Below are 57671 nucleotides of genomic sequence, written 5' to 3' on the forward strand. Positions count from 1 at the left end.
CCCGGGACGGCGGGCGCCGTGCCGGGGGCTGTGGCCAGGTTCAGCGCGCTCAGGCTGGGCGTGTCACGCCAGCGTTGGCGGCGGCCAGGGCCGTCATGTTGACCACACGCCGCATGGTGGACGAGGGGGTCATGATGTGGGCCGAGGCGGCTGCACCCAGCAAGATGGGGCCAATGGTCACACCGTGTCCGCCCGTGGTCTTGAGCACGTTGAACAGGATGTTGGCCGCGTCCAGGTTGGGGCAGATCAGCACGTTGGCCTCGCCGCTCAGGCTGCTGTCCATCAGCGAGTGGTTGCGCACATCTTCGGACAGGGCCGCGTCGCCATGCATCTCGCCATCGCACTCCACATCAGGGGCCAGGCGCGCGAAGATCTCGCGCGCTTCGCGCATCTTCAAGGCCGAGGCCCGCTTGGACGAGCCGAAGTTCGAATGCGACAGGAAGGCCACCTTGGGCGGCAGACCGAAGCGCTTCACTTCTTCCACCGCCGCCAGGGCGATCTCGGCCAGTTGCTGGGCGTCGGGGTTCTCGTTGATGTAGGTGTCAGCGATGAACAGGGTGTGCTTGTCGAGCATCAGCGCGTTGAGCGCGGCAAAGCCCGAGGCGCCTTCGCGCAGGCCCAGGATGTCGCGCACGTGCTCCAGGTGGCTGTCGTAGCGGCCCACCAGGCCGCACAACATGGCGTCGGCGTCGCCAAGCTGGACCATCAGCGCTGCGATCAGGGTGTTGGAGCGGCGCACCGCGGCCTTGGCGGCCTCGGGCGTGACGCCCTGGCGGCCCATCAGGCGGTGGTAGGTCTCCCAGTACTGGCGGAAGCGCGGGTCGTCTTCGGGGTCGCAGATCTCCACATCCTTGCCAGGGTGCAGGCGCAGGCCGGCCTTGGCGATGCGCGCGGCAATCACGGCCGGGCGGCCGATCAGGATGGGGCGGGCCAGCCCGTCATCAACTGCCAGCTGGGCGGCGCGCAGCACGCGTTCGTCTTCGCCTTCGGCATAGGCCACACGCTTGTTGGCGGCCTTGGCAGCGGCAAACACCGGGCGCATGAACATGCCGGTGGCATACACGAAGCGCGACAGGCTTTCGCGGTAGGCCTCGATGTCTTCGATGGGGCGGGTGGCCACACCGGACTCCTGGGCGGCCTTGGCCACGGCCGGTGCAATGCGCAGGATCAGGCGGGCATCGAAGGGGGTGGGAATCAGGTAGTCGGGGCCGAAGCTCAGTTCCTGGCCCGCGTAGGCGGCCGCCACCTCGTCGCTCATCTCGGCCTTGGCCAGGTCGGCGATCTCGCGCACGCAGGCGCGCTTCATCTCGGCCGTGATCTTGGTGGCCCCGCAGTCCAGGGCGCCCCGGAAGATGTACGGGAAGCACAGCACGTTGTTGACCTGGTTCGGGTAGTCCGAGCGGCCGGTGGCAATGATGCAATCGGGGCGCACGGCCTTGGCCAGTTCGGGGCGGATCTCGGGTTCGGGGTTGGCCAGGGCCAGGATGATGGGCTGACGCGCCATGGTCTTGACCATCTCGGCGCTCAGCACGCCAGGGGCCGAGCAGCCGAGGAACACATCAGCGCCGTTGACCACGTCGGCCAGGGTGCGGGCCGAGGTGGTCTGGCAGTAGCGGCGCTTGGACTCATCGAGGCGGCCACTCTTGGCATCGTCGCGCTCGCTCTGGATCAGGCCCTTGGAGTCGCACACATAGACGTTCTCGCGCTTGACGCCCAGGCCGACCATCACGTCCAGGCAGGCGATGGCGGCGGCGCCGGCGCCCGACACGGCCACCTTGACACTGCCGATGTCCTTGCCCACCAGCTCCAGGCCGTTGAGCAGGGCGGCCGACGAAATGATGGCGGTGCCGTGCTGGTCGTCGTGGAAGACGGGGATGTTGAGGCGGTCGGAGAGCTGCTTCTCGATGTAGAAGCACTCGGGGGCCTTGATGTCTTCGAGGTTGATGCCGCCCAGGGTGGGCTCCAGGGCCGCGATGATCTCGACGAGCTTGTCGGGGTCGCGCTCGGCCAGTTCGATGTCGAACACGTCGACACCGGCGAACTTCTTGAACAGGCAGCCCTTGCCTTCCATCACGGGTTTGCCGGCCAGCGGGCCGATGTCGCCCAGGCCGAGCACGGCCGTGCCGTTGGTGATCACGCCCACCAGGTTGCCACGCGAGGTGTATTCAAAGGCCAGCGAGGGATCGGCCTGGATGTCCAGGCAGGGGTAGGCGACGCCGGGCGAGTAGGCCAGCGACAGGTCGCGCTGGTTGGACAGGGGCTTGGTCGCCGTGACCGAGATCTTGCCCCGCACCGGCTTGCGGTGGTATTCAAGGGCGGCTTCGCGCAAGGCTTGCTCGGCGGCAGACAGGGAAGAAGACATGAATTGGGTTCCTACGGATGCGTACGCGGGCCAAGAGCTTACCCCATCCTGACGGCATGCTGACGGTCAGGCGGGGCGGGAGGCTCAATGGCTGTCGGCTTGGCGAGCAGCGGCTCGGATCGCTTCTTCATCGTGGCGTGCCCCGTTGAAGAAAAGGTTCAACACCACGGCGCTGAGGGTGGCCAGCAGAATGCCGGATTCGATCAGCGGGTGGATGGCATGGGGCATCCACTGGCGGAAATTGGGGGCCAGCAGCGGGATCATGCCCACGCCGATGGAGATGGCGACGATCAGTGCATTGTGGCGGTTGTCCTTGAAGTCGACCCCGCCCAGGATGCGGATGCCGGTGGTGGCCACCATGCCGAACATCACCAGACCGGCCCCCCCCAGCACCACGGTGGGCAGGGACTCGACCAGGGCCGCCATCTTGGGCAGCAGGCCCAGCACGATCAGGATGACGCCGCCGGCCACGCACACAAAGCGGCTGCGCACGCCGGTCACCGCCACCAGACCCACGTTTTGCGAAAAGCTGGTGTAGGGGAAGGTGTTGAACAGGCCCCCGATCAGGGTGCCCAGGCCGTCGGTGCGCAGGCCTGCCGTCAGGGCCTGGTTGTCGATCTTGCGCTCGGTCATCTCGCCCAGGGCCAGGAACATGCCGGTCGACTCGATCATCACCACCAGCATGACCACGCTCATGGTCAGGATCAGCAGCGGGTCGAACACCGGGGTGGCGATCTCGAAAGGCAGGACGATGTCGAACCAGTGGGCCTTGCCAACCTTTTCGAAGGTCATCAGACCCAGGGCGACCGAGACCACGCCGCCGATCACGATGCCCAGCAACACCGAGATGTTGGCGGCAAAACCGCGCGAAAAGCGGTTGATGGCCAGGATGGAGCTCAGCACCAGGGCGGCCACCCCCACGCCCAACAGGTCGGCGTACTTGGGGTTGGGCACCGTGGGCAGGATGGTCAGGCCCTTGGGGATGGCGGGCAGGGCCGAGCCTGGGGCCGCGGCCAGTTTGCCGGCCTCGGCCAGCCAGCGCAGGTGTTCGGGGTCCGGGACGCTGGGGGCTGTGGGCCCGACGGGGTTGCCGAAGATCCAGTTGATGCCCACCCGCATCAGGCTGACACCGATCACCAGAATCAGCGTACCGGTGACCACGGGCGGGAAGAAGCGCAGCAGGCGGCTGACCACCGGCGCGATCAGGATGGAGATGACGCCCGCGCCGATGATGGCACCGAAGATCAGCTGGGCGCCGGCCACACCGGGGTTGCTGTTGGCGATGGCCACCATCGGGCCGACCGAGGCGAAGGTCACGCCCATCATCACCGGCAGCCGGATGCCGAACCATCGCGTGGCCCCCAGGGCCTGGATCAGGGTGACCAGGCCGCAGCAGAACAGGTCGGCCGAGATCAGCATGGCCACCTGCTCGGGGTCGAGCTTGAGGGCCCGGCCGATGATCAGGGGCACGGCAATGGCACCTGCATACATGACCAGCACGTGCTGCAGGCCCAGGGCGGCCAATCGGTTGATGGGAAGGCGTTCGTCGACGGGATGGACCGCTGGATTCATGCTGATTTCCTTGAGGGCTGGAGAAGGCGGAACGTGGGAGAACTGAGGCCGCCGCGCGAGGGATCTGCACACTTGGTGCACATGGGTGTATGTGAAAAGTGTATACAGACCGACCCGTGCGGAGCTCAGTGAAAACCCGAGCGCCTGCAGCCTGCAAGAAGCAGGCCAGTACCTATGGGCCGCCCTCGATCAGATGATGGGCGGCCTGTCTAAGGGGATCAGCCCGACGTGCGTTGCACCGGGCTCAGCGAATCGCGCAATCTGTCGTGGGTGCGCGGTGTGTCAGGGCGCAAGGCTTCTTCCACATGGCCGATGTGGGCCAACAGGCGGTCACGGGCCAGGGGCAGATCACCGGCTTCAAGCGCTTCGACAATGGCTTCATGCTCCTGGCACGACTGGCTGGCTTCATGGCGTGATTGATACAGCGAGGCGGCCAGCGTGGTGCGGGCGGTCAGGTCGCGCAGCACATCTGTGAGGCTGCGGTGCCCCATGCTTTCAGCCAGGCAGACGTGGAAGTCCGCCAGCAGAAAGGCCCGGGCGGCTGCGTCGGCGCCCTCGATGGCACTTTGCTCGTCGGCGATGTGTTGGCGCAGGCGCCGGGTCACGGCCTGCAGGGGCCGGCCCTCGTCGCCCGCGCTGGCCAGGATGCCGGCCTCCACGATGCGCCGGGCCGAGAACGCATCGCGGGCGTCCTCTACCGAGGGCTCCACCACATACCAGCCGCGTCGCGATCGCACCTCGACAAAGCCGCGCGCCTGCAACTGCATCAGCGCCTCGCGCACCAGGGTGCGGCTGACGCCGAAAAGATCGGCCAGATCCTGTTCACCCAGGCGTTCGCCGGGGGCCAGTTTCTGGGCCAGGATGGACTCCACCACCTGTTGTGCGATTTCGGTCTGGGAACTGCTCATGGGGGTCTTGGGGCTCCGGGGTCAGTGCAGGCGGGCTTGGCCCGCCGGGTTGGGCCGTGCAAGGGCCGTGCCTTGGGGGGCTGCGTCGCCCAGCTTGAAGGCGCCAACGGCCTGGGCCAGGTGGTGGGCCTGGTCGTTGAGCACCGATGCCGCTGCGGCCGATTCTTCGACCAAGGCTGCATTTTGCTGGGTGGAGCGGTCCATTTCGGCCACGGCCTGGCTGATCTGGCCAATGCCATTGCTTTGCTCGTGCATGGCGCCGTTGATTTCCCCGATCAATTGGCTGACCCGGCGGATGCTGCCCATGATGGCGTCCATGGTCTGGCCCACGGCCTGCACACGCTGGGTGCCGACGCTGACGCGCTCTTCCGAGGTGCTGATCAAGCCCTTGATCTCCTTGGCTGCGGTGGCACTGCGTTGGGCCAGGCTGCGCACCTCGGCCGCCACCACCGCAAAACCACGGCCGTTTTCGCCCGCGCGTGCTGCTTCGACGGCCGCGTTGAGGGCCAGGATGTTGGTCTGGAAGGCAATGCCGTCGATCACGCCGATGATGTCGCTGATGCGTGCGGAGGACTGGTTGATCTCGTCCATGGTGCTCACGGCGCCTGCCACCACTTCTCCTCCTTTGGCAGCGGCCTGGCTGGCTTCGCCGGCCAGTTGGGTGGCGCGCACCGTGGCTTCCGCCGATTGCTGAACACTGGCCGTCAGTTGCACCAGGGCGGCCGAGGTCTGTTCCAGGCTGCTGGCGGCGCCTTCGGTGCGGCTGGACAGGTCATGGTTGCCGTTGCGGATCTCGTCGCTGGCCAGGCGAACCGATTCGGCCCCCTGGCGGATGTCGCGCAGCACGATGGCCATCTTGTCGACGAAGGTGTTGAAAGAACCGGCCACCTGGGCCACCTCGTCCTGCCCCGAGATCGGCAGGCGTTGCGTCAGGTCGCCCCCGCCGGAGCTGATGTCGGCCATGGCGTCGCGCACCTGGGCCAGCCGGCGGAAGGCGCGAGCCGTGAAGACCGAGCTCAGCGCGGCAGCCAGCAGCGCCAGCACCACGGTGGCCAGCAGCACGCCGCGCGACACCTCGCCCAGGGCCTGGGTGGCGTCGGCCTTGTCCAGTGCCACGATCAGGTACCAGTCGGTGCCCTGGATGGCGCGGGCCTGCAGCAGCTTGGGGACACCGCCGAGCTCAAGCTCCTGCGGGGTGGTGGCGCTGAGCAACTGGTTCAGCGAGTCGCCAGCCAGCGCTGGAGACAGCGTGGAGGCCGGCTTGAGGGTCAGCTTGGCGTCGGCGTGGGCCAGCAACTGTCCGCTGCGGGTGACCAGGATCGCCAGGCTGTTGGGGGTCGGGTGCACGCCGTTCACGACCTGGCGCACGCCGTCCAGAGGCACGGCCCCGCTGACCACGCCGGCCAGGCTGCCATCGCGCAGCATGGGGGCGGCAAAGGACACGAAGGCCACCCCGGTCGAGGCGTCGGCATAGGGCGGCGTGACCACCAGCTTGCCGGCCTCGGCGGCGGCCTTGTACCAGGGGCGAACGGTGGGGTCGTAGTTGGCGGGGGTGGTGGAGCTGCTGGAGACGTAGCTCTTGTCGGTCCAGCCCACGGTGGTCACCGGAAAGCCACCCGCCTTGTTCATGTGCAGCACGATGCCCTGGGGGTCGCCATGCTGCACGGCATGGGCCGCGGCCTGCACCGCGGTGGCCTTGGCGGCCACCCACAGGTCGAGGGCCATGCCATTGCCCTCGCGGGCCGCGCTCAGCTGCTGGGCTGCGGTCTCGGTGATGCTGGCGCGCAGCAGGACGTAGGTGATGGCGCCGGTGAGGCTCAGCGCCACGACGACCGAGAGGGTCGTGATCAGCAGCAGTTTGGTACGCAGTGAACTCAGCATGGGAAGGTCTTGGGTGTTGGGAGGGGGCCGACTTTACTGGAGCTGTGTGACGGTCCGCAGCCCTCCGGATCCGGCCGGGGCACCCGCCCCTCGCCGGTCGAAGGCAGGCGCAGCGGCCGCGTCAGTCGATCAACGCTTTCGGGGTACGGCCATCGAGCACCGCATGGGCCCGCTCGCGATCAATGTCGCCTTCCCAGGCGGCAATGGCCACGGTGGCCACACAGTTGCCGATCAGATTGCCCAGGGCCCGGGCGATGCCCATGAACCAGTCCACCGACAGCACCAGCACCAGGCCGATGGCGGGGATGGCCGGAATGGCCTGCAGGGTGGCGGCCAGCACCACGATGGCCGAGCCTGGCACACCGTGTGCGCCCTTGGAGGTGACCAGCGAGATGGCCAGGATGGCCAGCAGATCGGCGGTGGAGACCGGGGTGTTGGTGGCCTGGGCAATGAAGACGGCGGCCAGCGTGATGTAGATCGAGAAGGCGTCCAGGTTGAAGGAGTAGCCGGTGGGGATCACCAGGCCCACGGTCGAGTCACGGATGCCCATGGCCTTGAGCTTGGCCATGATCTGGGGCAGCACGCTGTCCGATGAGGTGGTGGCGAAAACCACCATCAGCTCTTCGCGCAGGTAGCGCAGCAGCTTGAACAGGCTGAAGCCCGACACCCGCATGATCAGGCCCAGCACCACCGTCACAAAGAAAATGGTGGCGCCGAAGAACAAAGCCACCAGCATGCCCAGTTGCTTGAGCGAGCCGATGCCGTACTTGCCCACGGTGAAGGCAATCGCGCCCAGCACGCCCAGCGGGGCCAGGCGGATCAGCAGGCCCATGGTCTTGAACAGGGCGTGCGACAGGTCGTCGATCAGCGAGGTGATGCGTTCCCCCTTGGGGCCCAGCAGGGCCAGGGCACAGCCGAACAGGATGGAGATCAGCAGCACCTGCATCACGTCGCCGCTCACAAAGCCGCTGAGGGCGGTGGTCGGGATCAGGCGCAGGGCGAACTCGGTGAAGCCGCCGCCGGTGAGCTTGCCAGCGTTCTCTTTGTAGGCCGCGAGCGCCGAGCCATCAAGGGTGCTGGGGTCGATGTTCATGCCCGCGCCGGGCTGGAACACCCAGGCCAGCACCAGGCCCAGCACCAGAGCGATGGCCGTGACCACCTCGAAATAGATCAGGGCCTTGATGCCCACCCGGCCCACCCGCTTGAGGTCGCCCGTGCCGGCGATGCCGTGCACCACCACGCCGAAGACGATGAAGGGGATGAGCATTTTGATCAGCTTGATGAAGCCGTCGCCCAGGGGTTTGAGTTTGACGGCCTGTTCAGGCCAGACCAGGCCGACGATGACGCCGACCACCAGGGCCAGGACCACCTGGCCGAACAGGGATTTGTAGATGCGTGACATGGCTGCTCCAAGGTTGGAAAGAGATGTGGTTTGCAAGTCTTGTATGCAAGCAATGTAGGCAAAAGTCGTGCCCATGAATACAGGGTTTTCACGTGGAAGCGGGCGGCCTTGAGGCACCGGAATGGTGAGCCTTGGGGCAGTGTGCACTGTTTTGAGGCCATTGGCCCGACGGGCTGGGCCGTGATGGTGCAGGCCGGTCGGCCCAGGTGGCGGACAGCCGGAAAGAGCGCAATGCGTGGCGAGGGACTCAGGTGAGGGCGGTGCCACACCGGCCCATCAGCATCGCTGAATTAAATCAGGTAGAGCGATTCGAGTTGGCGCACTTCGGCGGGCCCCACGCCTAGCACGTCCTGCAGGTAGGGTGTCAGGCCGCCGTGGTGCTGCTGCACGGTGTCCAGGGCTGCGTCGAGAAAGCTGGGCTGCACGCGCCAGATGACGCGCATCACCTCTTCGGGGCCCTGCCCGATCAAACCCGTGGGGCGCTGGTACAACTCATTGGTCAGCAGGTAGTCGTGCAGAACGACGGGCTGCTCCACGCCCAGCGCATGCAGGATCAGGGCGGCGGCAAAGCCGGTGCGGTCCTTGCCGGCGGTGCAGTGGAAGACCAGGGGCTGGTCGTTTTCCAGCAGCAGTCGGAACAGTTCTGCAAAGCGGGGTGAGTTGTGCAGCACGAAGTCGCGGTAGGTCTGCTCCATCAGTTCGGCGGCATGTTCCGGTGTGAGGCGCTCCCCCCGGTCCTGCAAAGCCTTGGCGCGTTGTACCACCGTGGGCTCGATCGACAGCGCGTGCTGCTGCACGCCGGGCAGGTCGTAGGCCTGCGCGGCGCGTTCGCCCTGGCCCCTGAAGTCGACCGTGCGCGTGACCCCCAGCGCCTGCAATCGGGCCTGATCCTCGGGCGTGAGGTGGGCCAGGTGATCCGAGCGGTAGATGCGGCCCGGGCGCATGGCCCGGCCACCCCGGGCGGGGTAGCGTCCCAGGTCACGGAAGTTGCTGGCGCCGCTCAGGCGCTGGGACAGGGGGGCGTAGGTCATGAAGCGGTGTGGGCAGGTCAGTGAATGTCAATCGTCCTGCATGTTATCGCCCCGCACGATCCCTTGGTCAGGTCCTTGTCTCACAGGTGTCCAGACCCGGGCGGGCTGGCTCATCGGCCTGCCAGGCCGGGTGTTGCCGTAAGGCTTGCCAGGCCAGAAGGTCGGGGGGCATGGGCTGATCGGTGGGCGGGTCGGTGTCCAGCAGCCCGCTGGAGAAGTGCAGCCACTCGCCGCTGATGGGGTGGGGGATGTCGAGGGTGGCCGCATGCAGCCACAGGCGTTGCAGGCCCAAACGCTCGGCCCACCAGCGGTTGACGGGCCCCTTGCCGTGGGTGGCGTCGCCGATGATGGGGTGGGCCAGGTGCTTGAGGTGACGGCGGATCTGGTGGCGTCGCCCGGTGCTGGGCCAGGCCTGGACCATCGACAGGCGGCTGGCTGGGTAGCGCGGGTCGGCCGGTGCCTGGCCGGGCTCGGGCGGCAAGGCCAGCGTGGCCAGGCGCTCGAAACGGGTGTGGGCCTCTTGCACGGGGGCATCGGGCGGGGCGTCGTCGGGGCGCAGGGCGTGGTCGACCTCGATCGCCCGGGGGGCCCAGCCCCGCACCACGGCCAGGTAGTGCTTGCGGGTGCGGTGCGCCTCGAAAGACTGCGACAGGGCGCGCGCGGCCTCGCTGTGCAGCGCCATCACCAGCACGCCGCAGGTGCCCTTGTCGAGCCGGTGCACCGGAAACACGTGCTGGCCCAGTTGGTCGCGCAGGGCCTGCATCACAAAGCGGGTTTCGCCTGCGTCCAGCCCGGTGCGGTGCACCAGCCAGCCCGCCGGCTTGTAGACGGCCACCAGGTGCTCATCGCGCCACAGCACGGTGAGCGGGGGTGGGGTGTCCACGGGCACGATCAGCCCGGTCGTGGCTGTGGCGGTGGTGCCGCTCAAGCCAGCAGGTCGCTCAGGGCCCGGGCCATCACCTTGGTGGCGGCGCGCAGGTCGTTCAGGTCAAGGCGCTCGTCGGCGCGCTTGGCATGTGATTCGAGCACGGTGCGCGGGCCGGCGCCGTAGATCACGCCGGGGATGCCGCGCTCCACGTACAGGCGCACGTCGGTGTACAGCGGGGTGCCCACGGCGGGCACGTCTTCGCCCAGCACCGCCTTGGCGTGTTGCTGAATGGCGTCCACCAGGGGTTTGTTGCCGGCCAGCGGGGTCATCGAGCGGGCCAGCAGCAGGCGCTTGATCTCGACGCTGATGCCGGGGCGCTGCGCGGCGGCCTGTTCGATCACCTCGCGGATGCGGGCTTCCACCTCGACCGGGTTCTCTTCGGGGATCATGCGGCGGTCCAGCTTGAACATCACCTTGCCCGGCACCACGTTGGTGTTGGTGCCGCCTTCGATGCGGCCCACATTGAGGTAAGGGTGGTTGATGCCGGCCACCTGCGAGCTCACCTGCAGGTACTCGGTGTTCTGGGCGTACAGCGCGTTCAGGATGTGCACGGCGCCTTGCAGGGCATCGACGCCGGTGTGGGGCACGGCCGCATGGGCCATCTTGCCGTGCACGGTCACTTCCATCTGCAGGCAGCCGTTGTGCGCGGTGACCACCTCGTGCGAGAAGCCGGCGGCCACCATCAGGTCGGGCTGGGTCAGCTGGTTCTTCAGCAGCCAGCCCGGGCCCAGTTCGCCGCCAAATTCTTCGTCGTAGGTGAAGTGCAGCTCCACCGCCCCCTGGGTGGGGCGGGCCACGGCCTCCAGGGCGCGCAAGGCAAAGGTGAAGCTGGCGAAGTCGCTCTTGCTGACCGCGGTAGCGCGGCCGTACATCTTGCCGTCCACGATCTCGGCCCCGTAGGGGTCGTGGGTCCAGCCCTCGCCCGGGGGCACCACGTCGCCGTGGGCGTTCAGCGCAATGGTGCGGCCGCTGCCCGCCGGGCCGAAGGGGCGGCGCACGATCAGGTTGGTGATGCTTTGCATGCCGTAGGCCTGCACCTCGGCGGCGGGCACAGGGTGCTTCTCGGCCTCATAGCCGAAGGCCTGCAGCAGTTCGGCGGTGCGTTCTGCGTGCGGGGCGTTGTTGCCGGGCGGTGTGTCGGTGGGCACCTGCACCAGCGCTTGCAGAAAGCGCACTTCATCGTCGAAGTGGGCATCGATCCAGGCGTCGAGGGCGGCGTAGCGGGGGGTGTTTTGAACGTCGGTCATGGTGTCGGGCTCAGGCGGGGATGGCTTGCGGTGCGAAGTGGTTCAGGACATGGGCAAAGGCGTCGACGGCCAGTTGCATGTCTTCGTTGGTGCTCGATTCGAGCGGGTTGTGGCTGATGCCCGAGTTGAGTCCGCGCACGAACAGCATGGCCTGGGGCATCACCTCGTGCAGCTTCATGGCGTCGTGGCCGGCGCCGCTGGGCATGCGGAACACCGGCAGGCCCAGGGCGCTGACGGCCGCCTCCCAGTGCTGCTGCAGGGCCGGGGCGCTGGGGGCAGCGGCGGCCCGCATGGTCTCTTCCAGGGTGTGGCGCAGGCCGCGGCGTTCGCAGATGGCGGCCAACTCGGCCAGCACATCGTGCGCCAGGGCGTCGCGCTGGGTATCGTTGGGCGCGCGCAGGTCGAGTGAGAACTTGCAGCGCCCCGGCACCACGTTGATCGACCCGTTGGGCACTTGCAACTGGCCGATGGTGCCTACCGAGTCGCCATCCTGGGCCGCCCGCTTTTCAACGTACAGCGCGAGTTCGGCCACCGCGGTGGCGGCGTCGCGGCGGCGGTCCATGGGGGTGGTGCCCGCGTGGCTGGCCATGCCGATCACCTCACCGAGGTAGCGCACGCTGCCGTTGATGGAGGTGACCACGCCCAGGGGCAGGTCTTTCTCATTCAGGACAGGGCCCTGTTCAATGTGCACCTCGATGAAGCCCAGGTAATCGGCCGGTTGGCGCTTGAGTTTGGCGATGTCATCGATGCACAGGCCGGCGTGCCGCATGGCCTCGCGCATCGTGATGCCGTCGGCGTCCTGCTGGTCCAGCCACTCAGGCTTGAAGTCGCCGATCAGCGCGCCTGAACCCAGGAAGGTGGCCTTGTAGCGCTGGCCTTCCTCTTCGGCGAAGCCGATCACCTCCAGGCCAAAGGGCAGGCGTCGGCCCTGCGCCTTGAGCTGCTGCACGCAGGCCATGGGCACGAAGATGCCCAGCCGCCCGTCGTACTTGCCGCCATTGCGCACGGTGTCGTAATGCGAGCCGGTCATCAGATAGGGGGCGCCGGCCGTGGCGGGGTGGTAACGGCCCACCACGTTGCCCACGGCATCGATCCCGACTTCGTCAAAGCCGGCTTCGCGCATCCAGTGGGCAATGCGCTGGGCGCAGGCGCGGTGGGCGTCGGTGAGGTAGGTGACGGTGAGCTGGCCCAACTCGGCAAAGCCGGGGTCTGAGTGCTGGGCCAGCTTTTCCTGCCAGTCCCACACCAGATTGCCTTGTACCGGCTCGACACCGAACTTGTCGTTGAGGCGGATTTCGGCGATGCGGTGGATGTTGCGCAGGCATTCGGCCAGCTCGAAGTCGGGGTGGTTGTGCAGTCGCCGCTCGAAGGTCTCGATGATCTCGTGCCGGCCCAGGCCCAGGCCGCGGGGGCCCCGCACGGCCAGGATGAAGGGGAAGCCGAAGCGCGCGTTGTAGTCGGCATTGAGCTGCTGAATGCGGGCAAACTCTTCAGGGGTGCAGTCGGTCAGGCCGGCCTTGCCTTGTTCGTGGGTCGATTCGGCGGTCAGGCTCTTGCTGACCATGGCCTTGCCTGCCAGCTCGGGGTGGGCCCGGATCAGGCCCAACTGGGCCTCGCGTCCGGCCTGGCTGACGACCTGGGTCAGCGCGTGCTTGAGTTGGGCCAGCGATTGGAAGGGGCGCTGCGGCAGCACGCGTTCGACGATCCAGGGCGAGTGCTCGTACAGGCCGTCCAGCCATTGCAGGGCCTGTTCGGGGCTGGCGGTGTTGAATTCGGCAAGGGTGAGGGCCATGGTCAGCCTGCTTTCTGTTCGCTAAAGGGATGCACCTGCTGCCAGTGGCGGGCAATGTCGATGCGGCGGCACACCCAGACCTTGTCGTGGCGCTGGATGTGGTCGAGAAATTTTTGCAGCGCCACCATGCGCCCAGGGCGGCCCAGCAGGCGGCAGTGCATGCCGATGCTCAGCATCTTGGGGCGGTTCTCGCCGGCGGGGTCGCCTTCGGCGTACAGGCAGTCAAAGCTGTCGCGCAGGTAGGTGAAGAAGTCGTCGCCCTGCGAAAAGCCCTGTGGCAGCGAAAAACGCATGTCGTTGGTGTCCAGGGTGTAGGGCACGACCAGGTGCGGCACCACGGCGCCGTCGCTGCGTTCGACCTTCATCCAGAACGGCAGGTCGTCGCCGTAGTAGTCGCTGTCGTAGTCAAGCCGGCCGTCGTCCACCACCAGGCGGCGTGTGCGCGGGCTGTCGCGGCCGGTGTACCAGCCGGTGGGGCGCTGGCCGGTGAGCTTCTCGATGGCGTCCAGCGCCACGCGCATGTGTTCGCGCTCGGTGGCCTCGTCGATGTTCTGGTAGTGGATCCAGCGCCAGCCGTGGCAGGCGATCTCGTGGCCCAGGTCGACAAAGGCCTGGGTCAACTCGGGGTGGCGCTGCAGCGCCATGCCGACACCGAAGATGGTCATGGGCAGGCCGCGCTTCTCGAACTCGCGCAGGATGCGCCACACCCCCGCCCGCGAGCCATACTCGTAGATGCCTTCCATGCTCATGTGGCGGTCGGGGTAGCTGGCCGGGTTGAACATCTCGGACAGGAACTGCTCCGAGCCGGCGTCGCCGTGCAAGGTGGCGTTCTCGCCGCCTTCCTCGTAATTCAGCACGAACTGGACCGCAATGCGGGCCTGGCCCGGCCACTGGGCGTGGGGCACATCGCGGCCGTAGCCGATCAGGTCGCGGGGGTAGGGCTGGGTGGTGTCGTAAGGCTTCATGGGCGGGCTTGGGGAGGGCTGACGGGTGGGGTGAAGTTCAGGACAGGGCCATGGACAGGTCGCTGGTGGGCAGCTTGCGGTCGAAGGTGAGGCTTTCCTCGACATGGGTCAGGTGATCGTTCATGAGTTGCACCGCCAGGGCTTCGTCGCGCGCAGCCAGCGCCTTGACGATCTCGCCGTGCTCCTCGTGGGAGTGTTCGGCCGCACTGGCCGACTGGTACATCAACGTGATCAGGGCGCAGCGCGAAATCAGTTCACCCAGCAATTGGGCCAGTACCTCGTTGCCCATCAGCTCGGCCATGCGCACATGGAAGTCGCCCAGCAGTTCGGTGCGACCGGAGGCGTCGCCCTCTTGCACAGCGGCTTTTTCGCGGGCCACATGCTCGCGCAAGGCCTTGATCTTGCTAGGGGTGACCTCACGCACAAAGGCGCGTGTCATTTCAGCCTCCAGCATGCGCCGTACAGCGAAAACCTGCCGGGCCTCGGTGACTGAGGGCGCTGCGACAAAAGCGCCGCGTGCCGGCTCCAGCCGGATCAGGCGGTTCTGCGACAACTGGAACAGGGCCTGCCGGACCAGCGTGCGAGACACGCCGAAGTGATCCGCCAGCTTCTGTTCCGCCAGCTTGGTGCCCGGCAGCAGCCGGTGTTCGACGATGGCCCGGGTCAGGCTCTCGACGATGACGTGGGTGGTCGATGGGTTGGAGGCGTCCATGAGGTCATGATAGCTGCCAATTCAAAAAGTGTATACACTTTTAGTTCACGATTGCTGCCAAGGATTGATGGCATCAACCGTCCGGTCGCCCCGGTGGCCGCCTCTTGTCTTGTCACCCGAAAGGATCACCCATGGGCCTCAGTACCCACGTTCTCGACACCATGCACGGCAGCCCGGCTGCCGGCATGGGGGTTTCGCTGTTCACCACCCAGGGCGACGACGCCACACTGGTGCGCCGCTTTGTGTTGAACGCCGACGGCCGCTCCGACGGCCCGCTGTATGACAACAACAGCCTGCGCCCGGGCACCTACCGCCTGGTGTTCGAGGTGGCCGATTACTTCCGTTCCCGTGGCGTCGACCTGCCCGAACCCCCGTTCCTGAACAAGGTCACGCTCGACTTTGGCATCGCCCATGCCGATCAGCACTACCACGTGCCCTTGTTGGTCAGCCCCTGGAGCCACTCGACCTACCGCGGCTCCTGAAGCGGATCCGGGTTCAACCGCCGCTCTGACCTTCTGTCAGGGTGTCGAGCTGGAACCGGCCGCTCTGGTCCCACAACCAGGTGTCGGTGTAGACCACCTTGCCCAGACGGGCTGGCACCGGGTAGGGGGCGGCCGCGCGCGCCGTGCGCTCGATTTCGGTGACCACCTCGGGGGCATGGCGCGGCGCGCGCATCCAGTGCAGCTGCGTGACCTGCCCCCGGCTGTCGATGCTGACCTGCAGCACCCCCACCGCGTACAACATGGGCGGCAGCTTGCCGGCGTAGATGCGCTCTGCATTGAGTTTGTAGAGGTGCTGGGCAGCGTCCACCCGGTAAGCCTTGGGGGTGCTGGCCGCCGAGGCCGGGCTGATCGTGTGGACACTGCCAGTGCCTGAGGGCGTGCTGGCCGGGCCGGGCGTTTCCGCGGCGGGCGTGTTCTCGTTCAGTGGCGGCGTCGGGCCGCTGCCGCAGGCCGCCAGCAAGGCGGCCCAGGCCGTGGCCATCAGCCACAGGGGGCGGCGGATCAGGGCCGTTACGGGTTGGCTGGGCCGGTCGGTTGAGCGTGGGGCGGGTCCGTTCATGCGCGCATTGTGCCTTCGGCACTGCGCCCTGATTGTTGCCAGTCGTATCTGCCGTAAGGCCATTTTTTCTGGATGGAGGGTTTTATGACCGCAGAATCGGGGCCCATGAGCGCTCTGTCCCAACTGCTGCAAGGCCTGACTGATGAACCTGCCTGCCTGGTGCGCGTGGTGCGTACCCAGGGCTCGGTGCCCCGTGAGGTGGGTGCCTGGATGGCGGTGTGGCCCGCGACCGTGCTCGGCACCATTGGCGGTGGTCACCTGGAACTGGTGGCCACATTGGCTGCCCGAGAGGGCCTGCGCGACCCCGCGACCGCCTGGCCGCTGCAGCAGCGCCACGCCTTGGGCCCCAGTCTGGGGCAATGCTGCGGTGGGGTGGTGCACTTGAGCCTGGAGCGGGTTACTGCGGCCGATCGCGAGCGGCTGCGCACCGAACTGGCGCAAGGCGGTCAGCCCTTGGCCCTGTTTGGTGGCGGGCATGTGGGGCACGCACTGGTGCGGGTGCTGGCGCCACTGCCGTTTCGCCTGCGTTGGATCGACAGCCGGGACGGTATCTTTCCGGCCGATCTGCCCGAAAACGCGGAGGCCGAGCACTCCGATCCGGTGCAGGGGGCCGTGGCCGACCTGGTGCCCGGCTCACAGGTGCTGGTGATGAGTTTCAGCCATGCCGAAGACCTGGACATCGTGGCCGCCTGCCTGCGTCGACAGCGTGAGCATGGTGACCTGCCATTTGTCGGGCTGATTGGCAGTCAGACCAAATGGGCCACCTTTCAGCGACGCCTGCAGGAGCGTGGCTTCACCGCCGATGAGTTGAATCACGTCACCTGTCCTATCGGTGTGCCAGGCATCAGCGGCAAGCAACCGGAGGTCATTGCCGTGGCGGTGGCGGCACAGTTATTGCAAAAGCTTCCGGGCCCTGTGGGGGCCTCGGGAAAGCCCTGACTCGGGGCCAGACGATACGTCGCCATGGTGCTCAAAAACTGTATACACTTTATCGCCTGGGGGCCGTGAAAGCGGTTCTCTTCCTGCATCCGGTCGCAGCGGAGCTGGGGTTCTTCCAACCCATGGCCGCGGCCCCAACTTCTGTTCACAGCGCCCGCAGTGGTGAGCAGACCATCAAAGTGCCGACCTGTTGGTTCAGGGGCACTGGAGTTGAGAATGGAAAGCTATTTTCTCGACTGGGCCAACCTGCTGCTGCGCTGGGTCCATGTCATCACCGCCATCGCCTGGGTGGGGTCCTCGTTCTATTTCGTCTTTCTGGACAGCAGCCTCACGCCGCCCGAAGACCCTGAATTGAAACGCCAGGGTGTCAGTGGTGAGTTGTGGGCTGTGCACGGCGGCGGTTTTTACCACCCCGTCAAGTTCGCTGTGTCGCCACCCAAGCTGCCCGGGCACCTGCACTGGTTCTACTGGGAAAGCTACAGCACCTGGTTGACCGGCTTTTCGCTGTTCACCGTTTCCTACCTCTGGAGCGCCAGCACCTACCTGATCGACAAGTCGCGCATGGATTGGGCACCCGCCGAGGCCATCGCCGTCGCCCTGGGCTTTCTGGTGGTGTTCTGGCTGTTGTACGACGGCATCTGCCGGGTGTTCGGGCAGCGCAAGAATGGCGATGCGATCGTCGGCGCTTTGGTGCTAGTGCTGGTCTGCGTGGCCTCATGGCTGGCCTGCCACTGGTTTGCCGGCCGCGCCGCCTTCTTGTTGATGGGCGCCATGATCGCCACCTCGATGAGTGCCAACGTCTTCTTCTGGATCATCCCGGGCCAGCGCACCGTGGTGCAGCAGATCAAGGATGGCCTGCCGGTCGACCCGATCCACGGCAAGCGCGGCAAGCAGCGCAGTGTTCACAACACTTATTTCACGCTGCCGGTGCTGTTTGCCATGCTGTCCAACCATTACAGCTTCACCTACACCCACCCGCAGAACTGGCTGGTGTTGATCGGCATGATGTTCGCCGGCGCGGCCATCCGCCAGTTCTTCGTGATGCGCCATGGGTACAAGCTGGGCCGCAACGCCCATCCCTGGCCGTATGCCGCCGCCGGTGTGGTGGTCCTGCTGGCGCTGATCGCCTGGCTGCGGCCGGCGCCGATGGCACCGGCCGCCGCAGCGCCGACAGCCGTGAGTTACGCTGAGGTGCAGAAGGTGTTGTCCGCCCGCTGCTACATGTGCCACGGCGAAGCCGTGCAGATGAAGAACGTGCGCCTGGATTCACCTGAGCAGGTCAAGGCCCATGCCCAGGCGGTCTACCAGCAGGCCGTGGTCACCAAGATCATGCCCATGAACAATGCCACCGGCATCACCGACGAAGAGCGCGCCTTGATCGGCGCCTGGTTCCAGGCCGGTGCTCCCACGGCCCCCTGAACCCTGCACGGCCCCCATGAGCAAAACCCTGCTGCTGCGCAACGCCCGTTGCGTGGCCACTTTTGACGAGCAGCGCCGTGAGTTGAGCGATGCTTCGGTGTTCATCCGCGGCCACCGCATCGAGGCCATCGGCCCCGCCGCCGATCTGCCCGACCAGGCCGACGAGGTGCTGGACCTGCGTGGCTGCCTGGTCACGCCCGGTCTGGTCAACACCCACCACCACATGTATCAGTCGCTCACCCGGGCGATTCCTGCGGTGCAGGACGCCGAGCTGTTTTCGTGGCTGCGCGGCCTGTACCCCATCTGGGCCGGGCTCACGCCCGAGATGGTTCAGGTGTCGACCCAGGTGGCCATGGCCGAGCTGCTGCTCAGCGGCTGCACCACCAGCAGTGACCACCTCTACATCTACCCCAATGGCGTGCGCCTGGACGACAGCATCGAGGCCGCGCAGGCCATCGGCATGCGCTTTGTCGCCACCCGCGGCAGCATGAGCGTGGGCCGCTCGCAGGGCGGCCTGCCACCCGATGAGGTGGTGGAGCGGGAGGATGCCATCCTGCGCGACACCCAGCGCCTGATCGAGCGCTGGCACGATGCCCGCCATGGTGCGATGGTGCAGGTGGCGGTGGCCCCGTGTTCGCCCTTCAGTGTCAGCCGCGACCTCATGCGCGAATCGGCCCTGCTGGCCCGGGCGCACGGCGTGCGCCTGCACACCCACCTGGCCGAGAACGACCACGACATTGCCTACAGCCGCGAAAAGTTTGGCTGCACCCCGGCCGAATACGCCGAGCAACTGGGCTGGGTGGGGCATGACGTGTGGCACGCCCACTGTGTCAAGCTGGATTCGGCCGGCCTGTCGCTGTTTGCCCGCACCCGCACCGGGGTGGCGCATTGCCCCTGCAGCAACATGCGCCTCGCCTCGGGCATCGCCCCGATCCGCCGCATGATCGACGCGGGCGTGCCTGTCGGGCTGGGGGTGGACGGCAGCGCCAGCAACGACGGCGCCCACATGCTCGGTGAGGCGCGCCAGGCCATGCTGCTGGCCCGGGTCGGGCGGGCCCTGGAGCCCTTTGGTTGCGATACCGGCCCGGCCGAGATGAAGGCCCGCGACGCGCTGGCGCTGGCCACCCGGGGCGGGGCCGAGGTGCTGGGCCGTGCCGACATCGGTTCGCTGGCGGTGGGCCAATGCGCCGACCTGGCGGTGTTCGACCTGGGCAGTCTCGACTTTGCAGGCGGCGCCGTGCACGACCCCGTGGGCGCGCTGCTGCTGTGCGCCCCGGCCAAAGCCCGTCACACCGTGGTCAACGGGCGGGTGGTGGTGCGCGACGGACAGCTCACCACACTGGATCTGCCGCCGTTGATCGAACGCCATAACCGGCTGGCCCTGCAACTGGCCGTGGCGGCCTTGGGCCGGCGCTGAGCCTGCCGGCTGCGGACGCTCAGGCCGCCTGTTGCACGCCCAAGGGCAGCAAGGGTGCCGACAGCAACGGTGGCGGCAACTGGGGGCCGCGCACATGCAGGCCGCTTTGGCTCTGCTTGGCATCGTGCTTGGCCAGCGCCGCTTCGTTGGCCACCTGTTCGGCGGATTCGTACTGACCGCGCAGCACCCGCACCGCCCCGATCGACAGCGTGGTGCACGGAAAGAAGCGCTTCACGCCGTGCCGGTCTTCGGCTTCAATGCCGCCGGCCTGCCGTGCGATGTCGTCAAACAAGGCCAATGCCTCGCGCGCAAACTCCTGGATGATGGCCTCGCAGCGCTGCTGCCAGTTGTTGCTCTGGAACAGGATCATGAAGTCATCGCCGCCCACATGGCCTACAAAATCGCGCCGGGCATCGCAGTGGCTCACGCACAGCCGGGCCACCAGGCGGATCATCTCGTCGCCACGCCAGTAGCCATATTGATCGTTGAAGGGCTTGAAATGGTTCAGGTCGGCATAGCAGGCCACGAACTCGCTGCCGCTGGCCAGCAGGCGGTCGATGTGCATGCTGATGGGGATGTTGCCGGGCAGAAAGGTCAGGGGGTTGGCGTGGCGCGCGGCTTCGATCCGGGCCTCGGTCACGGAGCGGACCAACTGGTCGCCCGTTCCCAGGCCCACATAGCGGCCGTTATCGGTGACGATGAAGCCGTCGTTCAGGTAACGCTGGTCCTGCGAGGTCAGAATGCCCACCAGTTCGTCCACGTCGTAGTCCAGCTCCACCACCCGCGGTGAATGGTTGGCATAGGCCAGGCAAGGCTTGCGCCCATGCACCTCCCGAAAGTACAGGGTGGCGTAGTGGTTCATGAACTGCTGGCGGTTGATGAGGCCCACCGGCCGTTCGCCGTCCACCACGGCCAGCGCGTGCAGTTCGGGCCGGGCCTTGAACACCTCGGCCAGCTCATTGTTGGTGCAGCTCATGGCCACGGCCGGCGCCTGGATCACGGGCAGGTGGCGCAACACCCCGGGGCGCGCGGTCTGCTGCAATTGCGGCAGCACGGATACGCGGCGGTCGTGCATCACGGTCAGCGCGGCGTCGATCACCTGCTGCGCCACCTCGCGGGCGGGGCGGCCCAGCAGGTAACCCTGGCCGTAAGCAATGCCCAGATCGCGCAGCACGCGCAGGTCATCGGTGGTCTCGATGCCTTCGGCGATCAGCACCGAGCCAAACACTTCTGAAATCCCCTTCAAGGCATTGACCACCTGCAGGCATTCGGTGCGCTGGTCCAGGGCCCGGGTGAAGTATTTGTCGATCTTCACGTAGGCCGGCTTCACCTCTGACCACAGCCGCAGGCTCGAGCGTCCGTCGCCAAAATCGTCCAGCGCCAGGGTGATGCCAGCCGCGTGCAGGTGTTGCACCGCGGCATGCAATTGCGCCATGTCTCCGACCCGCTCGTGTTCGGTGATCTCCATCACCAACATGCGGGGGGATACCCCACAGCGCCGTGCAGCCCCGATCAGCGATTCGGTCTCCTCCAGTTGCATGGCCTCGACCAGCGCGTCGGCACTGATGTTGACGAACAAGCGCCCGGGTTCGCCCGCCTGTCCCCATTGCACCAGGGCCGTGTGGACGCAGAACACCTCGAATTCGAACAGCAGGTCCTCCTGCTGGGCCAGGGCCAGCAGCACGTCCGGGCGCTCCCATTCGGTGCCGGCCGGGCCACGGATCAGGGCCTCATGGCCAAAGATCGAGCCGCTGCGCAGGTCGGCAATCGGTTGAAATACACAGTGCAGTGCCTGCTGTTCCATCAGGGTGGCCAGGCGCCCAGGTGCCAGGGTTAGGCCGTGTTCCGGCGTCGCTGCGCGTGCCACCGCCTGGGCTTCGCATGAGGATCGGTTCAAGAGCACTCCTGGGGATGGACGAAGACGGGGGATTCTGAACCGGGCCTGTGACCGGTGCATGACGCGAGGTAAAGCAGTTTTGACCCGACCAGGGGCCAAGCCGCTGCACGAGGCTTGGCACAATCGGGCCATGACCACACCCCAAGCCCCCCAACATCGCGTCGCCCTCGATCTGCAGGGCGCTGTCTGCCCCAGCCCCAGCGCTGATCCGCAGGCTTTTTTGCAGCACCTGTATGCGCAGGCCGTCTGGCGGGCGCAGCCCCTGCAAGGTCTGGCGCGCCACCTGCCCCAGCCGCCCAAGGGGCGCACCCTGGTGCTGGGGGCGGGCAAGGCCGGGGCCTCGATGGCCCAGGCGGTCGAGGCCTTGTGGCCGGTCGATGCGCCGCTGTCGGGCCTGGTGGTCACGCGCTACCACCACATCCCGCCGCGACCGGCCGGCCTGCCCGTGCGCATCGAAGTGGTCGAGGCCTCGCACCCCGTGCCCGACGCGGCCGGCCTGGCCGCGGCCCAACGCATCCTGCAACTGACCGAAGGCCTGACTGAGGACGACCTGGTGCTGTGCCTGATCTCGGGCGGCGGCTCCGCCCTGCTGACCCTGCCCGCCGAAGGGCTGAGCCTGGAGGACAAGCAGCGCATCAACCGCGAATTGCTCCACAGCGGCGCCAGCATTGGCGAGATGAACTGCGTGCGCAAGCACCTGTCGCGCATCAAGGGGGGGCGCCTGGCGGCGGCCTGCTCGCCGGCGCGGGTGCTCACGCTCACCATCAGCGATGTGCCTGGCGATGACCCTTCGGTGATTGCCAGCGGCCCCACCGTGCCGGATGCCAGCCACTGCGCCGAGGCACTGGCCATTCTGGCCCGCTACGGCATTTCGGTGCCCGCGGCGGTGCACCAGCAGTTGCAGGCCGGTGCACTTGAAACCCCCAAGCCCGGCGATGCCGTGTTCGCAGGGCACGAGGTTCAGTTGATTGCCACCCCGCGCCAGTCGCTGGAGGCCGCCGCCGAGGTGGCCCGTGCCGCCGGCATCGCGGCCTATGTGCTGTCCGACGAAATCGAGGGCGAATCGCGCGAGGTGGGCAAGGTGCACGCCGCGCTGGCACGCTCGGTGGCCCAGCATGGCCAGCCTTTTGCACGCCCCTGCGTCATCCTGTCGGGCGGTGAGACCACGGTGACAATCCGCCCGCAGCCCGCTGGCAGCCCGCGCGGGCGCGGCGGCCGTGCGGGTGAGTTCTGCCTGGGCCTGGCCCAGGCCCTGCAGGGCCAGCCACGGGTCTGGGCCTTGGCGGCGGATACCGATGGCATCGACGGTGTTGAAGACAACGCCGGTGCCTGCGTGGGCCCCGACACGCTGGCACGGGCCCAGGCCCAGGGCCTGAAAGTGGAGCAGTTTCTGGACCGCAACGACGCCTATGGTTACTTCGAGGCCCTGGGCGATCTGGTCATCACCGGCCCCACCCACACCAATGTGAACGATTTCCGGGCGCTTCTGATCCTCGATTGAGGCGCCGGCCCGGCAGGGTCATTTCAACTGCTCCCACCAGCGCGCCTCAAACCGCCCCTGCATGAAGGCCACGAAGGACGACACCTTTTGCGGCAGCAGGCGGGGCGAGGGGAACACGGCGTGGATCTCCTGCTCGGGCAACTGGCAGGTCTTGAGCACCTCCAGCACCCGGCCACTGGCCAGCGATTCGGCGGCCACATAGCGGGGCAGGGCGGCGACGCCCAGGTGGGCGCGTGCAGCGGCCAGCAGGGCCGACAGGTTGTTGGAGCGCATGCGCCCGCTCACCGGCACGTTCACCAACTCGCCCGCTGGCGTGCGCAGACGCCAGAAGTCGTCCCCCTGCACGCTGCTGTAGATCAAGGCGTCATGCCCACGCAGCTCGCTGGGCTTGCGCGGTGTGCCGTGCCGCCGCAGGTAGGTGGGCGAGGCCACCAAGGCCCAGGGGTTCTGCCCCAGGCTGCGTGCACCCAGGCCCGAGTCGGCCAGCTTGCCCAGGCGGATCGCCACGTCGATGCCCTGGGCCACCAGGTCGGTGTAGCGGTCGTCAAAGCTCAGGTCCACCTTCACCTGCGGGTGCCGGGCCATGAATTCCAGCACCAGGGGCACCACCACCCGTCTGCCGAAAGCCACCGAACTGCCCACGCGCAGCAGACCGTTCACCTGGGTCTGGCGCACCTGGACCACCTCTTCGGCCTCGCTCACCTGGCCCAGGATGGCCTTGCAACGTTCGTAGTACAGCGCACCGGGTTCGGTCAGGCTGACCCCGCGGGTGTTGCGGTTGAGCAGGCGCACCTTGAGCTGGGCCTCCAGGGCCGCCACCTGCTTGGTGACGGTGGGCTGGGTGGTGGCGAACTCTTTCGCCACCTTGGTGAAGCTGCCGGATTCCACCACCCGGACAAACAGGTTCATGGCGTCGAAACGGTCCATCGGGTTCTCCTTGCGCTCGTGCGGGGTGTGCCAGTGTCCGCTGCCGTCGATCCGACAGTCATTCCACCAGCGAATAAATTTTATGGTCTGCTCGGGCGTTCCGGCTCAAGCCTGCGCCGCCTAAATTTCGGCCACCCCCAGTGGGTTCACCCAAGGAGATGACATGGCAAGAATGAAGGCAATCGAGGCGGCAGTCTGCATCCTCGAGAAAGAAGGCGTGAGTGTGGCGTTCGGCGTGCCCGGCGCTGCCATCAACCCGCTGTATGCAGCGCTCAAGGCGCACGGCGGCATCGGCCACATCCTGGCGCGCCACGTCGAGGCGGCCTCGCACATGGCCGAGGGCTACACCCGGGCCGTGGCCGGCAACATCGGCGTGTGCATCGGCACCAGCGGCCCGGCCGGCACCGACATGGTCACCGGCCTGTACTCGGCCAGTGCCGATTCCATCCCCATCCTGTGCATCACCGGGCAGGCTCCGCGCGCACGCCTGCACAAGGAGGATTTTCAGGCTGTCGACATCAGTGCCATCGCCCGCCCCGTGACCAAATGGGCCACCACCGTGATGGAGCCGGCCCAGGTGCCCGGGGTGTTCCAACAGGCATTTCACCTGATGCGCTCGGGCCGACCGGGGCCGGTGCTGATCGACCTGCCCATCGATGTGCAGTTGGCCGAGATCGATTTCGACCCCGCCACCTACGCCCCCTTGCCGGCCTGGAAGCCGCAGGCCACCCGGGCCCAGGTGGAGCATGCCCTGCACCTGCTGAGCCAGGCCGAGCGGCCCTTGCTGGTGGCCGGTGGCGGCATCATCAACGCCGATGCCTGCGGCCTGCTGGTCGAGTTGGCCGAGCTGCTGCAACTGCCCGTGATCCCCACCCTGATGGGCTGGGGCAGCATCCCCGACGACCACCCGCTGATGGTGGGCATGTGTGGTCTGCAGACCAGCCACCGCTACGGCAACGCCAACCTGCTGGCCAGCGACTTCGTGCTGGGCATCGGCAACCGCTGGGCGAACCGCCACACCGGCTCGGTCGAGGTCTACACCCGAGGCCGCAAGTTTGTGCACATCGACATCGAGCCGACCCAGATCGGCCGCGTGTTTGCGCCCGACTATGGCATCGTGTCCGACGCGGGCGCCGCGCTGGCCCTGATGGTCGAGGTGGCCCGCGAATGGCGATCCGAAGGCCGCCTGTCGCCGCGCCTGGCCTGGGTGGCCGAGTGCCAGGGGCGCAAGCAGAGCGTCGACTACCTGCGCAAGACCCACTTCGACCAGGTGCCCATGAAGCCGCAGCGGGTCTACCAATGCATGAACAATGCCTTCGGTCGCGACGCCTGCTATGTGTCCACCATCGGCCTGTCGCAGATCGCGGCGGCGCAGTTCCTGCACATCTACCACCCGCGCCACTGGATCAACTGCGGCCAGGCCGGCCCGCTGGGATGGACCCTGCCGGCCGCGCTGGGGGTGCGCGTGGCCGACCCGGCCCGCCGGATCGTGGCCCTGTCGGGCGACTATGACTTCCAGTTCATGCTCGAAGAGCTGGCGGTGGGCGCGCAGTTCAAGTTGCCCTACATCCATGTGCTGGTCAACAACAGCTACCTCGGACTGATCCGCCAGGCGCAGCGCAGCTTCTCGATGGATTACTGCGTGCAACTGGCCTTCGACAACCTCAACACGGACGCTGACGAGCCCGCGCGCAGCTATGGCGTGGACCACGTCAAGGTGGTCGAGGGCCTGGGCTGCAAAGCCATCCGTGTGCACCGGCCCGAAGAGTTCGCGCCAGCGGTGCAACAGGCCGATGCCTGGATGGCCGAGCACCGCACCCCCGTGGTGATCGAGCTGCTGCTGGAGCGCGTGACCAACATCGCCATGGGCACCGAGATCGACCAGATCAACGAGTTCGAAGACCTGGCGGCCAGCGCGGCCGACGCGCCCACCGCCATCGCCATGCTGGATTGATGCCCGCCCGCCCCGCAGCCCCTCCTGCCCTGACCCAAGAGAGAACCAAACACATGCCTCGCTTTGCTGCCAACCTCACCATGCTGTTCACGGAACGGCCTTTTCTGGACCGCTTTGAAGCCGCTGCGCAAGCGGGCTTCGAGGCCGTCGAATTTCTGTTCCCCTACGCCTACGAGGCCGGCGAGATCCGTTCACGTCTGGACCAGCACCGCCTGCAACTGGTGCTGCACAACCTGCCTGCGGGCGACTGGGAGGCCGGCGAGCGTGGCATCGCCTGCGACCCGACCCGGGTGGCCGAATTCCGCGCCGGGGTCGCTCAGGCCCTTGCCTATGCCCAGGCGCTGGGGGTGCGCCAACTCAACTGCCTGGCTGGCAAGGCACCGGCCGGCGTGGCCGAACCGCTGCTGCGCCAGACCCTGGTGAGCAACCTGCGTTTTGCGGCCGGCGCCCTGCGCCAGGCGGGCCTGCGCCTGCTGATCGAGCCCATCAATCCCTTCGACATCCCGGGCTTCTACCTCACCCGCACCGATCAGGCCTTGGCCCTGCTCGACGAGGTGGGGGCCGACAACGCCTTTGTGCAATACGACATCTACCACGCGCAGCGTGTGGAGGGCGAGTTGGCCGCCACGCTGCAGCGGGCCCTGCCACGCATCGGCCACATCCAGTTGGCCGACAACCCGGGTCGGCATGAGCCTGGCACGGGCGAGATCAACTACCCCTGGTTGCTGCGTCACATCGACCACCTGGGCTATGCCGGCTGGATCGGCTGCGAATACAAGCCCGCCGCCGACACCCTGGCCGGCCTGGGCTGGCGCCGCGCCATGGCCTGAACCGAGCGCTTTCATCCCTGACCTGACAACGGAGACCTCCCATGACTCAAAAACCGCTTCAACTCGGCTTCATCGGCCTGGGCATCATGGGCACGCCCATGTGCCTCAACCTGATCCGTGGCGGCCATCAGCTGTTTGTGCACACCCGCGGCAAGGTGCCGGCGGCGCTGGCCGACACCCCGGCCACCCAATGCCTCAGCGCACGCGGCGTGGCCGAGCGGGCCGACATCGTCTTCACCATGCTGCCCGACACCCCCGATGTCGAGCAGGTGCTGTTTGGTGACGACGGGCTGGCCCTGGGCCTGAGCCCAGGCAAGCTGGTGATCGACATGAGCTCGATTGCCCCTCTGCCCACGCAGGACTTTGCCCGGCGCATCGAGCAGCTGGGCTGCCAGTACCTCGACGCCCCGGTGTCCGGCGGCGAAGTGGGCGCGCAAAAGGGCAGCTTGTCGATCATGGTCGGCGGGCCCGAAGCCGCCTTTGCCAGGGCTCAGCCGCTGTTCGAGCTGCTGGGGCAGAACATCACGCTGGTGGGGCCCAATGGTGCCGGGCAGACCACCAAGGTGGCCAATCAGATCGTGGTGGCGCTCAACATCGAGGCCGTGGCCGAGGCCCTGTTGTTTGCTTCACGTGCTGGCGCCGACCCGGCCAAGGTGCGCCAGGCCTTGATGGGCGGCTTTGCCGCCTCGCGCATTCTGGAAGTTCATGGCGAGCGCATGATCCGCCGCAGCTTCGAACCGGGTTTTCGCATTGCCCTGCACCAGAAGGACCTGCGCCTGGCACTGGACAGCGCCCGCGCCCTCGGCCTGGCCCTGCCCGCCACGGCACAGGCTCAACAATTGTTCAGCGCCTGTGTGGCGCAGGGCGGTGCGGCCTGGGACCACTCGGGCATGGTGAAGGCCCTGGAGCGGCTGTCGAACTTCGAGGTGGGCCAGAAAGCGGCCTCGGCCTGATCAGCCCAGCCGCAGCGGCTGCGGGGCACGCGCCAGGGCCGGGGTGGGGGCCGGCCGGTTGGCCGCGGCCGGTGTTGGCGCGGCGATCGGCGTGTCGCGGCTGAGGCGGAAGGTGTGCACGATGTCCGTGAGTCGGTGGGCCTGATCGCGCAGGCTGTCGGCTGCCGCCGCGCTTTCCTCGACCAGTGCCGCGTTTTGCTGGGTCACCTCATCGAGCTTGCCCACGGTCGAGCTGATGTCGGCGATGCGGCCACTCTGCTCATCGGCTGCGGCCGCCACCTCGGACATGATCGAGGACACGTTTTGTACCGAGCTCACCAGCTCGTTGATCGTCTCGCCGGCACGGCGCACCAGGTCTTCGCCCACGGCCACGCGCTCTACGCTGTCGGTGATCAGGCCCTTGATCTCCTTGGACGAACTGGTGGCGTGGCCGGCCAGGCGCCGCACCTCGCTGGCCACCACGGCAAAGCCGCGCCCCTGTTCGCCGGCGCGTGCGGCTTCCACCGCCGCGTTCAGGGCCAGGATGTTGGTCTGGAAGGCGATGCCGTCAATCACGCCCACAATGTCGGCGATCTTGCGGGAGCTCACGCTGATCCCTTCCATGGTCTGCACCACCTCGGACACCATCTGCCCGCCGCTGATCGCGTGGGTCGAGGCGGTGGCCGCCAGGCGGTTCACCTCGCGGGCCGAGGCCGTGCTGTGGCCCACCATCTGGGTCAGGTCGGTCAGTGTGTGGGCCGCCGTCTGCAGGTTGTGCGACGCCTCTTCGGTGCGCTGGCTCAGGTCCAGGTTGCCGGCGGCCACTTCGGCGCTGGCGTCCTTGATCGATTCGGCAGTGCCGCCGATTTCGCCCACCAGCTCACGCAGGCGCTGCTGCATGGCGGCAATGGCCTCCAACAGGCGGCCGGTTTCGTCGTGGATGCGCACCTCCACTTGAGAGGTCAGGTCGCCCGCGGCAATGCGTTCGGCCACCACCACGGCCCGCCCGATCGGCGCCGTCACGCTCTGGGTGATGCGCCAGGCCACCAGCACGCCGACCGTGATCGAGATCAACACCAGCAAGCCGGCGGTGATCTGGGCCCGGGCCATGCTGTCTTCGGCCCCTTGGGCCTCGGCCTGGTTCAGGCGGTTCTGGTACTCGATCAGATCGCTCAAGCGGGCCCGCCACTTGACCTCGCTGGGTTCCACCCGGTTCATCATGGCGATCGAGGCACCCACGTTGTCGCCCTCCAGCGCCGTCTTCACCGACTGCTGAAGCTCGGGCAGCGTCGCTTCGGCGATGGCCTTGATGTCGTCCAGCAGCTTCAACTCGTCGGCTTGGGCCCCATTGGCCTGGGCCAGGGCGGCCAGTTCGGTCTGCTGCTTGAGGTATTGGTCTTGTGTGGCCTTGAGCTTGTCGGCCTGCTCGGTCGAGCGTTTGGTGTCGCTTTCAGACAGCATCACCGCAGAGCGGCCCCTCAGGCCCAGCGAGTCCACGTCCTGCAGCATGTTGTTCATCAGGCGGGTTTTTTCGGCGTTGGTGCTGGTGATGCGCTGCAGCCTTCCGTGCAGATCCCTGGCTGACCATTGGTCCACCGCCACCACCAGCAGCAGCAAGGCCAGCACACTGCCGAAACCCAGGCTGAGCCGATGGCTGAGGGACAAAGACTTGAGAGCGCTCATGTGAAAAACCTTGAAAAGAAAACAAGTCCCTGATGCCTGGCTTTCAGCATGTGTGGCGCGCGCCGCCCTGCCGTTTGCAATGCCAATGTTCTGCCACCCGCGCCCGCCCCGGACCCAGGAAAACCCCAGCCCAGCGCCCAATCACGCCCGTGACCCCTCAGAGAGCACGTGCGGCTTCTGTGGCGCGGTGGGCGGTATTGTTGTTGTAAGCGTCATGCAAGAGAAATGCCAAGTCTGGCTGAGCCCATGCCGCCAATGCATAACCCTGACCCGACACCCGCATCCCTGTCAGACCTTGAACTCCAACGTGGTCAGAACACCAGATTGAGGCCTGCCAGCGGTCCCCGGGCATGCAGCCGACGCGCTCCAAAGGGAGCTGGGACGCGTGAAGTGCGTCCGCCCCTCGCGGCCGCACGTGGGAGTGACGCTGAGTGAGAGGGCCTTCAGCCCCCTTCTGAATTCAGCGAGCCATCAACGAAGCCGTCAGCCCGCCGCCGGGCCGCCCCAAGGTGGACTGGGCCCCCTGGGGGGCTGAGCCCTGCGGCTCCAGGCCTGCCCGCGCAGGGCTGGACAGGGCGAAGAGCGTCCGCGTCTCGCGGCCGCACGTGGGCGTGACACGAAGTGCGCGACCGTGGGGGCTACATCAGCCCGCCGCCGGGCCGCCCCAAGGCGGGCTGGGCCCCCGTGAGAGGGATTGGCGGTGATGAGAAGAGTGCGCTTGGAGGGGCTGTCTTCGATCCTTCTTGCGAAGCCGACAGGCCAGCAACGAAGCCGTCAGCCCGCCGCCGGGCCGCCCCAAGGCGGGCTGGGCCCCCTTGGGGGGCAGCGACCACACGAAGTGAGGGAGCGTGGGGGCCATTTCATTCAGCTTTGATCCCCAGCCCCTTGATCAAGCCCGGAAACACCTTCATCTCCCGCTGCGCCGTGGCCTTGAAATCCGCGGGTGTGCCTGGCGTGGCCTCGCCGCCCAGTTCGCGAAAGCGCTCCTGCACCGAGGCTTGGGACAAGGCCTTGTTCAACTCCTGGTTCAGGCGGGCCACCACCTCGGGCGGCGTGCCGGCCGGTGCGTACAGGCCGAACCAGGTGTCGTAGTCCACCCCCTTGATGCCCGACTCTTCCAGCGTGGGCACGTTGGGGAACAGGGGCGAGCGCCGGGCGCTGGCCACGGCCAGCATCTTCAGCTTGCCCGCGCGCACATTGGCAAACGAAATACCGGGGTCCATGAAGAAATCCAGTTGGCTGGCCAGCAGATCCTGCAAAGCCGGTGCCGCGCCACGGTAGGGCACGTGCACCGCCTCGAAGCCCGCACTCTGCTTGAGCAACTCGCCCACCAGATGTGGCGTGCTGCCGGCCCCGGCCGAGCCAAAGGACAGGCGCGGCTGGCTGTTCTTGGCGAGGCTCACGAAGTCTTTCACATTGTCGGGCGCCAGGCTGGCGCGGGTGGTCAGGAACAGCAGCACCCGTCCGGTGGCACCCACGGGCTGCAGGTCTTTCTGCGCATCGAAGGGCACTTTGCCAAACAGCCAGGGGTTGACCGATTCGATGCCCGTGGTCACCAGGGCCAGGGTGCTGCCGTCCGGCGCAGCCTTGGCCGTGGCGTCGGCCGCGATGTTGCCGTTGGCACCGGCCCGGTTGTCCACCAGCACGGGTTGCTTCAGGCCCTCGGCCATGATCGGCGCAATGGCACGCGCCATGATGTCGGCCACGCCACCGGGTGGGTAGCCCACCAGCAGGCGCACCGGTTTGCTCGGAAAGCCCGTGGCATCGCCGCCGGCTGCCGCCAGGGCGGGGCGTGAGGACAGGGCCATGCCCAGGCCAAGGCTCAGGCCGACCATCCAGGCGAGCAGGCTGGCGCGCCTGAGCGAGGTGGCAGAGCCCCGGACCGGGCTGCGCGTGGGGTGGTTTGTTGAGGTCATTGTTTTGTCTCCGTGGTGTTGTGTTTTTCGTTCAATGAGCGCGGGGGGAGGCTGGTGGCCTGTGTCGGCTCAGGGCCGGGCCGCGGTCGGCGGCCGCCTCATCCAGCGGATGGGCACCTCTTTCAGTGGGCGCGCCGGTGCGCCGTGGGCCTGCAGGGTGGCGTCCAGTGCCTGGCCGGCTTCGTCTTTCAGGGCGGCCTGTCGCGCTGCGGAGAGGGTGGCGGCCGGCGCCGTGATCAAGTGGCGCAGGATGTGCATCAGGTTCTCCTGGCCACGTTCATGGGTGCTGCCGTAGCCTTTGATCAGGCGCCCGCACTGCGCCAGCTCGTGGCCGTTGGCCCAGCTGTGTTGCAGTCCGGCATGGATGCCCTGCAGCCATTGATCGATCAGCGCCTGTTCGGTGGCAAAGCGGCTGCCGTGCACGCGCAGCGGCTTGAGCTTTGCCATCACGCGCAAGGCCAGCAGCCCGGTGACCGTGTGGGTGCCCAGCTTGAGGGCCAGCGACCAGGGTTGGGCGCGGCGCCGGTCCCAGGCCAGCAGGCGGGCCGCCAGCGGCGCCGGCAGCAGGCCGGCGATTTCGGGTACCCCGGGCTTGAAGTGCTCGTACACCTTGAGCAACTCGTCTTCGCCGGCCTGCACCTCGGCGCGCACGCGCTGCCATCGGCTGGCGCGGCTTTTCAGGTCGGCGACGCGAATCAGATCGTCAAACGCCATCCACAAGGCGAGCCAGCGGGCGGCCTCCCGGGTGACGGCAAAGCTGTGCCGGGCGTGGGGATCGGCGGCGCGTTCTGCGGCCAGCAGCCCCCGCAGGCGCTGCAGGTAGCGCTCGCCATAGGCCGCGCTCTGGTAGTCGCAGACCCGGGCGTGGCCCAGCGTCAGCAGGGGGTGCAGCGCGGTCGGGAAATCCTGCAGCGCAGGCGGCGCGGCGCGGCTGATCGCCTCGGCGTCGGCCTCGGCCTGGGGGTCCGTGGCCGGGGCGTTGGGTAGCCAGGCGTCGAGCAGGCCCTGCTGTTGGCGTTGCCGCTGCACTTCGTCGCAAGCCAGCGCAAAGCCCCGCAGGCTGGCCTCGGCGGGCCCACCGCCGGCCCGCACCGTGGCCTCGTAGTCGGCTCGCTGAAAAGGCAGCAGGCCGCTGCCGGCCAGGGCGCCCAACATCACGGCGCTCACCACCGTGCGCGACTGGCGGGCCAGCCCCGACATGTCCAGCACATGGTGGGCCCGGCTGTGTTCGCGCAGCAGGGCCAGCAGTTCGTCGCTGTCGCGGCGGCCGTCGCCCGGCTGCATGCGCTCCAGCGTGGTCAGGGTGCGGCCGCTGGCGCTGATCACCAGGGTGCGTTCGGCACTGACCAGCCCGTTGGCGATCTCGCGTGAGGTCTCCAGCAGCTCGGACGACACCAGGCCGTCCAGCCGGCCTGGCAGCGGGTTCAGGCTGAAGATGGGGCGTTGGCCGCCCAGTTGGGCCAGGGGTACCGGGAACACCTCCAGGTAATAGGTGGTGGCGCCGGTGCGTTGGGCCACGCCGGGGATGGAGGTGCTTTGCGCGGCATAGCCGGCGCGGCGGGCGGTGTCGACCAGCCATTCGGTCAGCACGCCGCCACCTTCGCCGCCCAGGGCGCAGATCAGCAGGGTGATGGGTTCTTGTCGTCGCATGTCGGGATCCGGTCGGTGAAAGGAGTGGGGGGCAAGGGGGGCACTCAGGCCCGTTGCAGCCGGCGCGTGAACAGGCCGCGCCACTGGTGCAGCAGGCGTTCGTGCCAGCGCGGGTTGCGCACCAGCTCGGCGCGGTAGAACGAGGGGCACAGCGTGGCCGCATGGGCGTTGGCACCGCACAGGCCGCAGCCCACGCAGCCGTCGATGACCGTGGCCACGGGGTCTACTTTCAGCGGGTCGGGGTTGTTCTTGAGGGTGAGCGTGGGGCAGCCCGACAGGCGGATGCAGGCGTGGTCGCCGGTGCACACGTCTTCGTCCACCCCGTACTTCACGCGCTGCACCCGTTGGCCGCGCTGCAGCAGGCTGGCGATCCAGGGTTTGATGCGGCGTTGGCGTTCCAGCTGGCACTCGCCTTCGGCCACGATCACCTTCAGGCCTTCGAAGGGGCTGGTCAGCGCCTCCACCAAGGTGTCGCGCATGGTCGACACCTCGTAGCTGGGCACGCTGCGCAGCCACTTCACGCCCAGGCCGCGCAAGGTGTTCTCGATGGTCTGGTCGGTGTGCACCAGGCTCTGCTGCTTGTCGCCGGCGGCCTCCTTGGCGGCCTCGCCGGGGGTGGAGATGATGTCCTGCGTGCCAGTGGCCGAGGTGTAGCCGTTCTTGAAGATCAGCAGCACGGCGTCGTCCCCATTGAACAGCGCGCTCTGCACCCCGGTGAGCAGGCCGTTGTGCCAGAAGCCGCCGTCACCCATGATGGCCAGCGAGCGGCGCTGCATCAGGGGCGACACGCCAGCCCGGCTGGCCAGGCTCATGCCATAGCCCAGGATCGAGTGACCCATCGAAAACGGCTCGAAGGTGGCAAATGCGTGGCAACCGATGTCGGCCGCCACATGCACGGCGCCGGTCTGCTGCTGGGCCAGCTTGAGGGCCGAGAACACCGGTCGCTCCGGGCAGCCGATGCAAAAGCCCGGCGGTCGGTTGGGCAGCGGGGCCTGCAGGCGCGCGGCCACGGCCGCTCGCCGCGCCGCGTTGTCGGCCAGCCAGCGTTCGGCCTCGCCGGCATCGTGCTGCGGCAGGTAGCGCGCCACAAAGGGGCGCAGGCCCGTGGCCATGGCCTCGGTGGTGTATTCGCCGGCCATGGGCAGCCAGTCCTTGCCGTGCAGCGGGGTGCTCACGCCGTGGCGGCGCAGCAGGGTGGCCAGTTCCTGCTCGATGTATTCGGGTTGGCCTTCTTCGAACAGCAGCACGGCGCGCTTGTCGCTGCAAAAGGCGATCAACTGCTCGGGCACCAGGGGGCTCACCACATTGAGGACCAGCAGCGGGAGCTCGCTGTGGCCCAGGGCGTCGGCCAGTCCGAACTGCTGCAGGGTGCGGATCAGCGTGTTGTACAGGCCGCCCTGCACGATCAGGCCCAGGTCGGCGTGCAGGCCCTCGTGCCGCTCGTTGAGGCCGTGCTCGACGATGTAGCGGCGGGCCGCCGGCACGCGCTCCTCGTTCTTGAGCTTTTCGTGTCGGAAGGTCACGGGTGGGTGGGCCAGCTTCATGTAGTCGAAGCCGGCCGGGTCGCTCATCAGGGCCCGGGTCGACACCGGTGGCGCCTGGTTGTCGCGTGCCGTGAAGCTGCCCTTGACGTGGCAGGCCCGGATGCGCAGCTCCATCAGGGCCGGCATGTTCGAGGCTTCCGACAGGCAGAAGGCCTGCTCGACCAGGTGCACCATGTGGCCCAGCTCGGGCCGCGGATCGAGCAGCAGCAGGCCCGATTTGAGGGCAAAGGCGTGGCTGCGCTCCTGGATCACGCTGGCACCTTCGCCGTAGTCTTCGCCCACCACCACCAGCACGCCACCGGTCACCCCGGGCGAGGCCAGATTGGACAGCGCGTCGGCGGCCACGTTGGTGCCGACGATCGACTTCCAGGTCACCGCACCGCGCAGCGGGTAGTGAATGGAGGCCCCCAGCATGGCGGCGGCCGACGCCTCGTTGGCGCAGGCCTCGACGTGCACGCCCAGTTCGTCCAGGTAGGGCCGGGCCTGCACCATCACGTCCAGCAGGTGCGACACCGGCGCGCCCTGGTAGCCCCCGATGTAGGCCACCCCCGACTGCAACAGCCCCTTGGTGATGGCCAGGATGCCCTCGCCATGGAACTCGGCCCCGGCGCCCAGGCGCAACTGTTCTACCTCTTTGCTGAATGAAACTTCCACCGTGCTGTCTCCTTGATGGGCGCCATCATCGGCAGGCTGGCAATATCCATCAATAAAATGAGCCAACTAAGTGGTATGCATTGAATGCATGAAAGGCGGGCCCTACCCATGCTCAAGCTGCACGACATCGACCTCAACCTGCTGCGCCTGTTCGACGCCATCTACCGGGCTCGCAGCGTGAGCCGGGCGGCCGAAGCCCTGGGGCTGACCCAGCCCGCCGCCAGCCAGGGCCTGACCCGCCTGCGCCTGCTGCTGAAGGATGCCCTGTTTGTGCGGGCCCCGGGCGGCGTGGCGCCCACGCCGCGTGCCGAGCGCCTGGCGCGCGCGGTGCAGGCGGCCTTGAGCCTGATGGAGGCTGCCCTCAATGAAAGCGAGCGCTTCGACCCCGCCGAGTCACAGCGCAGCTTCCGCATCCACATGAGCGACATCGGTGAGGCGCGCTTTCTGCCCGAGCTGATGGCGGCAGTGCAGGCGCGGGCCCCGGGCATCCGCCTCGAGACCCGGCCGCTGCCCCCCGACACCATTGCCCAGGCCCTGGACGAGGGCCGCATCGACGTGGCATTCGGCTTTCTGCCCAGCGTGAAGGACACGCGCCAGGCCGTCATGCTGAGCGATCGCTACATCGTGCTGCTGCGTGCCGGCCACCCTTTCACGCGGCGCAAGCGCAGCCCGCAGGCCCTGCTGGACGAGTTGCAGCAACTGGAGTTTGTCGCGGTGCGCACGCACACCAATCCCTTGCGCATCCTGCAATTGCTCAAGCTTGAGGCACGGGTGCGCCTGACGACCGAGCATTTCATGGTGCTGCCAGCCATCGTGCGCTCCACCGATCTGGCCGTGTTGATGCCGCGCAGCATCGCGCTGGGCTTTGCCGGGCAGGGGGGCTATGCGGTGGTCGAGCCGGCGTTTGCGCTGCGCGACTTCGATGTGGCACTGCACTGGAGCGCCCGCTTCGAAGCCGATCCGGGTCTGGCCTGGCTGCGCGGCCTGATCCTTCAGCTGTTTTCCGAGCCCGACAGCAAGGCCTCGGCATCCTCGCGCCAGAACGCCAGCGCGGCATAAAAACCTTCCCACACGCAGCCGTTGCAGCCGCGTCCGCAACAGGTCTGTGGTTCGGGCGGCGGTGGGCGCAGGCTCAGGCCGGCCTGGGCCAGGGCGGCCTGCAGCCGGGCGATCTGCTGGCGGCCTTGCAGCAGTGCCGGCAGCGCGGTGGTGGATTCTGGGTTGACGGGCATGGCGGGGGGCAAGGGACAGGATGGATCAGTTTTGTCAGTGCATGGGGCACCGATCCCGGGTTTCGTGATTTGCTTCCTCTCCTGGTCGTTCACTTTGGCGGCCCATATTGTTGCAAACTGTAAAATGCAGGGCCGTCAGCGTGTCGGGTGGCCCCGACCTCGACAAGCCTTCGGGCGCCGATGGACCGCCCGCGTCTGACCTCTGCCTCACTCAACTCAAGCATTCCGAGATGACATCCGATTTCAAGTTGGAGCCCGTGGAGGCACCCCCCGCCCTCAACCCCCGTGTGGTCCCGATGGTGGTCATCTCGCCGGTGCGTGACGAGGCCCAGTACCTGCGCCTGACCATGGATGCCATGGTGGCCCAGACCTGCCGCCCCGTGGAGTGGATCCTGGTCGACGACGGCTCCTCCGACGAAACCCCCGACATCGTGCGCGAGTACGCCGAACGCTATCCCTTCATCCGGCTGGTGCCGCGTCAGAACCGGGGCTTTCGCAAGCTCGGCGGCGGTGTGGTGGCGGCTTTCAACTTTGGCATGGAGCACATCCAGCATCTGGATTACGCCTTCATCGTGAAGCTGGACGGCGACATGTCCTTTGGCCCGCACTACATCGAACACATGCTGCAGCGGCTCGAGGCCAACCCACGCCTGGCGGCGGTGTCGGGCAAGGTGTTTCGTTTCGAGCAGGGCCGCTACATCGAGGAAAGTCACATTGCCGAGCAGGTGGCAGGCCAGTTCAAGCTGTACCGCCGCGAGGCCTTCGAGGCCATCGGGGGGTTTGTGCAGCACCTGTCCTGGGATGGCATCGATGTGCACATGGCCTGGATGAAAGGCTGGGAGACCGAGTCCTTCTACGACCCCCAGGCCTGGCTGTGGCACCACCGCATCATGGGCTCGTCGGACAAACACATCTACGAAGGGCGCCTGCGCTGGGGCCGGGGCAACTGGTACATGGGCTATCACCCGCTGTATGCGATCGCGGCCGGCCTGAACCGCATGCGCGAGAAGCCGGTGGTGATCGGTGGCCTGCTGATGATCTTCAGCTACTTCTGGTCCGCGCTGAAGGGCCTGCCGCGCTACGAGAACCCCGAATTCCGCCGCTACCTGCGGGAGTGGCAGATGCAGCGCCTCAAGCGCTTCGTGCTGCGTCAGCCCGACACCCGTCACTGAGCCCGGGGCGATCATGAGCGTGCTGCAACAGCCCCCGAGTGAGGCCGATGCCTATGACCTGTGTGTGGTGGGGGCCGGGCCTGTGGGGCTGTCGCTGGCCCTGGCTGCCCAGGCGCGCGGCCTGCGTGTGCTGGTGCTTGAGGCCGGCCGTCAGGACCCTGCCCAGTCGGCGCCCGACTGGAGCGGCTCCAGCCTGGTGCGGCCGCAGCACCATGCCCCGCTGGCGCTGGCCACCCACACCGGCCTGGCCGGCACCACCTGGCTTTGGGGCGGCCGCTGCGTGCCCTTCGAGGCCCATGACTTCGAACCGCGTGCCCAGGTACCCGGGGTGGCCTGGCCTTTGAGCTGGGCGGACGTCCAGCCCTGGTACGAGGCGGCGGCGCGTTGTGTGGATTGCGGCTCGTCGGAGTTTCGACGCCCTTTGCCACCCGAGGCCCAGGGCCCGGTGCGGCAGCTGTCCCGCTTCGAGTTGACCCAGTTGGAGCGCTGGTCCCATCAACCGCGCCTGATCGGCAGCCTGGGCCAGCAGGCCCTCGCGGTGCCCGGTCTGGACCTGCTGTTCGACGCCCGGGTGGAGGCGCTGGGCTTCAGCCCCTGCGGTGAGCACCTCGAGAGCATTCGGGCCAGCCACCAGGGGCAGGCCCTCTGCGTGCGCGCCCGCCGTTTTGTGCTGGCGGGCGGGGCGCTGGGGGTGACCCGCCTGCTGCTGCAGGCGCAGCGCCAGCAGCCGGCGCTGTTTGGCGGGCCCGAAGGGCCGCTTGGGCGGTATTACATGGGGCACATCATGGGCAGCATTGCCCGCCTGGTCCTGACGCGGCCGCAAGATGTGCGCTGGCTGGACTTCAGCCGCGATGCCTGCGGCACCTATGTGCGCCGGCGCCTGACCCCCAGCGCCGCCACCCAGCGCGAACAAGGCCTGCTCAACACCTCGTTCTACATCGACAACCCGCCGTTCTACGACGCGAGCCACCGCAACCCCACGCTGTCGGCGGTGTTCATGGGGCTGGCAATCGCGCCCATCGGCCGCCGTCTGGTGGCCGAGGCCATGCGCCTCAAGCACATCGGTCCTCCGCCCTACCGCTGGCTGGCCCACGGCCTGAACATCGCGCGCCGGCCCTGGCGGGCCGCCCTGGACGTGATCGACATCCTGCGCCACCGCTACCTGTCTGCGGTGCGCAAGCCGGGGTTTGTGTTGCGCAACGCCGGCGGTACCTACGCCCTGGATTACCACGCCGAGCAGGTGCCCCATGCCGACAGCCGTGTCACGTTGCAAAACGACCAGGGCGATCTCAAGATCGATTTCCGCTACCAACCGCAGGACATCGACTCCGTGCTGCACGCCCATGCCTTGCTCGACCAGGATTTGCGGGCGGCCGGCCTGGGGCATCTGGCCTACGAACGCCCCGAGGCTGAGCGTGCGGCCCATGTGTTCGAGCAGGCGTCCGATGGCTTCCACCAGATCGGGTCTACCCGCATGAGCGCCGATCCCGCCCAGGGCGTGGTGGACGGCAACGCCCGGGTGCACGGGGTGGACAACCTGTACATCGCCTCCAGCAGCGTGTTCTCCACCTCGGGCGAAGCCAATCCCACCTTGCTGGCGGTGGCCCTGGGCCTGCGCCTGGCCAGCCACCTGGGCGACCTGCAGCAAGCCCCAGCCGCGACCTCACCGACCTTCTCCGCCCAGGCGGTTTCAGACAGGACAGCACCCATGCGCCAGATCACCTTGCCCGGCACCCCTCTGCGGCTCAGCCGCCTGGTGTTCGGAACGGCCAGCCTGCACCATCGGGCCCGTGAAGCCGACCGGCAGGCCTTGCTGCGGGCGGCCATCGAGGCGGGCTTCAGCCATTTCGACACCTCGCCGATGTACGGCAATGGCGTGGCCGAGGCGTCGCTGGGCGCCTTGCCTGGCGAGCTGGCGCGACGCATCACGCTGACCACCAAGGTGGGCCTGTACGCGCCGGCCGGCGCCCGGGCCACCGTTCCCGACCTGTATGCCCGCAAGTTGCTGGGCAAGGTGTTGCCCGTGCTGAACCGCGCCGTGGTCGACGGCTCGGTACAGCGGGCCCGGCGCAGCTTTGAAGCCAGCCTGCGCCGCTTGCGCCGTGAGCGGGTCGAATTGCTGTTGCTGCACGAACCGGTGGCTGGCCAGATCGCCTGCGATGAATGGCTGAAGTTCTTGCAAGGCCTGCAGTCCCAAGGGCAGATCGGCGCCTGGGGCGTGGCGGGCGAGGCGCCGGCCGTCGCCGCCATGTTGGCCACCCATGGGGTCTTGTGCCCGGTGGTTCAGGTGCGCGACAGCCTGTCGCAGCACCAGGCCGATGCGGTGCTGGCGGCGGGGCGCCCCCTGCAGCTCACCTATGGCTACCTGGCCGATCCTGGCGCGGCAGGCCTGTCTGTGGCACAGCGCCTGGGGCAGGCGATGTTGCGCAACCCGGAGGGGGCCATCCTGGTCTCCACCCGCCAGGTGGAGCGCGTGGCGGCGCTGGCCCGGTTGGGGGGCTGAGCGCCTGTTCACGATCTCCCAGGGGCCGGTGCGAGATCATGAGCAGGCTCTGCCGCTTCAGCGCGTGCTGAGCCCCTGGCCAGGCACGGAGTCTGATCAAGCCCGTGCGACGGCGGGCTGTGGCGCAGTCAGCCCCTTTGACATGCCTCAATATCGGGCGCAGGCGGCTCGGGCAAAGTCGTCCCCATGTTGCCCTCTGAGTATTTCGGTTTGTCCCTCGAACACGAGGTTGTCCCTCCGGGTCAGGTCTTGCTCGCACGCCAGACCACCTCACCCTGGGTGCACTTTGTTGATTCAGGTCGCGTGGTGCTCGGCCTGTACGACGGCACTGAAATGAGCCATCAACTGGGCGTGGTCGAAGGGCCGTTCTGGCTGGAGGCCGCTTCGGCCGTGCTGGGGCTGCCCGAGGTGGTGGACGCCATGAGCGACACACCGGTCATCGTTCGTCGCATGCCGCTGCCGGCCTTTCAACGCACCTTGGCCACCTTGGCCCCGCCCGCCCGCAAGCTGCTGCAGGATGTGTCGCGCTCCCAGCGCCAGCAGACTGAACTGGCGGTGAGCCGCCTGGCCATGGACGCCGAAGCGCGTTGTGCGCGCTGGTTGCTCAACCATGCCGAGCAGGCCAGCCAGGGCGTGGTGAACGTGCTGTTGAACCAGCGCAAGCGCCTGATCGCGGCCGAACTGGGCATTGCCCCTGAAACCTTGTCGCGGGTGCTGCGCCACCTGCGCGAGCGCAGCCTGATCGCCGGTTCCGGGCGCAACCTGACCTTGCTGGATCCCGGCGGTCTGCAAAGCCTGGCGGGCGGTTGAGTGCTCGCCGGCTGCGGGCCGGTGGATCGCTAGGGGTTGTCCCTAGACTGTCTGGTCGTGTTGCGCACAACTCCGTATAGTTGACGCTTTGTTACAAATGCGGAAGCTCTTCTTGCTGGTGTCTTGTCCCGATCGCTGTTGGATGTGTGTCAAGACAGTCGCTGTGGTGGACCGGAGCGTGCGGTCGTGACCTGGACACGCTGGGCACGGCGCCTGGGCACGGGGCTGCATCGGGCCACCGACACACTCAAGCTGCGCGTGGTGGTGGTGGCCGTGCTGTCGGGCTGGCTGGCCAGCGCGGTGTCCGTTTTCTTCATCCTTCAGGCCAGCGAACACGAGGCCTTGGGCAGCGCCGGCCGCCAGCAGGCGCAGGAAGTGCAATTGCAGGCGGCCCTGCTCGATGCCCGTTTGCAGCACATCGAGGCCTTGCTGCTGCAACTCGGCCAAGACGTTAGCCCTGAGCGCCTGCAGCACCCCGGCAGCCTGCCCACGGCCTGGGCACAACAGCGCCAGGCCTTTTCTGTGTTCGATTTTCTGGACCTCGCCCGTGCCGATGGGGTGCCGCTGCTGCGCCATGCGCAGGCCCCGTCGCTGCCCCGGTTGCTGGACTCTGCGGTCGAGCAGGTCCGCCTGCAAGCCCTGGCAGACGGGCAGGCCCATGTGTGGGCCCCCGTGGGGCGCTGGCCTGAAGAGAAGCCGTTGGTGTTGCTGGCCCAGCCCTTGAAGAATGGCGCGGGCCAGATCCAGTCGGTGCTGGTGGGCGGGGTGTCGCTGTATTCCTCCCAGCTCTTGCCGCCCCAACTCACCCGGGCCTCGCTGGCGGGCATGTCGGTGATGGTCTTCAACGCGCAAGGGGTGCTGCTGTCCCATCCCAGCCCGTCACGCCTGCTGGGCCAGGCCCATGATGAACCGGGTTTGGAGGCGCTGTTGCCGCGCTGGGAAACGCAGGGCAGCGGGATGGCGCCCGAAGCCTTGAGCCAGCGCGATGCCCAGCACCTGAGCAGCCTGGCCGGCCTGTCGGTGGCCCCGTGGGCCGTGGCCCGTGTCACGCCCCTGCAGCAGGCGCTGGCCCCTTACCAGGAGGTGGGGCGCTGGGCCTGGTGGCTGACGGCGGGCGTGGCCCTGGCATGCGCTGCCCTGGGCGGCTGGCTGATCCTGTGGCTGACGCGACCCATCAGTCAGGTGTTGCAGCGCATGCACCAGGTGCTGGACCGCTCGGTGCCGGCCAAGAGCAATTGGCCCCAAGTGGGTGGCGAGTTGGGCGAGCTGGTGTCCATGTTGCGCCAGGTGGCCATGGCGCAAGAGCGTGAACAACAAAGCCTGCGGGTGATGGTGGGGCAGTTGGAGGCCATCCTGGAGCATGCCTCGGTGGGCATCGTGGTGACCCGTCACCGCACGCTGGAGCTGTTGAGTCATCGGGCCAGCGCCATGATGGGCTATGCACCGGGCGAGCTGCATGGCCAGCCGGCCCGGGTGCTGTACCCCACCGAAGCGGCTTACGAGGAACTGGGCCGCCAGGTGCGCGAGCAATTTGGTGGCCAGGGCTTTTTTGATGGTGAGCTGATGTTCCGACGCAAGGACGGGCATGACTTCTGGGTGCACATGCTGGGCCGTGGCGTGGTGCCGGGCGACCCCGAGGGCGGCACGATCTGGATCTTTGACGACATCACCGCCGAACGCGAGGCGCGGCGTGCCCTGTCCTGGAGCGCCAGCCACGACAGCCTGACCGGTCTGGTGAACCGGCGGGAACTGGAGCACCGGCTGCAATTGCAATTGCAATTGCAATTGCAGCGCCCGGCGCAGACCGGGTCGGCGGCCCCCTCGCGAGACGACGCGGGTGAGACCGGTGGCTGCGTGCTGTTTGTTGACCTGGACCATTTCAAGGCCGTCAACGACCAGGCCGGTCACGCGGCTGGTGACCAGGTGCTGCGCCAGGTGGCCCGGACCATGGAAGGCCTGGTGCGCCAGACCGACACGGTGGGGCGCCTGGGCGGAGACGAATTTGCCTTGCTGCTGCCGGGCTGCACACTGGAGCGCGCCAGCCAGATTGCGGAGGCCTTGCGCAGCCACATCGAGGCCTTGCCGATTGAGCTGTCTGTCAACCTGCCTGCTGATCTGCCCATCGACCAGGGCCCCCAGGCCCACGCGATCGGCTGCAGTGTCGGCCTGATCGAATTGGGCCCGCAGTACCCCGATGTGGCCGCCGTGCTGCACGCCGCCGACATGGCCTGTTACCAGGCCAAGCGCGCCGGGCGCAACCAGGTGGTGATCACCCGGGCGAGTCAGTCGGTGGTGAGCGGCTGAGTCTCTGCATGGCCTGACAGGCCCATGCCCGTGTCGATCTCACCCGGCATTTTCAAGGCAGGTTCAGCGCCTGCAACACATGCTCTGCCGTGGCCGGGGCCTCCAGCTGCACCGGGCCCGGGCGCCCCGCCAGGCTGCGCGCCTGGGCCAGGGCGTCCTTCAGCGCCTCGAACACACTGACGGCCAGCATGAACGGGGGCTCGCCCACGGCCTTGCTGCCCAGCACGTTGTCTTCGCGGTTGGGTTCGGGCCACAGGTCCACCTTGAAGTGCGCCGGGATGTCGCCGGTGGCCGGGATCTTGTAGGTGCTGGGGGCGTGGGTGGCCAGGTGGCCCTTGTCGTTCCAGACCAACTCCTCGGTGGTCAGCCAGCCCATGCCCTGCACAAAGCCGCCCTCGATCTGGCCGATGTCGATGGCCGGGTTGATGCTGTGGCCCACGTCGTGCAGGATGTCCACCTTCAGCACCCGGCTTTCGCCGGTCAGGGTGTCGATGGCCACCTCGGTGCAAGCCGCGCCATAGCTGAAGTAATAGAAGGGCCGCCCGGTGAGCGTGGTCTTGTCGTAGTGGATCTTGGGGGTGCGGTAGAAACCGTCGCTCCACAGCTGGATGCGGTTGGCATAGGCCATCTGCACCACATCCTCGAAACGCCGGGTGGCCACGGGCGAGATCACCTGCCCGTCGATGAAGCGGATGGCCCCGGCGCCACAGCCGTCCAGCCCGCAGACGAAGCTGGCCAGGTTGTCGCGCACGTGGCGGGCCGCGAACTGGGCCGCCCGACCATTCAGGTCAGTCCCGCTGCTGGCCGCGGTGGCGCTGGCGTTGGGCACCTTGGCGGTGTCGCTGGCGCTCACCCGCACCGTCTCGAAGCGCACGCCCAGTTCATCGGCCACGATCTGCGCCACTTTGGTGTGCAGTCCTTGCCCCATTTCGGTGCCGCCGTGGTTCACCAGCACGCTGCCGTCGGTGTACACGTGCACCAGGGCTCCGGCCTGGTTGAACAGGGTGGCGGTGAAGGAGATGCCGAACTTCACCGGCGTGATGGCCAGCCCACGCTTGAGCACCGGCTCGCGGGCGTTCCAGGCGGCAATCGCCTGGCGGCGCTCGCGGTACCGGGCGGTCTGTTCCAGGCGGCTCATCAGCGGGTCAAGGATGTTGTCCTCGACCGTCATCTGGTAGTGGGTGACGTTGCGTTCGTCGATGCCGTAAAGATTGGCGCGCCGCACATCGAGCGGGTCCAGCCCCAGGTGGCGCGCGATGTCGCCCAGGATGCTCTCGATCACGATCACGCCCTGCGGGCCGCCGAAGCCGCGGAACGCGGTGTGGCTTTGGGTGTTGGTCTTGCAACGGTACGAGACGATCTCGACGTCTTCGAGAAAGTAGGCGTTGTCGGCATGGAAGATGGCGCGGTCAGCCACCGGCCCGCTGAGGTCGGCGCTGAAGCCGCAGTTGGCCAGCATCTGCAGCTGGAGGCCGCACAGGCGGCCGCGCTCGTCAAAGCCGACCGTGTAGTCGTAGGCAAAGGGGTGGCGCTTGCCGGTGACCATGAAGTCGTCATCGCGGTCCAGGCGCAGCTTGACCGGGCGCTTGAGCTTGTTGGCGGCCACCGCGGCCCACACCGCCAGATGGCCGGCCTGGGTCTCTTTGCCGCCAAAGCCCCCGCCCATGCGCCGGCATTCGACCCGCACATCGTGGTTGGCCAGGCCCAGGGCGTGGGCCACCCAGTGTTGCACCTCGCCGGGGTGCTGGGTGCTGGAGTAGATCCACCACTGGTGCTGTTCCAGCGGCAGGGCGTAGGCGATCTGGCCTTCCAGGTAGAAGTGCTCTTGCCCGCCCACTTCGAGGCTGCCGCTCAGGGTGTGCAGGGCGCCTTGCAAGGCGGCTTCGGGCTCGCCGCGGCGCACCGTGACCGGGGGCAACACATAGCGCTTGGCCGCGTGCGCGGCGCGCGGCGTCAGCACTGCGGGCAGGGCCTCGATGTCGGCCTTCACCAGGCGGGCGGCGCGGCGGGCCGCCATCACGCTGTCGGCCACCACCAGACCGATCACCTGGCCCACGTGCTGCACGGTGTCGAAGGCGAACACCGGCTCGTCATGGGCAAAGGCCGCCAGCAGCTTGTCGCCGGGCACATCGGCCGACACGATCACGTCGTGCACGCCGGGCACGGCCAGGGCGGCGCGGGTGTCCAGCCCGCGCAGGCGGCCATGGGCCACGGGCGACAGGATGGGCGCGGCGTGCAGGGTGCCGCGCACCTCGGGCAGGTCGTCGATGTAGGTGGCGGCACCGGCCACTTGGGCGGCAGCGCTTTCGTGTTGCTGGGAGCGGCCGGCGGCCAGTGTCTGGGGCGCTGTGTGGGGGGGGACGTGGGGGCGGGCGTTCATGCGGCCTCCTTCGGGGTCACGGAATCAGGCAGGGGGGGCAGGGAGTCTAGGGCGGCCGGGTCCAGGCGCTGCAGCTCCACGGTCTGCAGGCCCTGGCTGTCCAGCCACAGGCGGCGCAGCAGGTTGCCCAGCACCTCGCGGCGGTAGGCACTGCTGGCGCGCATGTCGGAGATGGGCGAGAACTCGCCGCGCAGCACCTCGGTGGCCGCGGCCACGGTGGCCTCGGTCCAGGGCTGGCCGTTCAGCGCGGCCTCGGTGGCGCGGGCCCGCACCGGGGTGGCGGCCACGCCGCCCACGCCGACAGAGGCACTTTGCACCACGCTACCGGCCTCACCATGGGCCAGGTGCAGCCGCAGCACGAGGCAGACGGCCGAGATGTCGTCGTCCTGCCGTTTGGAGATCTTGTAGGCGCGCAGCAATTCGCCGGGTCGGGGCCGGGGCACCTTGATCCAGGCCAGCAGTTCGTCGGGGCGCATCACGTTCTGGCGGTAGCCGGTGTAGAGCGATTCGAGCGGCATTTCACGGTGCACGATGCGGCCCGGGCGCCTGCCCTGGGCCGGCTCCCAGCGCATCAGCACCACGTTGGCGCCCAGGGCGATCAGCAGCGGCATCGAGTCGCCGATGGGCGAGCCGTTGGCCACGTTGCCGCCCAGCGTGCCCGAATTGCGCACCGGCAGGCCGGCGAAGCGGGCGGCAAAGCCATGCAGGCCGGGGCGGTCGGCCTCCAGCGCGGCAAAGGCATCGGCCAGCGGCACGGCCGCACCGATGGCGATGTGGTGAGGGTAGGGCTCGACGCGTCGCAGCTCGGCCGCGCGGGTCACGTCCAGCACCTGCTCGAACTGGCGGTGCTGTTTGGTCACCCACAGCCCCACATCGGTGCAGCCGGCCACCACCTGGGCCTGCGGGTGCGCCTGGCGCGCTTGCAACAAGGCCTGCAATGACGTGGGGGCCAGGTAGGTGGGGGCAGCGTCGTCGCGGGTCGGTTCTGCTTGCAGCGCGCGCAACTGGCGTGCCAGCGCCGCCTCATCCACGCGCCGGCGCGGCAGGTCGGCCATGCTCTCGGCGGCATCGAAGATCGGGCGGTAGCCGGTGCAGCGGCACAGATTGCCCGACAGCGCCTCCACCGCCTGGGCCCGGCTGACGGGCTGGCCCTGCTGGCAGACCTGGTTCTGGTACAGGCCGAACAGGCTCATCACGAAGCCTGGGGTGCAGAAGCCGCATTGCGAGCCGTGGCACTGCACCAGGGCCTGCTGCACCGGATGCAAGGCGTTGTCGGTGGGGGGCTCATCGCCGGCCGGGGCCTCGGGCTGGATCAGTGGGTCCTGTGCCAGGTCCTCGGCGGTCCAGAGGGCCATGCCGTCGATCGAGTGGGCCAGGCGGATGCAGCTGTTGATGGCACGGTATTTGATTGCATCAGGGCCTTGCGCTGGGTCCAGCTCGCCCAGCACCACGGTGCAGGCGCCGCAATCGCCTTCGCCGCAGCCTTCCTTGGTGCCCGTGCAGTGCAGGTCTTCCCTGAGCAGTTCCAGCAGGGTGTGAGTGGGTGTTACATTGCCCAGCGAGACAAGCTGGCCACGGCGCAGAAAGCGAATCGGTCTGTGTTGCATGGGTGGTGTGTGATCCCTGGAGTGGTGTTTGGCGGCCTGGGGAAATCCCCTGGGTGACTGCCGTCTGGTTCAGAGGGTAGGGCGAGCCACGGTCGCCAGCATAAGCGTTGACGTATGACAAGAATGCAGCCCCTGCTATGAGAGACCAAGCCCTTTTCGACAAGATAGACCTCCACTTGATAAGGGTCTTGCACACCGTGTTAACCGAACGCAGCGTTTCTCGCGCCGCCATCCGTCTGGGCATGCACCAGCCCGCCGTCTCGGCGGCGCTGAAGCGCCTGCGTGATCTGGCCGATGATCCGCTGCTGGTGCGCTCGGGTTCGGGCATGACACCCACCGACGCCGGCCTGCGCATGGTGGAGCCGGCTGCCAGCATCCTGCGGGCGGCCGAGGTGCTGTTCACCGATGTGCGTGGCTTTGACCCGCGCACGGCGAGCAACACCTTCCGGGTGGCCGCGAGCGATTACCTCGATCCGCTGTTCCTGCCTCAGTTGGTGTCGCAGATCAAGGTGCAGGCGCCGTTCTGCCAGATCGAGATCCATCCGCTGTCGGCCGATACCCACTACCACGCCCACCTGGCCCAGGGCCAGCTCGATGTGGTGATCGGCAACTGGCCCAAACCGCCTGACGACCTGCACATGGGCCGCCTGTTCGGCGACGAGGTGGTGTGCCTGGTGGCGGCCGAGCACCCGGCGGTGCGCCGGGGTTGGGACCAGGCGGCCTGGCTGGCCTCTGAACACATTGCCCCCACGCCCACCCACCCCGGTGCGCGGGGCGTGATCGACGATCACCTCGACACCCTGGGCATCCAGCGCCAGATCACGGCGCGCTGTGCGCATTTCAGCCTGATCCCGGCCATGGTGGCCTCGAGCCTGCTGGTGCTGACCACGGGCCGCCAATTCTGCGAGCGCTTTGTGGACCGCTACCCGCTGCGCATCCTGCCCTGCCCGGTGTCTTTTCCGCGGCTGATGTATTACCAGCTCTGGCACGAACGCACGCACACCTCGGTGGCGGCGGCCTGGCTGCGCGACCGGGTCAAGTCAGTGGCCGCCTCGCTTCGAAAAGAATAGCAACCCATCCCCCACAGGAGCCCCTTGTGACCCGCCAAACTTTGAGAAAATCCGCGGCATGAACACGCACGCTTCCCCCCCGCCCAGCGCCCGCCTGGTGCTGCAGGGCATCACCAAGCGCTACCCCTCGGTGGTGGCCAACAGCGGGGTCTCGTTGACCGTGCTGCCTGGCGAAACCCATGCCGTGCTGGGTGAGAACGGGGCCGGCAAGTCGACCCTGATGAAAATCATCTACGGCTCGGTCAAGCCCGATGAGGGCTCGGTGCTGTTCAATGGGCAGCCCGTGAACGTGCGCAACCCGCAGGAGGCTCGGGCCCTGGGCATCAGCATGGTGTTCCAGCATTTCAGCCTGTTCGACACCCTGACCGTGGCCGAAAACGTGTGGCTGGGCCTGGACAAGCACTTCAAGCTGGCTGAAGTGACGCGCCGCATCACCCAGAAGGCCTCTGAATACGGGCTGGACATCGACCCCAGCCGCCCGGTGCACACCCTGTCGGTGGGCGAGATGCAGCGGGTGGAGATCATCCGCGCCCTGCTGACCGACCCCAAACTGCTGATCCTGGACGAACCCACCTCGGTGCTGACCCCGCAAGCGGTCGAGAAGCTGTTTGTGGTGCTCAAGAAACTGGCGGCCGAAGGCTGCAGCATCCTCTACATCAGCCACAAGCTGCATGAGATCCGTGAACTCTGCACGGCCTGCACCGTGCTGCGTGGCGGCAAGGTGACCGGGGTTTGCAAGCCGGCGGAAGAGTCGAACGCCTCGCTGTCGCGCCTGATGATCGGGGCCGAGCCACCGGCCCTGGAGCACCGTCCCGCCAAACTGGGGGCCACGGTGCTGGGGGTGTCGGGCCTGTCGCTGCCGCGCCAGGACCAGTTTGGGGTTGACCTGATCGACGTGAACCTCGACGTGCGTGCGGGTGAGGTGGTGGGCATTGCCGGCGTCTCGGGCAATGGCCAACAGGAGTTGCTGTACGCCCTTTCGGGCGAAGACACGCGCGCCGCGCCGGCCTCCATCACCGTCGCCGGCCAGGCGGCCGGCCAGTTGCCGCCCCAGCGCCGTCGCGCGCTGGGCCTGCATTTTGTGCCTGAGGAGCGCCTGGGCCGCGGGGCCGTGCCCACCATGGGCCTGGCGCACAACCTGCTGCTGACCCGCAACGATGCCGTGGGCCGTGGCGGCTGGCTGAAGCTGGGGGCGCTGGAGGCGCAGGCGGCCGACATCATTCGTCGCTTCAACGTCAAGGCCGGTGGGCCTCAGGCGGCGGCCAAGTCGCTGTCGGGCGGCAATCTGCAGAAGTTCATCGTGGGGCGCGAGATCGACGCCAAGCCCCGGCTGCTGATCGTCTCGCAACCCACCTGGGGGGTGGATGTGGGGGCTGCGGCCCAGATCCGTGGCGAGATCCTGGCCCTGCGCGATGCCGGCTGCGCGGTGCTGGTGGTGAGCGAAGAGCTGGACGAGTTGTTTGAGATCAGTGACCGCCTGCATGTGATCGCCAAGGGCCGTCTGTCGCCCTCGGTGGCGCGCACCCAGGCCACAGTGGAAAAGATAGGCGAATGGATGAGCGGACTCTGGAATGAAGACGTGCAGGCCCACCTGGCCGAACTGGACCAGGCCGACGGCGCCGCAGCGGAGGTGAGCCATGTTCAAGCTTGAACCCCGGCCGCAGGCCTCGCGCTGGTGGGGCCTGGGCTCGCCCTTGTTGGCCCTGGCCATCACCGTGCTGATCGGCGTGGCTTTGTTCATGCTGCTGGGCAAAGACCCGCTGCGTGGGCTGCAGGTGTTCTTCTGGGAGCCGCTGAAAAGCGCCTATGCCATCGGCGAGCTGATGGTCAAGGCCACGCCGCTGCTGCTGATCGCCCTGGGCCTGGCGGTGTGCTACCGCTCCAACGTCTGGAACATCGGGGCCGAGGGCCAGTTTGTGATCGGGGCCCTGGCCGCGGGCGGCGTCGCGCTGCTGGCCGACAAGGGCACGGGCAGCTGGATCATCGTCCCCATCCTGCTGGCCGGCGTGGTGGGCGGCATGGTGTGGGCCGGCATCACGGCCCTGCTGCGTGACCGTTTCAATGCCAGCGAGATCCTGGTCAGCCTGATGCTGGTGTACGTGGCGGTGCAACTGCTCAGTTACCTCGTGTTTGGCCCCTGGAAAGACCCGGCAGGCTACAACTTTCCGCAGACCCGCATGTTTGACGCAGCGACCCAGATCCCGCGCCTCATGAAAGGCTCACGCGTCAGCGTGGGGCTGCTGATCGCCTTGGCCGGCTCGGCGGCGCTGTGGGTGTTTCTGTTCCGCACCAAGGCGGGCTTTGCCCAGCAGGTGGGCGGCTTGGCCCCGGCCGCGGCGCGCTACGCGGGTTTTTCGTCCCGCAAGGCCCTGTGGCTGGCGTTGCTGGTGTCGGGTGGCGCGGCCGGCCTGGCCGGAGCCCTGGAAGTGGCGGGCCCGATCGGTCAGCTCACGCCCTATGTGCCGGCGGGCTACGGCTTTGCCGCCATCATCGTGGCCTATGTGGGGCGCCTGCACCCGGTGGGCATGGTGTTCTCGGCCATCTTGATGAGCATGTTCTACATCGGTGGCGAGCTGGCGCAGTCGCGCCTGGGCCTGCCCAAGTCGCTGACCGGCGTGTTCCAGGGTTTGCTGCTGTTCTCTTTGCTGGCTTGTGACACGCTGATTGCGTACCGGGTCCGTTTTGTCACCACGCGTTCCACAGGAGGGGCCCGCTGATGGAGTCCTATGCATTGCTTCTGGGGGCCACGCTGAATGCGGGCACCGTGCTGGCCATTGCGGCCCTGGGCCTGCTGATCAACGAAAAGGCCGGCATCGTCAACCTGGGCGCCGAGGGCCTGATGCTGTGCGCGGCCATCGCCGGTTTTGCCACCGTGTCGCACACCGGCAGCGACTGGCTGGGCTTTGCCGCCGGCATGGGCGCAGGGGCCTTGCTGGCGGCGCTGTTCGGTGTGCTGGTGATCTGGCTCAACACCAATCAATACGCCACCGGCCTGGCCCTGAGCCTGTTCGGCGTGGGCTTTTCGGCTTTTGCCGGCATCAACTACGTGCAGGCCAAGCTGCCCGAGCGGCCGCAGTTCTCGATCCCGCTGCTGGGTGACATCCCGCTGCTGGGCCAGGCCCTGTTCCGTCAGCACCCGCTGGTTTATGGGGCCATCGCAATGATGCTGGCCCTGAGCTGGTTCCTGTACCGCTCGCGCGCCGGCCTGGTGTTGCGCTCGGTGGGCGAGTCGCCCGAGTCGGCCCACGCGCTGGGTTACCCGGTGCGGCGCATCCGGCTGGGCGCGGTGGTGGTGGGCGGGGCGCTGTGCGGTCTGGCCGGCGCCTTCATCTCGATCTCCTACACCCCGCTGTGGGTGGAGGGCATGGTGGCCGGCCGCGGCTGGATCGCCCTGGCCCTGACCACCTTCGCCACCTGGCGCCCGGCACGGGTGTTGCTTGGGGCTTATCTGTTCGGTGGCGTCACCATGCTGCAGTTTCATCTGCAGGGGGTGGGGGTCAACGTGCCCAGCCAGATCCTGAGCATGCTGCCCTATCTCGCCACCGTGGTGGTGCTGGCCCTGATCTCGCGCAACCCGGCCTGGATCCGCGTGAACATGCCGGCATCGCTGGGCAAACCTTTTTATCCCGGTGCTTGAGGCCGGGACAAAGGTCTTGCTGTTTTGTTTTTCCTGACTGGATAATCAATTTTTCAACCCTCGTCACCGACCTCAACAAGGATTAGACATGACTGACCTGAACAAACGCTCCCTGCTCAAGGTAGCCGCCCTGTCTGCGGTTGCCGCAGCGGCCCTGGTGGGTTGCGGCAAGAAGGAAGAACCGGCACCGGCGCCCGCACCGGCTCCGGCCGCAGCACCGGCTCCCAAGCCCGAGCCGCTGAAGATCGCCTTCGCCTACGTCGGCCCGGTGGGTGACGGCGGCTGGTCCTTTGCCCATGACAACGGCCGCAAGGCGCTCGAAAAAGAATTCGGTGACAAGGTCCAGACCTCGTTCGTGGAAAGCGTGCCTGAATCGGCCGACGCCGAGCGCGTGTTGCGCGACATGGCCGGCCAGGGCAACAAGCTGATCTTCGGCACCACCTTTGGCTACATGGAAACCATGCTCAAGGTGGCCGCCGATACCCCGGACGTCAAGTTTGAACATGCCACCGGCTACAAGACCGCGCCCAACATGCGCACCTACGACAGCCGCACCTACGAAGGCGCCTACATGGCTGGCGTGATCGCCGGCGCCATGACCAAGACCAACACGCTGGGCGTGGTGGGCTCGGTGCCGATCCCTGAGGTGATCCGCAACATCAACAGCTTCACCCTGGGTGCCCAGAGCGTGAACCCGAAGATCAAGACCAAGGTGGTGTGGGTCAACGAGTGGTTCAGCCCGCCCAAGGAAACCGAAGCCGCCACCGCCCTGATCAACGGCGGCGCCGACATCCTGTTCCAGAACACCGACTCGCCGGCCGTGCTCAAGACCGCCGAAGAAAAAGGCAAGCGCGCCTTCGGCTGGGATTCCGACATGACCGCCTACGGCCCCAAGGCCCACCTGGCTTCGTCGGTGATCAACTGGGGCCCGTACTACATCAAGGCCACCAAGGACGTGCTCGAAGGCAAGTGGGAAACCGGCCAAAGCTGGTGGGGTGTGAAGGAAGGCGCGATCGACCTGGTGTCGATTGCCGAAGACGTGCCCGCTGAAACCAAGGCCAAGATCGACGAGATCAAGAAGGGCCTGACCGACGGCAGCTTCGCGATCTGGAAGGGCCCGATCAAGGACCAGGCCGGCAAGGAACTGCTGAAGAAGGACGAAGTGGCCGACGACAAGTTCCTCGGTGGCATCAACTTCTACGTCAAGGGCGTGGAAGGCAAGGTGCCCGGCGGCGACAAGAAGTAAGCCCAAGCCTCCCGGGGTGAGCGCCCCGGGGTCTCAAGAGCTGCCCCTGGGCAGCTCTTTTTGATTGGGGCGTTGAAAAGTTCTGGAGTTGCAATGGAAAAGACACTTTGGCACCCGGTGGCACTGACCAGCGTGGTGCAGGCCGGCCCGGTGGCGGTGACGCTGTTGGAGCAATCGCTGGTGTTGTGGCGGGCCGCTGATGGCACGCTGCAGGCCTGGACGGATCGCTGTCCGCATCGGGGGGCCCGCTTGTCGCTCGGGCAGGTGCGCGATGGTCGGCTGGAATGCCCCTACCATGGCTGGCAGTTCGAGTCACGCGGGCGCTGTGTGCAAGTGCCGGCCCTGCCTGAGTTCACCCCGCCGGCCTCGCACTGCGCCACCATCCATGCCTGCCGCGAAGCCCATGGCCTGGTCTGGGTGCGGCTTGACAGCTCGGGAGACGACCCAGGCCTGCCCCCGTTCGAGGCCGAAGCCGATGCGGGCCTGCGCAAGATGAACTGCGGGCCCTACGACGTGGCGGCCAGCGCCCCACGCATCGTCGAGAACTTCCTGGACATGGCGCATTTCTCATTTGTGCACGAGGGCTGGCTGGGCCTGCGCGCACGGCCCGAGATCGATGCCTACGAGGTGCAGGACACCGACCGCGGCCTGCGTGCCACGGGCTGCAAAGCCTGGCAGCCTCAGTCCAATCTGCACTCCACCGCGCCGGCTCAGGTGGAATACAGCTACGAGGTGACCGACCCCTATTGCGCGTTGCTGACCAAGGTGCCCGAGGCCGGGACCACGACAGTGGCCGGGTGGCGTGAGTCGATTGCGCTCTACATCTGCCCCGTCACGCCTGAGTCCAGCCGGGTCTGGTTCCGTCTGGCGGTGGCCGACTTCGATTCGCCCGATGAGAAGCTGACGGCTTTTCAGCACACCATCTTCACCCAGGATCAGCCGGTGCTCGAATCGCAGACCCCCAAGCGGCTGCCGCTGGACCTGCAGGCTGAGCGCCATGCCGCCACTGACCGCGTGTCGGTGGCCTATCGCCGCATGCTGGCCCGCCGTGGGGTGCGCTTCGGCGTGATCTGACCCAGCGCAAAGCCAGCGCAGGTGCCTGGGTGGCAGGGCGGGAAAACGCTCTGTTGCCACCTGGGCGCTGTGGTAAAAAACTTCAAACTTCCCGGAAGGCCCCCATGTTCAAGATTCCCCACATCGCACCGGCTCGCTTACCCGAGCTGCTGCGTCGCATGCCCAAGGCCGAGCTGCACATCCACATCGAGGGCTCGCTCGAGCCTGAGCTGATCTTCGCCCTGGCCCAGCGCAATGGCGTGAGCCTGCCCTATGCCGATGTCGAAAGCCTGCGCCGGGCTTATGCCTTCACCAACCTGCAGAGCTTTCTCGACATCTACTACGCTGGCGCCAGCGTGCTGCTGCAAGAGCAGGATTTCTACGACATGGCCTGGGCTTACCTGCAACGGGCCGCCGCCGACCACGTGGTGCATGCCGAGCTGTTCTTTGACCCGCAGACCCACACGGCCCGCGGCGTGCCCATGGCCACCGTGATCGGCGGTCTGCACCGGGCCTGCACCGACGCGGCCAGCCAGCTGGGGGTGGATGCCTCGCTGATTCTGTGCTTTCTGCGCCACCTCAGCGAGGACGACGCCCTGGCCACGCTGGAGCAGGCCTTGCCCTGGCGCGACCGTTTCATCGGCGTGGGCCTCGATTCGAGCGAGCTTGGGCACCCGCCCGAAAAGTTTGCCCGCGTGTTTGCGCGCTGCCGCGAACTGGGCCTGCGCCTGGTCGCCCATGCCGGCGAGGAAGGCCCGCCGGCCTACATCTGGAGCGCCCTCGATGTGCTCAAGGTCGAACGCATCGACCATGGTGTCCAGGCCTTGCAAGACCCGGCCCTGATGCAGCGCCTGGCCCAGGACCGGATCCCGCTGACCGTGTGCCCCTTCTCCAACGTCAAGCTGTGCGTGTTCCCGGACCTGGCCAGTTCCAACCTGCGCCAACTGCTCGATGCGGGTCTGGTAGCCACCGTCAATTCGGACGACCCGGCCTACTTTGGCGGTTACCTGAACGACAACTTCGTGCAGACCTTCGCCGCCACCGGGCTGGACGCCCACCATGCCTACACGCTGGCACGCAACAGCTTCGAGGCCAGCTTTGTCACCGAAGCCCAGCGTCATGCCTGGGAGCATCAGCTCAAGGACGTGTTTCTGAGCTTCTCGGAAAACGATTACTGAACCTCGCCCCGGGGCCGCAACAGCAAGGGGCCGGCCAAGGCCGCGCAGATGCTGGCGGCCAGCCACACTGCAGGCCAGCCCTGCCACTGCAGCAGGCCCGGCAGCACGCTGGGCGTGACAAAGCACACGACAAACACCCAGGTGTTGGCCAGGCCGAGTGCCGTGCCCGACTGGCGGGCCCCGGCCAGGGTGGCCAGTTCGGCATAGGCCACCCCGTGCCAGGCCGACACCACCAGGCCGGCCAACACCAGCCAGGCGGCCAGCAGCGGTTGAAGCGCCAGGGCCGGCAGCCCCCAGCCGGCGCCCGGCGAGGCCGGCGAGGCCGGTTGCAGCGCACTCAGCAGCGCCAGACCCAGGAACACCGCGATCACCGCACCGACGCAGGCACGCAGGTAGGCCGGGCGGTTGCCCTGTCGATCGGTCCAGCGGCCGCTCCACACCCGCAAGCCCATGGCGCCCACCTGCACCAGGGCCATGGCCCCGGTGCAGGCCGGCAGGCTGAGGCCGCCAAAGTCGTGCAGGAAGACGGTACCGAAAGAGATCACGGCAAACTGCGGTGCGCACAGCAGGCCGATGCCCGTGGCCAGGCGCCACACCCGGTGGTCGTGCAGGGCGCCCGGGGGCGCTGTACAGGGGGTTGCGCCGGCGCTGGCAGGGGCTGGCGCGGAGCCGGCCGACCCAGGGGCGGGCTCGTGCACCCAGGCCGCACACAACAGGGCCGCGGCGCCACACAGGCCGGCCAGCACCCCGAACAGGCAGGCAAATCCGCCATGCCAGGCCAGCCAGGGCAGCAGCAAGGCCCCCACGCCGCCGCCCAGGGGCACAGCGGTCTGGCGGATGCTCATGGCCATGCCACGCTCGGTGGCCGGAAACCAGCCCATCACGGCCCGGCCGCTGGCGCCGTTGACGCTGCCCCCCAGCAAACCCACGACCAGCAGACCGCCCCCCAGCCCCCACAAAGGGGCACCCGGTGTGGCCCAGCCGGCCAAAGCGAGCAAGGCCAACGCCGTGCTGCCCAGGCCTGCCAGCAGCACCGGGCGGTCGGTCAGCAGGCCCCAGGGCAGTTCGCTGAGCGCAATGCCCAGGCCCATCAAGCCCAGCATCAGCCCCAGCAAGGCGTTGTCGAGCTGGTAGGCCTGGCGCAGCAGCACGGCGGTCATGGGCAAGCCGCTGAAGGCCACTGAAAAGGCCGCATTGGCCGCCACCCCGGCGGCAAGCACCTTCCATCGGTGTTTTGGCGGGCGGTGGGCTTGTTGGGGCAGGGGAAGGAGGTAGGACATGGCCGGCAGTGTGGGCTGGCACAATGATTTTGAAAATCAGAAAATTCAGGATCAATTGTTTTGAAAAATGGGACGATCAAATGCCTCAAGCCTTGTTTGACCTGGACGTGCTGCGCACCTTCGTGACGGGCGTGCGCCTGGGCAGCTATGCCAAGGCCGCCGACCGCCTGGGCCGCTCGACGTCGGCGGTGAGTGCGCAACTCAAGAAGCTGGAGTCGCAGGCCGAGGCCGTGCTGTTTCGCAAGGCCGGTCGCGGCCTGGCCCTGACGGAGGCGGGCGAGACCTTGCTGGCCTATGCACAGCGCCTGATCGACCTGAACGACGAAGCCGGCGCAGCCTTGCGGGGCTTGAACCTGCAGGGCCAGGTGCGTCTGGGCCTGCAGGAGGAGTTTGGTGAGGTGCTGCTGCCCCAGGTGCTGGGGCGCTTTGCGCGGGCGCACCCACAGGTGCGCATCGAGGCCAGCATGATGCGTTGCGCTGGATTGCGCGAGCGGCTGAGCCAGGGCCTGCTGGACCTGGCCCTGGTCTGGGAGACCGGGGATCAGCCCTGGTTGCCAGGGGCCGAGCGCTGGCTGGAGACGCCGCTGCTCTGGATTGGCCCGGTCGATGCCCATGGGGCCGAGCGCCCCGCCTGGTGGGGCGCCGATGCGGCTGGCTGGTGCAGTGATGAGCCCTTGCCCCTGGTGCTGCTGGACGAACCCTGCCCGGTGCGGCGCATGGCCATGGCGGCCCTGGATGCCCAAGGCACGGCCTGGCGTCATGCCTTTACCAGCGCCAGCCTGTCGGCCCTGTGGGCGGCCAGTTCGGCGGGGCTCGGGTTGACGGTGCGCACAGCCCTGGGTTGCCCGCCCGGTGTGCAAAGACTGGACGCAGCGGCTTGCGGCCTGCCCGCCTTGCCCCACATCAGCCTGGTGCTTTACCGGGGTGAGGCCCCGGTTTCGCCGGTGGTGGAGCAACTGGCGCGCTTGCTGCGCGAGGCCCTGCCGATCACTTGACGGGTGGGCGGACCTGGCCTTGGGTGCGCCAGTTCCACACCGCCCCCCATGCCAACAGCACGCTGGTGCCCAGGAACAC

The 57671-nt window shown here is 67.6% G+C and carries 44 protein-coding genes (1 of these 44 only partly in view); 21 read left to right on the forward strand and 23 right to left on the reverse strand.

Annotated elements, in window-relative coordinates; genetic code table 11:
• Positions 1-49: 49 nt before the first annotated feature.
• The 11 genes from AC07VS_RS14675 to AC07VS_RS14725 form a co-directional block, all read right to left on the reverse strand.
• Positions 50-2362, reverse strand: coding sequence for an NADP-dependent malic enzyme (locus AC07VS_RS14675; protein ID WP_494751323.1), 2313 nt, complete (start codon positions 2360-2362; stop codon positions 50-52).
• An 84-nt stretch (positions 2363-2446) separates the two neighbouring features.
• Entirely contained in the window at positions 2447-3934 is a 1488-nt protein-coding gene (locus AC07VS_RS14680; RefSeq protein ID WP_492347824.1) for a nucleobase:cation symporter-2 family protein, read from the reverse strand.
• Between the two features lie 218 nt (positions 3935-4152).
• A complete protein-coding gene (locus AC07VS_RS14685) occupies positions 4153-4842 on the reverse strand; it encodes a GntR family transcriptional regulator (RefSeq protein ID WP_492347825.1) in 690 nt (229 codons plus the stop codon).
• A 21-nt stretch (positions 4843-4863) separates the two neighbouring features.
• Complete coding sequence (locus tag AC07VS_RS14690; RefSeq protein ID WP_492347826.1) at positions 4864-6723, reverse strand: methyl-accepting chemotaxis protein; 1860 nt, start codon at positions 6721-6723, stop codon at positions 4864-4866.
• 121 nt (positions 6724-6844) lie between these two features.
• The gene (locus tag AC07VS_RS14695; RefSeq protein WP_492347827.1) at positions 6845-8125 is read right to left on the reverse strand and encodes a C4-dicarboxylate transporter DctA; all 1281 of its coding nucleotides are present in this window, start codon (positions 8123-8125) and stop codon (positions 6845-6847) included.
• A gap of 290 nt (positions 8126-8415) precedes the next feature.
• Positions 8416-9156, reverse strand: coding sequence for a tyrosine-protein phosphatase (locus tag AC07VS_RS14700; protein WP_492347828.1), 741 nt, complete (start codon positions 9154-9156; stop codon positions 8416-8418).
• A gap of 67 nt (positions 9157-9223) precedes the next feature.
• Entirely contained in the window at positions 9224-10084 is an 861-nt protein-coding gene (locus AC07VS_RS14705) for a pseudouridine synthase (protein WP_492347829.1), read from the reverse strand.
• Positions 10081-11331, reverse strand: coding sequence for a M20 family metallopeptidase (locus AC07VS_RS14710; protein WP_492347830.1), 1251 nt, complete (start codon positions 11329-11331; stop codon positions 10081-10083). The genes AC07VS_RS14705 and AC07VS_RS14710 overlap by 4 nt, the downstream gene beginning before the upstream one ends.
• Before the next feature lie 10 nt (positions 11332-11341).
• On the reverse strand, positions 11342-13123 hold the full coding sequence (gene uraD, locus AC07VS_RS14715) for a 2-oxo-4-hydroxy-4-carboxy-5-ureidoimidazoline decarboxylase (protein WP_492347831.1): 1782 nt from the start codon (positions 13121-13123) through the stop codon (positions 11342-11344).
• 2 nt (positions 13124-13125) lie between these two features.
• A complete protein-coding gene (gene puuE, locus AC07VS_RS14720; protein WP_492347832.1) occupies positions 13126-14088 on the reverse strand; it encodes an allantoinase PuuE in 963 nt (320 codons plus the stop codon).
• A 37-nt stretch (positions 14089-14125) separates the two neighbouring features.
• Complete coding sequence (locus tag AC07VS_RS14725) at positions 14126-14800, reverse strand: GntR family transcriptional regulator (RefSeq protein ID WP_494656973.1); 675 nt, start codon at positions 14798-14800, stop codon at positions 14126-14128.
• A gap of 131 nt (positions 14801-14931) precedes the next feature.
• Here AC07VS_RS14725 and uraH point away from each other — a divergent pair, with 131 nt between their 5' ends.
• On the forward strand, positions 14932-15282 hold the full coding sequence (uraH, locus tag AC07VS_RS14730) for a hydroxyisourate hydrolase (RefSeq protein WP_492347834.1): 351 nt from the start codon (positions 14932-14934) through the stop codon (positions 15280-15282).
• A gap of 13 nt (positions 15283-15295) precedes the next feature.
• Here uraH and AC07VS_RS14735 read toward each other — a convergent pair whose 3' ends face one another.
• Entirely contained in the window at positions 15296-15862 is a 567-nt protein-coding gene (locus tag AC07VS_RS14735) for a hypothetical protein (protein ID WP_494751324.1), read from the reverse strand.
• Between the two features lie 105 nt (positions 15863-15967).
• Here AC07VS_RS14735 and xdhC point away from each other — a divergent pair, with 105 nt between their 5' ends.
• From xdhC to AC07VS_RS14750, 3 genes are all read left to right on the forward strand, one after another.
• The gene (xdhC, locus tag AC07VS_RS14740; protein WP_492347836.1) at positions 15968-16801 is read left to right on the forward strand and encodes a xanthine dehydrogenase accessory protein XdhC; all 834 of its coding nucleotides are present in this window, start codon (positions 15968-15970) and stop codon (positions 16799-16801) included.
• 216 nt (positions 16802-17017) lie between these two features.
• Entirely contained in the window at positions 17018-18220 is a 1203-nt protein-coding gene (locus AC07VS_RS14745; RefSeq protein ID WP_492347837.1) for a urate hydroxylase PuuD, read from the forward strand.
• A 16-nt stretch (positions 18221-18236) separates the two neighbouring features.
• The gene (locus AC07VS_RS14750; RefSeq protein WP_492347838.1) at positions 18237-19637 is read left to right on the forward strand and encodes an 8-oxoguanine deaminase; all 1401 of its coding nucleotides are present in this window, start codon (positions 18237-18239) and stop codon (positions 19635-19637) included.
• A 19-nt stretch (positions 19638-19656) separates the two neighbouring features.
• On the opposite strand, the gene AC07VS_RS14755 is transcribed toward AC07VS_RS14750, so the two are convergent.
• The gene (locus AC07VS_RS14755) at positions 19657-21441 is read right to left on the reverse strand and encodes a GGDEF domain-containing protein (RefSeq protein WP_492348122.1); all 1785 of its coding nucleotides are present in this window, start codon (positions 21439-21441) and stop codon (positions 19657-19659) included.
• Positions 21442-21664: 223 nt separating this feature from the next.
• Here AC07VS_RS14755 and AC07VS_RS14760 point away from each other — a divergent pair, with 223 nt between their 5' ends.
• Positions 21665-23035 carry a glycerate kinase type-2 family protein gene (locus AC07VS_RS14760; protein WP_494751325.1) on the forward strand — a complete coding sequence of 457 codons (1371 nt, stop codon included), beginning with the start codon at positions 21665-21667 and terminating at the stop codon, positions 23033-23035.
• 18 nt (positions 23036-23053) lie between these two features.
• Here the strand turns inward: AC07VS_RS14760 and AC07VS_RS14765 are convergent, their stop codons facing one another.
• Positions 23054-23962 carry a LysR family transcriptional regulator gene (locus AC07VS_RS14765; protein ID WP_492347840.1) on the reverse strand — a complete coding sequence of 303 codons (909 nt, stop codon included), beginning with the start codon at positions 23960-23962 and terminating at the stop codon, positions 23054-23056.
• Between the two features lie 163 nt (positions 23963-24125).
• Between AC07VS_RS14765 and gcl the strand changes: the two genes are divergently transcribed.
• From gcl to AC07VS_RS14780, 3 genes are read left to right on the forward strand one after another with little or no spacing between them, the layout of a single operon-like run.
• Entirely contained in the window at positions 24126-25916 is a 1791-nt protein-coding gene (gene gcl / locus AC07VS_RS14770; protein ID WP_492347841.1) for a glyoxylate carboligase, read from the forward strand.
• A 53-nt stretch (positions 25917-25969) separates the two neighbouring features.
• Complete coding sequence (hyi, locus tag AC07VS_RS14775; protein ID WP_494751326.1) at positions 25970-26746, forward strand: hydroxypyruvate isomerase; 777 nt, start codon at positions 25970-25972, stop codon at positions 26744-26746.
• A 41-nt stretch (positions 26747-26787) separates the two neighbouring features.
• Positions 26788-27699: a 2-hydroxy-3-oxopropionate reductase gene (locus tag AC07VS_RS14780; protein WP_492347843.1), complete on the forward strand. Its 912-nt coding sequence runs from the start codon at positions 26788-26790 to the stop codon at positions 27697-27699.
• On the opposite strand, the gene AC07VS_RS14785 is transcribed toward AC07VS_RS14780, so the two are convergent.
• From AC07VS_RS14785 to AC07VS_RS14800, 4 genes are all read right to left on the reverse strand, one after another.
• The gene (locus AC07VS_RS14785; protein ID WP_492347844.1) at positions 27700-29361 is read right to left on the reverse strand and encodes a methyl-accepting chemotaxis protein; all 1662 of its coding nucleotides are present in this window, start codon (positions 29359-29361) and stop codon (positions 27700-27702) included. It abuts the gene before it with no gap.
• 860 nt (positions 29362-30221) lie between these two features.
• The gene (locus AC07VS_RS14790; RefSeq protein WP_494751327.1) at positions 30222-31277 is read right to left on the reverse strand and encodes a Bug family tripartite tricarboxylate transporter substrate binding protein; all 1056 of its coding nucleotides are present in this window, start codon (positions 31275-31277) and stop codon (positions 30222-30224) included.
• Between the two features lie 69 nt (positions 31278-31346).
• Positions 31347-32927 carry an indolepyruvate oxidoreductase subunit beta family protein gene (locus AC07VS_RS14795; RefSeq protein ID WP_494751328.1) on the reverse strand — a complete coding sequence of 527 codons (1581 nt, stop codon included), beginning with the start codon at positions 32925-32927 and terminating at the stop codon, positions 31347-31349.
• A gap of 44 nt (positions 32928-32971) precedes the next feature.
• Entirely contained in the window at positions 32972-35125 is a 2154-nt protein-coding gene (locus tag AC07VS_RS14800; protein WP_494751329.1) for a thiamine pyrophosphate-dependent enzyme, read from the reverse strand.
• Between the two features lie 108 nt (positions 35126-35233).
• On the opposite strand from AC07VS_RS14800, the gene AC07VS_RS14805 reads away from it, so the two are divergent.
• Positions 35234-36184 carry a LysR family transcriptional regulator gene (locus AC07VS_RS14805; protein WP_492347848.1) on the forward strand — a complete coding sequence of 317 codons (951 nt, stop codon included), beginning with the start codon at positions 35234-35236 and terminating at the stop codon, positions 36182-36184.
• Here the strand turns inward: AC07VS_RS14805 and AC07VS_RS14810 are convergent.
• Positions 36118-36357 carry an oxidoreductase-like domain-containing protein gene (locus AC07VS_RS14810; RefSeq protein ID WP_494751330.1) on the reverse strand — a complete coding sequence of 80 codons (240 nt, stop codon included), beginning with the start codon at positions 36355-36357 and terminating at the stop codon, positions 36118-36120. The two genes, AC07VS_RS14805 and AC07VS_RS14810, sit on opposite strands and share 67 nt — an antisense overlap.
• A gap of 230 nt (positions 36358-36587) precedes the next feature.
• On the opposite strand from AC07VS_RS14810, the gene AC07VS_RS14815 reads away from it, so the two are divergent.
• The 4 genes from AC07VS_RS14815 to AC07VS_RS14830 all read left to right on the forward strand — a co-directional run bounded on the left by AC07VS_RS14815 (position 36588) and on the right by AC07VS_RS14830 (position 43146).
• A complete protein-coding gene (locus AC07VS_RS14815; protein ID WP_492347850.1) occupies positions 36588-37529 on the forward strand; it encodes a glycosyltransferase family 2 protein in 942 nt (313 codons plus the stop codon).
• A 13-nt stretch (positions 37530-37542) separates the two neighbouring features.
• Complete coding sequence (locus AC07VS_RS14820) at positions 37543-40032, forward strand: aldo/keto reductase (RefSeq protein ID WP_494751331.1); 2490 nt, start codon at positions 37543-37545, stop codon at positions 40030-40032.
• Positions 40033-40218: 186 nt separating this feature from the next.
• Positions 40219-40842, forward strand: coding sequence for a Crp/Fnr family transcriptional regulator (locus AC07VS_RS14825; protein WP_492347852.1), 624 nt, complete (start codon positions 40219-40221; stop codon positions 40840-40842).
• A gap of 186 nt (positions 40843-41028) precedes the next feature.
• The gene (locus tag AC07VS_RS14830) at positions 41029-43146 is read left to right on the forward strand and encodes a sensor domain-containing diguanylate cyclase (RefSeq protein WP_494751332.1); all 2118 of its coding nucleotides are present in this window, start codon (positions 41029-41031) and stop codon (positions 43144-43146) included.
• 52 nt (positions 43147-43198) lie between these two features.
• Here AC07VS_RS14830 and xdhB read toward each other — a convergent pair whose 3' ends face one another.
• Entirely contained in the window at positions 43199-45526 is a 2328-nt protein-coding gene (gene xdhB / locus AC07VS_RS14835; RefSeq protein ID WP_492347854.1) for a xanthine dehydrogenase molybdopterin binding subunit, read from the reverse strand.
• Positions 45523-47133 (reverse strand): xanthine dehydrogenase small subunit, encoded by a 1611-nt coding sequence (xdhA, locus tag AC07VS_RS14840; protein ID WP_494751333.1) that lies wholly within the window; start codon positions 47131-47133, stop codon positions 45523-45525. The genes xdhB and xdhA overlap by 4 nt, the downstream gene beginning before the upstream one ends.
• Before the next feature lie 137 nt (positions 47134-47270).
• Between xdhA and AC07VS_RS14845 the strand changes: the two genes are divergently transcribed.
• The 7 genes from AC07VS_RS14845 (at position 47271) to AC07VS_RS14875 (ending at position 55317) form a co-directional block, all read left to right on the forward strand.
• Positions 47271-48203: a LysR family transcriptional regulator gene (locus AC07VS_RS14845; protein ID WP_492347856.1), complete on the forward strand. Its 933-nt coding sequence runs from the start codon at positions 47271-47273 to the stop codon at positions 48201-48203.
• A 58-nt stretch (positions 48204-48261) separates the two neighbouring features.
• Positions 48262-49854 (forward strand): ABC transporter ATP-binding protein, encoded by a 1593-nt coding sequence (locus AC07VS_RS14850; RefSeq protein ID WP_494656963.1) that lies wholly within the window; start codon positions 48262-48264, stop codon positions 49852-49854.
• Complete coding sequence (locus AC07VS_RS14855; RefSeq protein WP_494656962.1) at positions 49841-50920, forward strand: ABC transporter permease; 1080 nt, start codon at positions 49841-49843, stop codon at positions 50918-50920. The genes AC07VS_RS14850 and AC07VS_RS14855 overlap by 14 nt, the downstream gene beginning before the upstream one ends.
• Positions 50920-51840, forward strand: coding sequence for an ABC transporter permease (locus AC07VS_RS14860; protein ID WP_492347859.1), 921 nt, complete (start codon positions 50920-50922; stop codon positions 51838-51840). Before AC07VS_RS14855 ends, AC07VS_RS14860 begins: the two co-directional genes overlap by 1 nt.
• An 88-nt stretch (positions 51841-51928) precedes the next feature.
• On the forward strand, positions 51929-53086 hold the full coding sequence (locus AC07VS_RS14865; RefSeq protein ID WP_492347860.1) for a BMP family ABC transporter substrate-binding protein: 1158 nt from the start codon (positions 51929-51931) through the stop codon (positions 53084-53086).
• A 93-nt stretch (positions 53087-53179) separates the two neighbouring features.
• Complete coding sequence (locus AC07VS_RS14870; RefSeq protein WP_494751334.1) at positions 53180-54160, forward strand: aromatic ring-hydroxylating dioxygenase subunit alpha; 981 nt, start codon at positions 53180-53182, stop codon at positions 54158-54160.
• A 104-nt stretch (positions 54161-54264) separates the two neighbouring features.
• Positions 54265-55317, forward strand: a complete 1053-nt coding sequence (locus AC07VS_RS14875) for an adenosine deaminase (RefSeq protein ID WP_492347862.1) — start codon at positions 54265-54267, stop codon at positions 55315-55317.
• On the opposite strand, the gene AC07VS_RS14880 is transcribed toward AC07VS_RS14875, so the two are convergent.
• Positions 55311-56597: an MFS transporter gene (locus AC07VS_RS14880; protein ID WP_494751335.1), complete on the reverse strand. Its 1287-nt coding sequence runs from the start codon at positions 56595-56597 to the stop codon at positions 55311-55313. The genes AC07VS_RS14875 and AC07VS_RS14880 overlap by 7 nt on opposite strands.
• 80 nt (positions 56598-56677) lie before the next feature.
• Between AC07VS_RS14880 and AC07VS_RS14885 the strand changes: the two genes are divergently transcribed.
• On the forward strand, positions 56678-57592 hold the full coding sequence (locus AC07VS_RS14885) for a LysR substrate-binding domain-containing protein (protein ID WP_494751336.1): 915 nt from the start codon (positions 56678-56680) through the stop codon (positions 57590-57592).
• Here the strand turns inward: AC07VS_RS14885 and AC07VS_RS14890 are convergent.
• Positions 57585-57671, reverse strand: the 3' portion of a protein-coding gene (locus AC07VS_RS14890; protein ID WP_492347865.1) for an MFS transporter. Its footprint extends 1140 nt past the window's final position; the window shows 87 of its 1227 coding nt (coding positions 1141-1227); its start codon lies off the right edge, out of view; the stop codon is at positions 57585-57587. The two genes, AC07VS_RS14885 and AC07VS_RS14890, sit on opposite strands and share 8 nt — an antisense overlap.

It is taken from the genome of Curvibacter sp. GW821-FHT01G03, assembly GCF_059422285.1.

What these genes read in the sequence shown, in the direction of transcription:
- xdhC (WP_492347836.1), top strand. Translation starts at nt 15,968, where the DNA reads ATGAGCGCTCTGTCCCAACTGCTGCAAGGCCTGACTGATGAACCTGCC.
- AC07VS_RS14865 (WP_492347860.1), top strand. Translation starts at nt 51,929, where the DNA reads ATGACTGACCTGAACAAACGCTCCCTGCTCAAGGTAGCCGCCCTGTCT.
- puuE (WP_492347832.1), bottom strand. Translation starts at nt 14,088, where the DNA reads ATGAAGCCTTACGACACCACCCAGCCCTACCCCCGCGACCTGATCGGC.
- AC07VS_RS14795 (WP_494751328.1), bottom strand. Translation starts at nt 32,927, where the DNA reads ATGCGACGACAAGAACCCATCACCCTGCTGATCTGCGCCCTGGGCGGC.
- AC07VS_RS14675 (WP_494751323.1), bottom strand. Translation starts at nt 2,362, where the DNA reads ATGTCTTCTTCCCTGTCTGCCGCCGAGCAAGCCTTGCGCGAAGCCGCC.
- AC07VS_RS14870 (WP_494751334.1), top strand. Translation starts at nt 53,180, where the DNA reads ATGGAAAAGACACTTTGGCACCCGGTGGCACTGACCAGCGTGGTGCAG.
- AC07VS_RS14725 (WP_494656973.1), bottom strand. Translation starts at nt 14,800, where the DNA reads ATGGACGCCTCCAACCCATCGACCACCCACGTCATCGTCGAGAGCCTG.
- AC07VS_RS14695 (WP_492347827.1), bottom strand. Translation starts at nt 8,125, where the DNA reads ATGTCACGCATCTACAAATCCCTGTTCGGCCAGGTGGTCCTGGCCCTG.
- AC07VS_RS14805 (WP_492347848.1), top strand. Translation starts at nt 35,234, where the DNA reads ATGCTCAAGCTGCACGACATCGACCTCAACCTGCTGCGCCTGTTCGAC.
- AC07VS_RS14680 (WP_492347824.1), bottom strand. Translation starts at nt 3,934, where the DNA reads ATGAATCCAGCGGTCCATCCCGTCGACGAACGCCTTCCCATCAACCGA.
- AC07VS_RS14760 (WP_494751325.1), top strand. Translation starts at nt 21,665, where the DNA reads ATGACCACACCCCAAGCCCCCCAACATCGCGTCGCCCTCGATCTGCAG.
- AC07VS_RS14825 (WP_492347852.1), top strand. Translation starts at nt 40,219, where the DNA reads ATGTTGCCCTCTGAGTATTTCGGTTTGTCCCTCGAACACGAGGTTGTC.
- AC07VS_RS14845 (WP_492347856.1), top strand. Translation starts at nt 47,271, where the DNA reads ATGAGAGACCAAGCCCTTTTCGACAAGATAGACCTCCACTTGATAAGG.
- AC07VS_RS14885 (WP_494751336.1), top strand. Translation starts at nt 56,678, where the DNA reads ATGCCTCAAGCCTTGTTTGACCTGGACGTGCTGCGCACCTTCGTGACG.
- gcl (WP_492347841.1), top strand. Translation starts at nt 24,126, where the DNA reads ATGGCAAGAATGAAGGCAATCGAGGCGGCAGTCTGCATCCTCGAGAAA.
- AC07VS_RS14690 (WP_492347826.1), bottom strand. Translation starts at nt 6,723, where the DNA reads ATGCTGAGTTCACTGCGTACCAAACTGCTGCTGATCACGACCCTCTCG.
- AC07VS_RS14710 (WP_492347830.1), bottom strand. Translation starts at nt 11,331, where the DNA reads ATGACCGACGTTCAAAACACCCCCCGCTACGCCGCCCTCGACGCCTGG.
- AC07VS_RS14820 (WP_494751331.1), top strand. Translation starts at nt 37,543, where the DNA reads ATGAGCGTGCTGCAACAGCCCCCGAGTGAGGCCGATGCCTATGACCTG.
- AC07VS_RS14700 (WP_492347828.1), bottom strand. Translation starts at nt 9,156, where the DNA reads ATGACCTACGCCCCCCTGTCCCAGCGCCTGAGCGGCGCCAGCAACTTC.
- AC07VS_RS14810 (WP_494751330.1), bottom strand. Translation starts at nt 36,357, where the DNA reads ATGCCCGTCAACCCAGAATCCACCACCGCGCTGCCGGCACTGCTGCAA.
- AC07VS_RS14780 (WP_492347843.1), top strand. Translation starts at nt 26,788, where the DNA reads ATGACTCAAAAACCGCTTCAACTCGGCTTCATCGGCCTGGGCATCATG.
- xdhA (WP_494751333.1), bottom strand. Translation starts at nt 47,133, where the DNA reads ATGCAACACAGACCGATTCGCTTTCTGCGCCGTGGCCAGCTTGTCTCG.
- xdhB (WP_492347854.1), bottom strand. Translation starts at nt 45,526, where the DNA reads ATGAACGCCCGCCCCCACGTCCCCCCCCACACAGCGCCCCAGACACTG.
- AC07VS_RS14765 (WP_492347840.1), bottom strand. Translation starts at nt 23,962, where the DNA reads ATGGACCGTTTCGACGCCATGAACCTGTTTGTCCGGGTGGTGGAATCC.
- AC07VS_RS14755 (WP_492348122.1), bottom strand. Translation starts at nt 21,441, where the DNA reads ATGGAACAGCAGGCACTGCACTGTGTATTTCAACCGATTGCCGACCTG.
- AC07VS_RS14735 (WP_494751324.1), bottom strand. Translation starts at nt 15,862, where the DNA reads ATGAACGGACCCGCCCCACGCTCAACCGACCGGCCCAGCCAACCCGTA.
- AC07VS_RS14880 (WP_494751335.1), bottom strand. Translation starts at nt 56,597, where the DNA reads ATGTCCTACCTCCTTCCCCTGCCCCAACAAGCCCACCGCCCGCCAAAA.
- uraH (WP_492347834.1), top strand. Translation starts at nt 14,932, where the DNA reads ATGGGCCTCAGTACCCACGTTCTCGACACCATGCACGGCAGCCCGGCT.
- uraD (WP_492347831.1), bottom strand. Translation starts at nt 13,123, where the DNA reads ATGGCCCTCACCCTTGCCGAATTCAACACCGCCAGCCCCGAACAGGCC.
- AC07VS_RS14815 (WP_492347850.1), top strand. Translation starts at nt 36,588, where the DNA reads ATGACATCCGATTTCAAGTTGGAGCCCGTGGAGGCACCCCCCGCCCTC.
- AC07VS_RS14785 (WP_492347844.1), bottom strand. Translation starts at nt 29,361, where the DNA reads ATGAGCGCTCTCAAGTCTTTGTCCCTCAGCCATCGGCTCAGCCTGGGT.
- AC07VS_RS14685 (WP_492347825.1), bottom strand. Translation starts at nt 4,842, where the DNA reads ATGAGCAGTTCCCAGACCGAAATCGCACAACAGGTGGTGGAGTCCATC.
- AC07VS_RS14860 (WP_492347859.1), top strand. Translation starts at nt 50,920, where the DNA reads ATGGAGTCCTATGCATTGCTTCTGGGGGCCACGCTGAATGCGGGCACC.
- AC07VS_RS14855 (WP_494656962.1), top strand. Translation starts at nt 49,841, where the DNA reads ATGTTCAAGCTTGAACCCCGGCCGCAGGCCTCGCGCTGGTGGGGCCTG.
- AC07VS_RS14850 (WP_494656963.1), top strand. Translation starts at nt 48,262, where the DNA reads ATGAACACGCACGCTTCCCCCCCGCCCAGCGCCCGCCTGGTGCTGCAG.
- AC07VS_RS14790 (WP_494751327.1), bottom strand. Translation starts at nt 31,277, where the DNA reads ATGACCTCAACAAACCACCCCACGCGCAGCCCGGTCCGGGGCTCTGCC.
- AC07VS_RS14875 (WP_492347862.1), top strand. Translation starts at nt 54,265, where the DNA reads ATGTTCAAGATTCCCCACATCGCACCGGCTCGCTTACCCGAGCTGCTG.
- AC07VS_RS14745 (WP_492347837.1), top strand. Translation starts at nt 17,018, where the DNA reads ATGGAAAGCTATTTTCTCGACTGGGCCAACCTGCTGCTGCGCTGGGTC.
- AC07VS_RS14750 (WP_492347838.1), top strand. Translation starts at nt 18,237, where the DNA reads ATGAGCAAAACCCTGCTGCTGCGCAACGCCCGTTGCGTGGCCACTTTT.
- hyi (WP_494751326.1), top strand. Translation starts at nt 25,970, where the DNA reads ATGCCTCGCTTTGCTGCCAACCTCACCATGCTGTTCACGGAACGGCCT.